Origin of the sequence: Paenibacillus durus, from assembly GCF_000756615.1 — a bacterium.
In the GTDB taxonomy this organism is placed as follows: Bacteria; Bacillota; Bacilli; order Paenibacillales; family Paenibacillaceae; genus Paenibacillus_AQ; species Paenibacillus_AQ durus.
Genome location: NZ_CP009288.1, coordinates 1095756 through 1153426, shown reverse-complemented (window position 1 = coordinate 1153426; position 57671 = coordinate 1095756). Strand labels below are relative to the sequence as shown.

The 57671-nt window shown below is 51.3% G+C and carries 47 protein-coding genes, 1 rRNA gene and 1 pseudogene (1 of these 49 only partly in view); 9 read left to right on the top strand and 40 right to left on the bottom strand.

The window, feature by feature from the left end; all coding sequences use genetic code 11:
• Window positions 1-499 (bottom strand): 16S ribosomal RNA (locus PDUR_RS05275); it reaches 1054 nt to the left of the window's first position.
• A 434-nt stretch (window positions 500-933) separates the two neighbouring features.
• A complete protein-coding gene (locus PDUR_RS05265) occupies window positions 934-1788 on the bottom strand; it encodes a gamma-glutamylcyclotransferase family protein (protein ID WP_042205391.1) in 855 nt (284 codons plus the stop codon).
• A 164-nt stretch (window positions 1789-1952) separates the two neighbouring features.
• Here PDUR_RS05265 and PDUR_RS27775 point away from each other — a divergent pair, with 164 nt between their 5' ends.
• Window positions 1953-2081 (top strand): DUF4023 domain-containing protein, encoded by a 129-nt coding sequence (locus tag PDUR_RS27775; RefSeq protein ID WP_081754791.1) that lies wholly within the window; start codon window positions 1953-1955, stop codon window positions 2079-2081.
• Window positions 2082-2252: 171 nt separating this feature from the next.
• On the opposite strand, the gene PDUR_RS05260 is transcribed toward PDUR_RS27775, so the two are convergent.
• From PDUR_RS05260 to PDUR_RS05200, 13 genes and pseudogenes are all read right to left on the bottom strand, one after another.
• On the bottom strand, window positions 2253-2720 hold the full coding sequence (locus PDUR_RS05260) for a 2-thiouracil desulfurase family protein (RefSeq protein WP_042205390.1): 468 nt from the start codon (window positions 2718-2720) through the stop codon (window positions 2253-2255).
• Window positions 2721-2745: 25 nt separating this feature from the next.
• Window positions 2746-3183 carry a HEAT repeat domain-containing protein gene (locus PDUR_RS05255; RefSeq protein WP_042205389.1) on the bottom strand — a complete coding sequence of 146 codons (438 nt, stop codon included), beginning with the start codon at window positions 3181-3183 and terminating at the stop codon, window positions 2746-2748.
• 72 nt (window positions 3184-3255) lie between these two features.
• Window positions 3256-4269, bottom strand: coding sequence for an N-acetylmuramoyl-L-alanine amidase family protein (locus PDUR_RS05250; RefSeq protein ID WP_233277483.1), 1014 nt, complete (start codon window positions 4267-4269; stop codon window positions 3256-3258).
• 17 nt (window positions 4270-4286) lie between these two features.
• Window positions 4287-6011: a vWA domain-containing protein gene (locus PDUR_RS05245; protein WP_169744890.1), complete on the bottom strand. Its 1725-nt coding sequence runs from the start codon at window positions 6009-6011 to the stop codon at window positions 4287-4289.
• A gap of 239 nt (window positions 6012-6250) precedes the next feature.
• Window positions 6251-7780: a zinc ribbon domain-containing protein gene (locus PDUR_RS05240; RefSeq protein WP_042205387.1), complete on the bottom strand. Its 1530-nt coding sequence runs from the start codon at window positions 7778-7780 to the stop codon at window positions 6251-6253.
• A gap of 2 nt (window positions 7781-7782) precedes the next feature.
• Entirely contained in the window at window positions 7783-8289 is a 507-nt protein-coding gene (locus tag PDUR_RS05235; RefSeq protein ID WP_042205386.1) for a zinc ribbon domain-containing protein, read from the bottom strand.
• Window positions 8290-8551: 262 nt separating this feature from the next.
• Window positions 8552-8758 (bottom strand): annotated as a pseudogene (locus PDUR_RS05230) (nucleoside triphosphate pyrophosphohydrolase); the annotation flags it as partial.
• A gap of 55 nt (window positions 8759-8813) precedes the next feature.
• The gene (locus PDUR_RS05225) at window positions 8814-9767 is read right to left on the bottom strand and encodes a helix-turn-helix transcriptional regulator (protein ID WP_042205384.1); all 954 of its coding nucleotides are present in this window, start codon (window positions 9765-9767) and stop codon (window positions 8814-8816) included.
• Between the two features lie 268 nt (window positions 9768-10035).
• Window positions 10036-11157, bottom strand: a complete 1122-nt coding sequence (locus PDUR_RS05220) for an ABC transporter permease (protein WP_042205383.1) — start codon at window positions 11155-11157, stop codon at window positions 10036-10038.
• 1 nt (window position 11158) lies between these two features.
• Entirely contained in the window at window positions 11159-12088 is a 930-nt protein-coding gene (locus PDUR_RS05215; protein ID WP_042205382.1) for an ABC transporter ATP-binding protein, read from the bottom strand.
• A 276-nt stretch (window positions 12089-12364) separates the two neighbouring features.
• A complete protein-coding gene (locus PDUR_RS05210) occupies window positions 12365-13549 on the bottom strand; it encodes a nucleotidyltransferase domain-containing protein (protein ID WP_042205381.1) in 1185 nt (394 codons plus the stop codon).
• A 91-nt stretch (window positions 13550-13640) separates the two neighbouring features.
• Entirely contained in the window at window positions 13641-14429 is a 789-nt protein-coding gene (locus PDUR_RS05205) for an SWIM zinc finger family protein (RefSeq protein WP_218918442.1), read from the bottom strand.
• Window positions 14430-14450: 21 nt separating this feature from the next.
• Window positions 14451-17138: a DEAD/DEAH box helicase gene (locus PDUR_RS05200; RefSeq protein ID WP_218918441.1), complete on the bottom strand. Its 2688-nt coding sequence runs from the start codon at window positions 17136-17138 to the stop codon at window positions 14451-14453.
• A gap of 87 nt (window positions 17139-17225) precedes the next feature.
• On the opposite strand from PDUR_RS05200, the gene PDUR_RS28570 reads away from it, so the two are divergent.
• Window positions 17226-17582: a hypothetical protein gene (locus PDUR_RS28570; protein ID WP_156130315.1), complete on the top strand. Its 357-nt coding sequence runs from the start codon at window positions 17226-17228 to the stop codon at window positions 17580-17582.
• Here the strand turns inward: PDUR_RS28570 and htpG are convergent.
• Window positions 17572-19452 (bottom strand): molecular chaperone HtpG, encoded by a 1881-nt coding sequence (gene htpG / locus PDUR_RS05195; RefSeq protein WP_042205379.1) that lies wholly within the window; start codon window positions 19450-19452, stop codon window positions 17572-17574. The two genes, PDUR_RS28570 and htpG, sit on opposite strands and share 11 nt — an antisense overlap.
• 404 nt (window positions 19453-19856) lie before the next feature.
• Between htpG and PDUR_RS05190 the strand changes: the two genes are divergently transcribed.
• The 3 genes from PDUR_RS05190 to PDUR_RS05180 are packed head-to-tail and all read left to right on the top strand — an operon-like array spanning window position 19857 to window position 20986.
• Complete coding sequence (locus tag PDUR_RS05190) at window positions 19857-20156, top strand: lasso peptide biosynthesis PqqD family chaperone (RefSeq protein ID WP_052410066.1); 300 nt, start codon at window positions 19857-19859, stop codon at window positions 20154-20156.
• Complete coding sequence (locus tag PDUR_RS05185; protein WP_042205377.1) at window positions 20153-20608, top strand: lasso peptide biosynthesis B2 protein; 456 nt, start codon at window positions 20153-20155, stop codon at window positions 20606-20608. Before PDUR_RS05190 ends, PDUR_RS05185 begins: the two co-directional genes overlap by 4 nt.
• A gap of 48 nt (window positions 20609-20656) precedes the next feature.
• Window positions 20657-20986, top strand: coding sequence for a helix-turn-helix domain-containing protein (locus tag PDUR_RS05180; RefSeq protein WP_042205376.1), 330 nt, complete (start codon window positions 20657-20659; stop codon window positions 20984-20986).
• Between the two features lie 58 nt (window positions 20987-21044).
• Here PDUR_RS05180 and galE read toward each other — a convergent pair whose 3' ends face one another.
• From galE to PDUR_RS05135, 9 genes are read right to left on the bottom strand one after another with little or no spacing between them, the layout of a single operon-like run.
• A complete protein-coding gene (gene galE, locus PDUR_RS05175) occupies window positions 21045-22082 on the bottom strand; it encodes a UDP-glucose 4-epimerase GalE (protein ID WP_042205375.1) in 1038 nt (345 codons plus the stop codon).
• A 1-nt stretch (window position 22083) separates the two neighbouring features.
• Window positions 22084-23634, bottom strand: a complete 1551-nt coding sequence (locus PDUR_RS05170; RefSeq protein ID WP_042205374.1) for a lipopolysaccharide biosynthesis protein — start codon at window positions 23632-23634, stop codon at window positions 22084-22086.
• A gap of 14 nt (window positions 23635-23648) precedes the next feature.
• A complete protein-coding gene (locus PDUR_RS05165) occupies window positions 23649-24824 on the bottom strand; it encodes a glycoside hydrolase family 88 protein (RefSeq protein WP_042209087.1) in 1176 nt (391 codons plus the stop codon).
• A 17-nt stretch (window positions 24825-24841) separates the two neighbouring features.
• Window positions 24842-26035 carry a glycosyltransferase gene (locus PDUR_RS05160; RefSeq protein WP_042205373.1) on the bottom strand — a complete coding sequence of 398 codons (1194 nt, stop codon included), beginning with the start codon at window positions 26033-26035 and terminating at the stop codon, window positions 24842-24844.
• Between the two features lie 13 nt (window positions 26036-26048).
• Window positions 26049-27242 carry a glycosyltransferase gene (locus PDUR_RS05155; RefSeq protein WP_042205372.1) on the bottom strand — a complete coding sequence of 398 codons (1194 nt, stop codon included), beginning with the start codon at window positions 27240-27242 and terminating at the stop codon, window positions 26049-26051.
• An 8-nt stretch (window positions 27243-27250) separates the two neighbouring features.
• Window positions 27251-28408, bottom strand: coding sequence for a polysaccharide pyruvyl transferase family protein (locus tag PDUR_RS05150; RefSeq protein ID WP_042205371.1), 1158 nt, complete (start codon window positions 28406-28408; stop codon window positions 27251-27253).
• An 18-nt stretch (window positions 28409-28426) separates the two neighbouring features.
• Window positions 28427-29458 (bottom strand): glycosyltransferase family 2 protein, encoded by a 1032-nt coding sequence (locus tag PDUR_RS05145; protein ID WP_156130313.1) that lies wholly within the window; start codon window positions 29456-29458, stop codon window positions 28427-28429.
• Window positions 29448-30677, bottom strand: coding sequence for a glycosyltransferase (locus tag PDUR_RS05140; protein ID WP_042205369.1), 1230 nt, complete (start codon window positions 30675-30677; stop codon window positions 29448-29450). The genes PDUR_RS05145 and PDUR_RS05140 overlap by 11 nt, the downstream gene beginning before the upstream one ends.
• Window positions 30674-31858, bottom strand: a complete 1185-nt coding sequence (locus PDUR_RS05135; RefSeq protein ID WP_042205368.1) for a nucleotidyltransferase domain-containing protein — start codon at window positions 31856-31858, stop codon at window positions 30674-30676. The genes PDUR_RS05140 and PDUR_RS05135 overlap by 4 nt, the downstream gene beginning before the upstream one ends.
• 286 nt (window positions 31859-32144) lie before the next feature.
• Here PDUR_RS05135 and PDUR_RS05130 point away from each other — a divergent pair, with 286 nt between their 5' ends.
• Window positions 32145-32801, top strand: a complete 657-nt coding sequence (locus PDUR_RS05130) for an acetyltransferase (protein ID WP_042205367.1) — start codon at window positions 32145-32147, stop codon at window positions 32799-32801.
• A gap of 579 nt (window positions 32802-33380) precedes the next feature.
• Here the strand turns inward: PDUR_RS05130 and PDUR_RS05125 are convergent.
• The 15 genes from PDUR_RS05125 to PDUR_RS05055 form a co-directional block, all read right to left on the bottom strand.
• Complete coding sequence (locus tag PDUR_RS05125) at window positions 33381-34550, bottom strand: aminotransferase class I/II-fold pyridoxal phosphate-dependent enzyme (RefSeq protein WP_042205366.1); 1170 nt, start codon at window positions 34548-34550, stop codon at window positions 33381-33383.
• Window positions 34550-35164, bottom strand: coding sequence for a sugar transferase (locus PDUR_RS05120; protein ID WP_042205365.1), 615 nt, complete (start codon window positions 35162-35164; stop codon window positions 34550-34552). The genes PDUR_RS05125 and PDUR_RS05120 overlap by 1 nt, the downstream gene beginning before the upstream one ends.
• A gap of 13 nt (window positions 35165-35177) precedes the next feature.
• Complete coding sequence (locus tag PDUR_RS05115) at window positions 35178-35912, bottom strand: glycosyltransferase family 32 protein (protein WP_042205364.1); 735 nt, start codon at window positions 35910-35912, stop codon at window positions 35178-35180.
• A 12-nt stretch (window positions 35913-35924) separates the two neighbouring features.
• The gene (locus PDUR_RS05110; protein WP_042205363.1) at window positions 35925-36998 is read right to left on the bottom strand and encodes an EpsG family protein; all 1074 of its coding nucleotides are present in this window, start codon (window positions 36996-36998) and stop codon (window positions 35925-35927) included.
• Window positions 36995-37942 (bottom strand): glycosyltransferase family A protein, encoded by a 948-nt coding sequence (locus PDUR_RS05105; protein WP_042205362.1) that lies wholly within the window; start codon window positions 37940-37942, stop codon window positions 36995-36997. Before PDUR_RS05105 ends, PDUR_RS05110 begins: the two co-directional genes overlap by 4 nt.
• A gap of 5 nt (window positions 37943-37947) precedes the next feature.
• Window positions 37948-39072, bottom strand: coding sequence for a glycosyltransferase family 1 protein (locus PDUR_RS05100; RefSeq protein WP_042205361.1), 1125 nt, complete (start codon window positions 39070-39072; stop codon window positions 37948-37950).
• Window positions 38963-40150: a glycosyltransferase family 2 protein gene (locus tag PDUR_RS27110; protein WP_081949400.1), complete on the bottom strand. Its 1188-nt coding sequence runs from the start codon at window positions 40148-40150 to the stop codon at window positions 38963-38965. Before PDUR_RS27110 ends, PDUR_RS05100 begins: the two co-directional genes overlap by 110 nt.
• Window positions 40113-41282: a glycosyltransferase family 4 protein gene (locus PDUR_RS05090; protein ID WP_042205360.1), complete on the bottom strand. Its 1170-nt coding sequence runs from the start codon at window positions 41280-41282 to the stop codon at window positions 40113-40115. The genes PDUR_RS27110 and PDUR_RS05090 overlap by 38 nt, the downstream gene beginning before the upstream one ends.
• 24 nt (window positions 41283-41306) lie before the next feature.
• Complete coding sequence (locus tag PDUR_RS05085; RefSeq protein WP_156130311.1) at window positions 41307-43151, bottom strand: polysaccharide biosynthesis protein; 1845 nt, start codon at window positions 43149-43151, stop codon at window positions 41307-41309.
• A 51-nt stretch (window positions 43152-43202) separates the two neighbouring features.
• Window positions 43203-43841 carry a CpsD/CapB family tyrosine-protein kinase gene (locus tag PDUR_RS05080; RefSeq protein ID WP_042205359.1) on the bottom strand — a complete coding sequence of 213 codons (639 nt, stop codon included), beginning with the start codon at window positions 43839-43841 and terminating at the stop codon, window positions 43203-43205.
• 10 nt (window positions 43842-43851) lie between these two features.
• Window positions 43852-44598 (bottom strand): YveK family protein, encoded by a 747-nt coding sequence (locus PDUR_RS05075; RefSeq protein WP_042205358.1) that lies wholly within the window; start codon window positions 44596-44598, stop codon window positions 43852-43854.
• A gap of 226 nt (window positions 44599-44824) precedes the next feature.
• The gene (trpA, locus tag PDUR_RS05070) at window positions 44825-45649 is read right to left on the bottom strand and encodes a tryptophan synthase subunit alpha (RefSeq protein WP_233277482.1); all 825 of its coding nucleotides are present in this window, start codon (window positions 45647-45649) and stop codon (window positions 44825-44827) included.
• Window positions 45585-46877, bottom strand: a complete 1293-nt coding sequence (trpB, locus tag PDUR_RS05065; protein WP_042205357.1) for a tryptophan synthase subunit beta — start codon at window positions 46875-46877, stop codon at window positions 45585-45587. Before trpB ends, trpA begins: the two co-directional genes overlap by 65 nt.
• 20 nt (window positions 46878-46897) lie before the next feature.
• The gene (locus tag PDUR_RS05060) at window positions 46898-47863 is read right to left on the bottom strand and encodes a sugar-binding transcriptional regulator (RefSeq protein WP_042205356.1); all 966 of its coding nucleotides are present in this window, start codon (window positions 47861-47863) and stop codon (window positions 46898-46900) included.
• Between the two features lie 185 nt (window positions 47864-48048).
• Window positions 48049-50169, bottom strand: a complete 2121-nt coding sequence (locus PDUR_RS05055) for a right-handed parallel beta-helix repeat-containing protein (protein WP_042205355.1) — start codon at window positions 50167-50169, stop codon at window positions 48049-48051.
• Window positions 50170-50425: 256 nt separating this feature from the next.
• Between PDUR_RS05055 and PDUR_RS05050 the strand changes: the two genes are divergently transcribed.
• From PDUR_RS05050 to PDUR_RS05040, 3 genes are all read left to right on the top strand, one after another.
• Window positions 50426-54460, top strand: a complete 4035-nt coding sequence (locus PDUR_RS05050) for an S-layer homology domain-containing protein (RefSeq protein ID WP_042205354.1) — start codon at window positions 50426-50428, stop codon at window positions 54458-54460.
• A 222-nt stretch (window positions 54461-54682) separates the two neighbouring features.
• On the top strand, window positions 54683-56206 hold the full coding sequence (locus PDUR_RS05045) for a nitrogenase component 1 (RefSeq protein ID WP_042205353.1): 1524 nt from the start codon (window positions 54683-54685) through the stop codon (window positions 56204-56206).
• 31 nt (window positions 56207-56237) lie between these two features.
• Window positions 56238-57602 carry a nitrogenase component 1 gene (locus tag PDUR_RS05040; RefSeq protein ID WP_042205352.1) on the top strand — a complete coding sequence of 455 codons (1365 nt, stop codon included), beginning with the start codon at window positions 56238-56240 and terminating at the stop codon, window positions 57600-57602.
• Window positions 57603-57671: the final 69 nt, after the last annotated feature.

Genomic DNA, 57671 nt, shown 5'->3' with positions numbered 1-57671 from the left:
GGTACCGTCACTCTTGTAGCAGTTACTCTACAAGACGTTCTTCCCTGGCAACAGAGCTTTACGATCCGAAAACCTTCATCACTCACGCGGCGTTGCTCCGTCAGGCTTTCGCCCATTGCGGAAGATTCCCTACTGCTGCCTCCCGTAGGAGTCTGGGCCGTGTCTCAGTCCCAGTGTGGCCGTTCACCCTCTCAGGTCGGCTACGCATCGTCGCCTTGGTGAGCCGTTACCCCACCAACTAGCTAATGCGCCGCAGGCCCATCCCTTGGTGACAGATTGCTCCGCCTTTCAGCCTCTTAGCAGGAGCTAAGAGGAATTATCCGGTATTAGCTACCGTTTCCGGTAGTTATCCCAGTCCAAGGGGCAGGTTGCCTACGTGTTACTCACCCGTCCGCCGCTAAGTTGATCGAGAGCAAGCTCTCTCACAACTCCGCTCGACTTGCATGTATTAGGCACGCCGCCAGCGTTCGTCCTGAGCCAGGATCAAACTCTCCAATAAAGTATTGAAAGAGCGATTAGCTCAATTTGAAACATCTGACGAGAATTTGCATTCTCAAGGATGGCATTTCAAAAGCGTGAAACACGCTGTGAAATCCATCTTATTTTTGGAACTCGCTTAAAGCGAATTCCCACTCACTCGTTGTTCAGTTTTCAAAGATCAAACTTCTTTGCCGCCGCTCAACTTTGCCTCAGCAGCAACTTTTATAATATATCACATCCGACCGTTTAATGCAAGATCTTTTTTTAAATTTCTTTTGAACCAGAACTCGTATTTCTTGGCCGGAATTAGAATATACCATGAATACACGAGGAGCGCAAGCATTAATTTGCAAAAATATTAATTTATTTTTATTCTCTAATATGAAGCGCACGGTCGCATCCGCATCTGCCGCAGTTCGTTCCGACAAAGCTACTCTCTTCAGTAGGCGCTCCTTATTCATCAAGCCGAAATCCATACTCCTTCCAGACTCGGTCTTCCAATTCCGCATAATACTCTGCTGACACGACCGGCCGTGCTCCACGCAAAATCTCCCGAAGGTAATGTCCTGGCGGAGACAGCTCGGAGCTTTTGTCTACTACCACAAACGTTATCGCATCCTGCATGCTGCCGTCAGCGCACTGAACAGGGATAACGGCAGGACGATATTTTTCGTTGTGCACACCTTCCCGAAGATATAAATAACCGTCAAGACATTGGATAGGTATATAGTAAAGCTTTCCCTCCGTCCTGCCTCCGGTCTCGACAAGATCGGCGCGACCCCCATCCTCGGCCCGATACGTAAATTGAAGACAGAACCCCTCGGCTGCTCCGCGTCCTCTCACATCAGCAAACCATTCGGAAGCTCCAGCGAGTGTAATCCTCTCCATATCCATACAGCTTCCATAGGCAAAATAAAGCACATTCGGGTTCTGCCTCAGCAGATGCAGCTTCCAATCTCCATGAACAATCACATCATGTTTTCGCTCCGGGTATACATACACCCACGCTTCCCGCTTTCCGCTGTCGGTTGTTACTTCCGTTCTGATGCGCTCATATTCATTCGCCGGATTCCCGGGACCGTGAAAGTCCTCCAATTCGTCCAGCTGGATCATCATCTCCGGCGTCACTTCGTACAGCTCGCCAGCCACGAAACCGGAATCTTCTGCTGTCATTGCCGGATAGCCGCGCCGCGTATCCATCAAAATCCCCCGGGTCCACGCCATGAGCGCAACCGGCCGGGCTTTATCCATTAGATGATGATTATCTTCTCCCTGTCGTAATGTTCCGTAGACAAAAACAAGTTCCATGCCGTTTGCTCCTTTTGCGCAGCGTGCGTTTTTTATTTTCACTCTATCATACCCGTGAATGAACAGAACAGCATATCGTATTACCGAACGAGGAAGCGGAGTACATGGTTTGCAAGCAAACGGGTTACATTAATACCAAGCTTATTGCCTGAAGGAGGAGAACCATGGAAAGCACCAATGAATTTGTGGAAAAATTGCATGATACCCAAAAGAAAGACGAAAAAAATAAGCACCACGGCAAAGGGAACGCCGGATTCAAACTGCAGAATAAGCAGCACAGTACGAATAAATGACATTCCATTCTAACTGACGTCCGCGAACGGCGACCGGAATAATTAGTACGCAAAAATGCCCCAATCACATGATGACCGGGGCATTTTTACTTTATTTTCGACTAGACGCTTAAAAATGATGTTCACCCGGCAGTGGGTCAAACTATCCGAATCCACCTTGGCAGAGCCGATTTACTGAGCATCGAACTCCCCGGACGCGAACTCTTTTTCCGAAATGACTTTGAAGCCTTCCCGTCTAAGCAGCGCCGCAGTAACACCTTCTCCGGGAATTTTATTGCCTACAAACCGGCCGTCATAGATCATTCCACTGCCGCAGGAAGGGCTGTTTTCTTTTAGGACGATGAGAGAAGCATTGTGCTTCCGCGCCGTTTCAAGAGCATTATAAGCGCCCGCTACAAAAAGCCCGGTAACATCTTTGCCGGACCAGTCGATAACCTTGGCGTTTCCGGCTAAGACATCTTCACCTGTTCCGCCCACAATCTCGGCCGGCTCGCGCGGCGTGGGACATCCGCCCAACACCTCGGGGCAGACAAGCACCGCCTTGTTCTCACGGGCCAATTTCTGTATTTTATCCAGTACATTATGTGAGCCGTCGTACCGGCACTCGACACCGGCCAGGCAAGAGCTGACGATGATCATGAGTTTTTACTCCTTGGCTAGTCCGTTATTTTACCGAAGACCACTTGCTCTCCAGCCACTTGTCGAAATCGGCTCCTTTGTCGCCTTCATAAGCGTCGTACACGTCGATTCTCATCTTCTTCAGCTTCTCTTTGAACTCTTCATACGTATGTTCACGGGGGAGGCTTTTCTTGATCCGCAGCAGAATTTTGGAAACGCCTTTGAACAGCTCCGGCTTGTCCTTAGAAGGCGCCGCCACAGCCACACCGAACGCTTCAAGCTTCCGGTAAGCCGCCTCCTGCACAGTATATACCGGATCGCTTTCTGCGAGCCGCGTCAGGATATCAATGACTTGCCCGTGAGGATATTTCCCCAGTTCCTCCACCGCCTCAAGACGGGCTCGCCAATCGGCGGAGCGTCCCGCAGCTTTTTTCAATTCCGAATAATTCTCGGGGAGTTCAACGTTCTTGTCTTCGTTATTCAAACGGCACAATCCCTTCTCTAATCAATCTTGTGATAGGGATATTTTAGCGTAGTCTTGTACGGGACTCAACTTTCATCCTGGATTGAAATATAAGTCCAATCCTGCTTTAATCCCTTTCACAATCTTGTCCTGGTACTCCGGCGTACTTAGCAGTCGGTCCTCCTTACGGTTTGTCATGAAGCCCATTTCGATCAGCACCGAGGGGACCTTCGACCAGTTAAAGCCCGTCAGATCGTCGCGGGGTATTAGCCCCTTGGACTTCGCAGCGGTCTCTCTCAGGATCGCCTCTGAGAGAACCTTGGCAGCGGCCAGACTCTCCTGGGCAATATCTCTGGTGTATCGGCTTTTTGCAGAAGGGTAGAGAAAGGACATCCCCTGTACACTCTTGTTGTCGCTTCCATCAGCATGGATTCTCAGTACAAGATCGGCTTCTGCATTATTGCACCGGATGGCACGCTCGCGATTCGTAATGTTCACCTCATTGCTTCGTCGGATCATTACGACTTTATAATCATCGGCCAGCGCTTTCTCCAGTTTCAGCGCCACTTCCAGCGTCAGCTTGTATTCCGGTTTGCCGGTCGCAATCCCCCGAGTACCGCTGGATACTTTCGGTTTCATGGTCTTGCTTCCCGGAGCGATCGGCTCCTTATCATTGTTCCCTTTGCCCTGGTGGCCCGCATCGATGCAAATGATCGGCTTGCCGGCGGCGGGGGACGCCGGATTTCCGGCAGATGCGATGATTTCAGGCGGCTCTGTTCGAGATGCAGTGCTCGTGGGTGCCTTATTAGCACTCGTTGCTGTATCTGTAGGCATCTTAATTCCCACTGCTGTGCTTTCAGGGCCCTTGATTTCCGGTGCCGTCGTATTCGCTGCCGTTTCAGCTTCCGCCGTGTTATCGGAGACCTTAATCCCCGAATCTGCGATCTCAGACACGGCTCTGTCCCCGAGCAGCGCGGACCCGGTTAATGGGGGCGAAGCTTCCCCTCCCGTCAGCGTGGCAGCGCCGGACGGCTGGCTGGCTGCAGACGCACAGCCCGTACATACAAGAGTCAAGCATACGGCCAATATCACGCTCAATCTTCGCATATTAAACTCCTATCCGTTCAGTTCGGCCAAGGGTTGCCGCTGTATAATTTCTTCACTCCATTGTCGGAGCATAACGATCCTGGGTCAGAGCGATCTTGGTAAATCGAACATTCCTCCCGCCCGAAATTGCTCACCTGCCACTTATCGGACAGACTGTCCCACACAAGCGTATACGTGTTCAGATCAGCCTCGTGTACCTGTTTGTTATTAATCAGCACCGGGAACAGCTTGAAAAATTCAATTTTGTAAGAACCGTTCTGCAATTGGTTGACGGATTCCACCCGGTAGTTCTCCAGTGGATCAATGATTTTGGGCTTGCCCTGGTTACTGGCATTAACATAGTCAATTTCAATGCGCTTTCTAAGGTCAGTATAAAATTTAGAGTCTTCATCCACATTGCTCCGCACAACGCCGAAGTCCAATGTATTGACCGCCTGTGCATAATTGACCTGATACTCGAACAGACCGTTCTGTACATCGACGGAATTCTTGTCCAGCTTCCGCTCATACGTCAGTTCTCCCGTCTGCGCCTGGTTCCGAGGAGAATTCAAATTCATGACAAAAGAAAACGGTTGACCAGGAGCAATCTTTTGTCGTGGAGTATAGGTGAGCTTGTACTGCTTAACGTATCTTTGAAAAACCGTATCGTAAATACGGTGCAGTTCGGTTTGCAGATCATCGTCGATACTGAGATAAAAGGACTGACCGCCCGTTTCCTGGGCCAGATAACTCAAGCTTTGGTCCTCCTCGCTGCCGAACCCGACGGTATAAATCGGTATGCCAAGCTGTCTGGACAGTTCGACAACCGACTGCAGAGACGAACCGTAATTAGAGTCCTTGCCGTCTGTAAACGCGATGATATATTTCGGTCCCTGCTGCTCATTGGTATCGTACAAAGCCTTGGTCAAGGAGTCGAACAATGCGGTTCTCCCGCCATCCGAAGCTAGTCCGGAAAGATATTGACTGACCATAGTCCGATCAGATGTGAAGGTTATGTCGGCAACGGCAGGCACATAGTCGGAAAAAGTTAAGACCTCAAACTGCCCCTTAGCGCTGGACGGGATGCCGTCAATAAATTGAACTGCGGCCTGCCGCACGAGATCCATCTTCGTCTCATGCACGTTCATATTCGGCGAGTCCTGCATACTGCCGCTCTTGTCGAGGACAAGGTTAACGCTAACCGTGTCACTCTCTTCCACCAGGGAAAGCTTCTCTACCTGCAGACCGTTAATGGTGAACATATCCTTGGCAAGCTGCATCGGCTGTATTTCCTGCTTGAATTCCGGATCGGCAAAGAGCGAAAAATATACATCTACTCCGCCATTCTCATAATGCGAGGAGTCAACCTGATTCACCTTAATGTACGCCGGATCGGCCGGAACAGGCGATGGAGATGGCTTAGGTGAAGCGGCAGTAGCTGCCGCCATGCCTGAAGCCGTAGCTGGCTTGCCGTCGTCCGATGCTGCCGGGGAGGGCAGTGCGCTATGGTCGCTGCCACTTCCAGCGCCGTTGTCTCTGCCCACCCACATAAAGGCGCCTCCTGCAATCAACAGAACCGCAACGGCTGTGATAACCGGCAGCCGCCAGGAGCGCCGACTTCGCGTCCGCACAAGAGTCTCCATCGACGGTGCCGCACCAGGAAGCCCGCTGCCGGATGACGCCGGATTGAATTCGGATGACTCGACTTCGGATGCGGTCATTCCTGTTGTTATACCTTCAGACTGCGAATCTTCAGTTGGCACCGCTTGAGGGTACCCCCCCTCAGTCGGAGTAGCCTTAGGCTGCACCCCTCCAGTTGACAAAGCTTTCGGCTGCGAACCCGCAGACCGGTCGTCTTCTTCGGCCGGTTCCGATCCGCGAATGAGCGCGCTGCCGCATTTTTTACAAAAACGGTCTTTGGGTCCTGCTTCTGTTCCACATTGACTACAAAACATATTCCCCCGCCTTTACCTTTTATCTTGAATAACGAATTGGTTTGATTTCAATAGTTCGTTCTGGCTTGTTTTCTTCGTACGAAGTAAGAACAGGTCAGGAGCAGCAGAAACGAAATAATGAAGCTTGCAAAGAAGATCGGAACCGCTCGAAATCCCACAAAAAATGTTCCGCCCTCCCAGTAGTTCGACAGCGACTCCCCCTGTACCGAAAATCCGAAGGCGGATACTTTGGCGATGACAGCCATGGCCGCTCCATAGGTCAGGCTGAAAACTGAAACGGAACGCAGGTCGTTGGGGTAAGCGGCTCTGTTCCGCATAAAACCAATGCCCACCCATATCAGAATGATCAAAGCAACGATCAGTCCGCAGTAAACATAGCCGTCCAGGAAATGCATTGACAAATAATCGCTGGAAGCGAGCATGCCGTTTCCGTCTTCCGAATCACGGCCCCACAATAGCGAATAGTTCATCTGCTCACCGTCTCCTCCGAAATGCAGCGTGCCCAAGTGGGCAAAATTCCAGAAATACGTTCCGAGCTGCGGCGCAATCAGAAGGATTAAGCGAAAAGGAAGTTGCCTGCCGAATTTTACACCTACAATTACAACTGCCAGAAATGACAGGACAAATACACCGAGCGCGACTGTACGGACGGCTTGTTCAAACGCACTTTTCCTGAAGAACCCGCTTCGAACGTTGTGATTAAGGGCATATAATCTGTATCCCCCCCAACTGAACAGAAAGCCGAATATCCAGCCCAAAATGATCGATTCCCATGACGAAAAGGAATAATCAATGCGCCCCGACAAAGCCGACGAAAATAAACCAAGGTTGACCTCCCGGGAGAAGCCGGCAAAGGCGGAGACGGCCAGCAGAAACAAGCCGTAGTATAAGCCGATGGCAAGCGAAACGGAAAGTCCGGCGCGTTCATCGGTTAACCTGTACCTGCGGGCGGATACATAGCCGCCGATGACAAGAGCCGCCAACGGGACAATAAGCAGGGTAATAAGACCCATGAAGATCTTCACGCTGCCTCCCGTCACATCAGAGTCTCCTCCCGTTATAAGCAGACGGGAATGCACCAAATTCACCGCCATAACAGCTTCGGGAACACCGATTAATTTAAAATCGCTGTCCGCACCATATTGATTCATGAGCTCCTGAATAGGCAGCTCCTGCCCCACTAGATCGGGCGGCGCTTGCTTGTTAAGGGTATAGCTGATCAGCAGACAAAGAAGCAGCACACCGGCAATCGCCACGATACCTCCTAGAGCCCCCCTTAATAAGAATGTCTTGTAATCGAAGGTCAGCGTTGCTTCCGCCGGTTTTCGGCTGGCGGCAATTTCCGGCCTCCTGCCTGCGGTAGCCGCCGGTCTTGCCATGATTTCGCTCCCCGCCTCTTCGCCGCAGAATATGCAGTACCCGGCATGCTTTGCCATGCTGGCTCCACAGGCAGGACAAAATTGGGCTTCCGCCGGTTGAACTGCGGCTTCCCCCAAGCCGGTTCCCAGTTCGACTCCGTCTTTGACGCAGTAGATAGCATAATCGAAATTGTTCGTTCCGCATCTGGAACAGTACAAGGCTAACACACTTCCCCCGGATTAAGATTGACCGCTGCGCCGCAGCAAGGGCAGTAAGCTGCCTCCTGCGGAATTTCGGCCTTGCATGCCGCACATGAGGTCTTGAGCTGAGCGAGGGTCGATTCCAGCTCCGCGTTCTTCCGTCCACAAGCGGTGCAGAAAGGCTGATCCTTCGGCAAAAAGATTCCGCAGCTACATTTGACGGCACCGGGGAGCGGAGCATTCAATTCCTCCATCAACTTCAGAGCCTCATAAATAATCTTGTCCTGTGCAGTAATCGGCTGGACGGTCTGAAGAAGTTCTTCGTTCTGAATCCGCCCTTCCCGGATCATTCTGTACACCTGTTTGCCCAGCTCCAGATAAATTTTGGTTTTTTGATGTGAAGCCTCTTTGATCTGCCGTTTCAGTTCGGCGGTCTCCTGCATATTCTGAAGCTTCTTTTTCCCTTGTTGGATACCTCCCCTAACTGTATTCAATCCTTCTTCGAATTTTGCTTGTACTTCTGGCATGACTAGTCCCTCCTTGTTTACACTCGTTCTGCCGCCTTCACAAAATCCCGCGTCCGCTCTGCCATGATCCATTCTTTCGCCTTCACTCTAATCCATCAGGATCAAATTATGTATTTACAATGCTGCTATGTTCACAATGTACACAAGCAAACGAACTAATTCCATTAAATTCCTCACCCTAACTCCGGCGAGCATCTTCACCTCGGCATTCTGAATCCCGGCTATCAGCTCGTCTGCCAAATTATCCGTAATCAGCCGAATATTAAGCCTCGTCGACATCGATCAGATATATCCGTTCCTGGAATCCGCCGCGTTTTCCGGCTTTGTGTACGCGGACTTGTTCAAGCTGCTCCCAGCCTGCCCCGTGAGCCTCAGCCAGCGACCGGATCACTTCCAACATATCAGCCAGCTCTTCCAGAGCGTCTGTATTCTTGCCTGCATCAAAATACTCTTCCGACTCTTCCCGCAGCGACCTATGGCTTGGAAGATTTCTGGGGTGATAACTCGGAATTAGCTAAAGATAACTATCCATACATTTCTACCCACTGATTCAGCTTCTGCTTCAACGACTCCCGTACATGCAGCGGCTCCAATATCTCGGCATCCGGACCGTATTGCAGTACCCATTTCATAAATTCATCCTCATTGTTTAACGTCACTTCAAAAATAAGGCTGCCGTCCCCAAGATCCTTCATCCAGGGCTGCACGAACAGTTCCTCTTCCTTTATGTACCGGGCGACGCTGGGACTGAAACGGATTTTAAAACGGACATTTTTGTTCCCTCGATTAATGGACCAGGTGTTTTTTAGATACTGCCTGATGTTGAAATGACTTTTATCAAACAGCTCGTCCGTAATCTCCACCTGTTGGAACCGGCTGATCCGAAATGTGCGAATACCTTGAGATTTATGGCAGTAACCGATCAGATAGAACCGCTGCTCTCGTGGAACCAGATAATACGGGTCAATCCGTCGCTCACTTGTTTCGTCACGGTACTGAGTGTGGTAGATGGCCTGTATCGTTTTTTGTTCAAGAATCGCTTCAATAATCGGCTGCAAAAAGTTGGGATTCTCCTGGCGGTAAGCCGGGGTACCCATCTGAATAATCTCCGCAATCTCGCCGATGACCCTGCTGTTTTGCTTTCTTTTCTCACGGTAATGCGTGCTCATCACCTTGTCATAGGCAGTCTCAAAGCCTGGGGGAAGCTTCTCATTATCCAGTACGGAGGGCAGCAGCGAGAAGACCAGCTCCTCCTGCTCGGAAAAGTTCAGCGGATACATAAAAAATTTACCCATAAACCGGTATCCCGTTCCCCGCCCTTCATTCGTGACCGGAGCGATCAGGGTGATGATATCCATATCCCGATAAATGGTTCGGGTCGTAACCTCGCATTTCTCTGCCAGTTCGGGAGCGGAAATGCCAGGCTTGGCCTGAATGGCGTTAATGATTTTGAAAATACGGATCACTTTGTCGATCATGCTTCATTCTCCTTGTCAGATCTGGCAACACTACTTTCAGTAAACTTCATGACATACTATTGTCAAAATGAAACAATGAATCTCCCCGATACAACGTTCGGCCTTCCTCTTACTTTCAGGCCCTTTATTCCTATGTAAATATTCCTATATTCCTTATTTTTACATGATAGCAACCTTATGAGCAATTACTTATTTTCTAAACAAAAAATAAAAAAAGACCGCCCTCGTCAAAGAAAGCGGTCCATTCTATGAATCCTATTTTCGGAATTTACCGAACCTCCACCTTACCCTTCCGGTAAATTAACGCCCCGATGGAGAATGCCGCTACGCCCCATAGGGCGAGAATGCCGATGCCAAGCCAGAACGTAGAGCTGAACAGACCGGACCCATACACCATGCCGTCCCGCATGCCTTCGACGAAATAGGTCAGCGGAAGCACCTGGGTCACCGGCTTCAGCCAATCGGGCAGGCTGCTGGTGGCGAAGAAGACGCCGCTGATAAACATCATCAGGAAGCTCGTGATATTCGCCACACCCATGTAGGACTCGATAGATTTGCTGAAGGAAGATATCAGATAGCCCAGGGCATTAAAGGCTAGAACCCCGACGAAGAAGGCGATGATCAATACAGGGATGTTAAGATCCAGGTTCGCGCCGAACCCGATAATGCCGATTACAGAGAGCAGCACGATCTGCACGAAGCTGAGGACAAAGCGGACCATCATGCCGGCGAGGCCGTACAGCCCCATCCGCAGCGGGGTCATTCGCAGCCGCTTTAGCAGGCCGGACCTGCGGATTTCAACCATGTCGACCATCCCGAACAGACCCGCTTGCGCTACAGACAGGGCGATCATGCCGGTCATCAGAAAGTCGACGCTGCTAAGATCCTTGCTGCTGCTGGATACCGACGAAGTCTGCAGCCGGTAGGCCGGTTCGATTCCCGCTGCCGCAAAGCTGGCTCTTTGGACGTACTGGTCGAGGATGCCCCGAATCGCCTGGGTGGTGGCGTTGCTTTCATTCTCGGTATTGACGACTAGGCGGATATCCCCGCTGTTCCCGTTCTCCGGAAGGACAATAGCCGCGTCTACATCCTTGTCTTTGACCCAGGTGTCGGCCTGGGCGCTGTCTACGGACTGCTCTGACTTCCAATCGAAGACCGGAATTTTCCGAAGCCCTGCTTCAAGCGAACCGTTGGAGGCACTCGGCAGAGGATTTACCAGCGCCACTTTCGCCTTGAAGTCGCCGCCTCCGCCGCCTCCGCCGAAAATAACCATGAACAGCACCATCAAAATGATAGGAAAAAACAAATTCCAGAACCAGACCGCCTTCTCGCGGAACATAGTCTTGAGCTGAGCAACGAACAATTTCATAATCTGTGCGCCTGTGCTCATATCAGTCCCTCCATTCTTTGCCCGTAAAGGCAATAAAGACATCTTCGAGACTCATTTCACGGATGGATACATGCTCGACCCGGTAACCATGCTCCTTGGTGAATCCGAGGAGACCATACAGCGCCTGTTCCGGCTCCGGGGACCAGAGTGTCACGTTCGCGCCTTCTCGTTCCATCCGTACGATATCCGGTCGGCTGCGCAGCGCTTCTTCGGTCTGCGCCGCCGCAGCTTCCCCATCATAAAAAGACAACCGCACTTCCCGTTCCTTCGTCAGTTTGCCGATCAGAGCGGCAGGCGTATCAAGGCTGACGACTGTACCCTGATCGACGATGCAGACGCGGTCGCTCAGCTTCTCCGCCTCTTCCATGTAATGGGTCGTCAAAATGATGGTGGTGCCGAGCTGCTTCAGGCGCAGGATAATATCCCAAATATTGCGGCGCGCCTGGGGATCAAGGCCGGTCGTCGGTTCATCGAGAAAAATGACCTGCGGATCATTGATCATCGCAAGTCCGATGGCGAGGCGCTGCCGCTGTCCTCCGGACAGCGATTTAACCCGCTTGCTCCGGTGCTCGGTCAGATTGATCATCTCCAGCACCTCGGCGGTCGATTTGCGTTTGGGATAGAACGACGCGAATAAATCCAAATTCTCCTCGGTCGTGAGCAGGTCGAATAAAGCGCTGGATTGCGGCTGAACGCCGATCAGCGTCTTGATTGCGCTCTCGTCCTTGCTCCAGGACAATCCCGCAACGGCAATGCTGCCGGCATCCGGCGGCTGCAGTCCTTCGATCATCTCCAGGGTTGTCGTCTTGCCCGCTCCGTTCGGCCCGATAATCGTAAAGACTTCTCCCGCTTCCACGGTGAAGCTGATGTCTTGAACAGCCTTGACGTCGCCGAACGATTTCCTCAAATTTTTCACTTCAAGCACCGGCATCGGTATCCCTCCAAATATCCGTTTTTTCACAACTTGACTTTATAATAAAACGGGAACTGAAACAGCTAAACCGTCCACAAGCCGATTTTGCACTCGGTCCAGGGATGTATATGATGGAAACAAGAACCCAATGCTGCAAAAGGCACACAGGGGCTCTTTTCGTGGCAGAACCCCCTTAATTATAGCACATACGTTCGGCTCAAGGGCACAAAAAAACCGCTCCGGTGCAGGCCGGATACGGATTTTCTTGAGCTATAGGCTATTATAAGCCTTAATTCATTTCGCCTCGCTGAACGCTTTTCTCCACGCCCATAAAAAGGGCCGCAAAGGGAAATAAAGAAAATGCAGCCGCTTCGGCAGCGGCAGCGTCTTCGCGTCCGCCGCATAAGGATAAAGAAAACCGAGCGCATACACAAGCTGCTGCCCCCGCGATAAAATCGCCGGCTGATAATATCGGTAATGACGTTCTACTTCGGGCGGCAGCGGCGGATTATGCAGATTGACCATGCGCTCCACATAGAACATGGCAAGCCGTGCCAGACGGCGGGCCTTCGGCCTGACCACCAAGCCGGACAGGCCGGGATCAACCGGCGCATTCAGCAGACCGGCAGCCAATATAAGAGCCTGTCCCCCAGCGTCGCCATGATCATAACGTTCAAGAAGTCTGGTCAGTGTGCCCGGGTCCGGCTGCTGCAGCAGCAATTGTTTTATATCCAGCAGCCATCTCAGTCTGGACCAGCCATGCCTGGCCCCATGAGCCGACAGAAACAGGAACAGATCCTCCATGCCTAAATAATGGATGCTCCGCCCAAAGTGACTGCTTATCCTCCTGCGTTCCCAGAGCTCATCGAACTCCGGCTCCTTGGATGGAGCAGGGTTCAACCGCCAGTGGACTTCAACCTTAATATTGTTGACAGGATGATGGAATGTCGTATGATGCTGCCTCCATTTCCAATCCCCCAGAATGCTCTCGAATTCCTCTTCTTTCACATATCCAAGACGAATAAGCAGCGCTTCCGCCTGGGCCAGTTCTCCGATCGGCACGATGAAATCGAGATCACGCGACGTCCGGAGCGATATGTCGCCGTATAAATCCTGGGCAAGCACCGGCCCCTTCAGAAACAGAGAGCGTATATTCAAGCGGGCAAGCTCTTCGCTGAGATTGCCCATTTCGCCGCTGAGCTGAAGCATCTGGACCGTATTCCTGCGATATTCATTTTGCAGCCACTCCCTGACCCCGGAAGGCACCCTTTCTTCACGCATACGGCTAATCTTGGAATATAAGGACGGATAAACGCGATGATGCATGGCAAGCCGGACAACAAGCTCCCAATCGATATCAGTGAACATCTCCGGTTCTCGCTTTGCCGTCTCGTCCATAGTGTCCGCGGCAAGCAGCGTAAGAAGAAGCGCTAACTCTCTAGATAAAACTCCTTTGTTAAGCGCATACCGATCCGTCATAGACACTCTCCTTCGCACCGCGTTGTCTCCGAGAGAGTAACACCGCTAATTGAAAAATGTCAATTCCCCTGCCCCTCTCTGCATAGCTTGGCTACTGTTTCCGCCTGGTCTTCTTCTCACTGCCCCCCTTACTTTCCCCCGTTTCTCCCATATCCACCTCAATGCCGAACACATTGGAAATATCGGAATCGGCCATCATGCGGCGGCCTCTTCCCCTGGATGACTTTTCAAGCATGGCTTGCGACTTTTGCGTTAGTGACACGGAGATAAGATCGTCTACATTGACGCTCCGCAGTACAAAAAACAAAGCGGAATCTTCATCGAGCCGAGCCCCGACGCCGTAAAGCACCGCTGCCACATGCTTGCACATTCTGGCCGAATCCGGGCAACTGCACGAAAAAACAATCTCCTTCGGAGCAGGAAACAGCCCTTTACCCTTAGCTGTAAAAAGCTCGGAAAGCCCCTTTGGAAATTTACCTGTAACCAGTTCCTGCAGCGAATCAATTTTCCCGGCGCATTCCTGCACAACTGCCTCCCATGTTGCTTTGGAAAGAGGGGTTATCGTAATCTCGGCCTTATACGGCTTTGAAGCACTCCCCTGAACAAGCGCGGAGATCTTGCCCGGCGTTATCTGCAGATCAAGCACCGCGCCGTGCCGAACATAACTGCGCCCTCGCTCAATCCGGTTCGAATAATCGGAATAACTCTCCAGATTATTGTTCCATGACTTTCCCCACCAGGTTCTCGCGATCGTTCTCCTTGTAATCATAACTGGCGCAATGCCCGGATTTTTCTTTTTCAGCCTCTCAACAGCTTTCTCTGCTTTTTTCTTCTTCTCCCCAACAGGAACATATTTCGGATATTCATCATAAAACGCCACGTCCATTCCCCCTCTCAAAATTTATATAGACAGCCTCATTAAATCCATTATCTGCTCGTTATCCATTTCGGTTATCCAGCTCTCCTGCATATCCGGAACAATTTCGCTGGAAAGCTTCATTTTGTCTTCAATCATTTGATCAATTTTCTCTTCAATCGTACCCTGCGTGATGAACTTGTGCACAATGACATTTTTCTGCTGCCCGATTCGAAATGCCCGGTCTGTCGCCTGATTCTCCACAGCTGGATTCCACCATCTATCGAAATGAATGACATGATTGGCTGAGGTCAGATTCAGTCCAACACCGCCCGCCTTAATGGAAAGCACCATGAACGGTACATATTCCTTCCCCTGAAACCGGTCTACAAGTTCCTTGCGCTTGCTAACTGCCGTTTCTCCATGCAGTACAAGCCCTTTATGCTGAAAAATCTGTTCGAGAAAGGCACGCAGCGATTCTGTTATTTCCTTAAACTGTGTAAAAATAATAACCTGCTCGCGTTTCTCATATATGGTCTCGCAAATTTCCCGCAGCCGTACATACTTCCCGCTTTCTTCCTCCGCGTAAACCTGCTGGCCCAGATACTGATCCGGATGATTGCATATTTGCTTGAACTTCATCATCGCTGCGAGCAGAATTCCCTTGCGCTCAATTCCTTCCTCTGCCGACTCGATCTTGCTCTTCAGTTCCTGTATCAGTTTATTGTACAGCACAATCTGTTTTTTAGTTAGCGCAGCATAGGTCTTCATCTCGATTTTGTCCGGCAAGTCGGTAATAATCGTTTTGTCTGTCTTCAGCCTTCTGAGAATGAACGGGCTTACTACCTGCTTTAATCTTGTATACCCATCAGCATAGTCGCGCATGCTCTTCGTAAATTGAGTGAACTCCTTGGCTGTTCCAAGCAGGCCCTTGTTCAAAAAATCAAATAAAGACCATAAATCAGACAACCGGTTCTCAATCGGTGTACCCGTCATCGCAATCTTATAGGAAGCCTTGATTTGCTTCACCCGCCTCGTCTGCTTCGCACCTGGATTTTTGATCGCCTGCGCCTCATCCAGGATTAGCGTATCCCATTCCCGTTCCGTGAGCCATTCATATTTGGAAAGCATGCCGTAAGTCGTAATAAACAGTTCATACGCCTCCAGGCTTCCGTCATGCCCGGCTATCTCCTTGTTCTCGGAAGGATGGCAGACATAATATTTCAGCGAGGGAGCAAATTTACCAATCTCGCTCATCCAGTTTTCGATTAACGATGCGGGCACAACCAGCAAGGCTTTCTCCTGTTTCCGGGTCCGCAAAACATTCAGCAGCGCAATAACCTGTACGGTCTTGCCAAGCCCCATATCGTCTGCCAGGCATGCACCCAGACCTAGCGTTTTCATCAAGTAGAGCCAGTCAAGGCCCCGCTCCTGATAGGCGCGCAAGCTGGCATGGAAGTCATCTCCTGCGGACGCAAGCGCTTCGATCTCTTCGGGATGCGTCAGACGGTACATTACCGAATCAAGCCATTGTCCATTTGTTACTTCAAGCTCGACCGACTCCTCCGAGATGCCGAGCATTTTATTGGCGCTTAATTGAAGCCGCATCGCATCAATCAGGCTGAGATCCGATTCGTCCATCCATTGCTGTGCCTGCTCATAGGCTTTGAGCGCTTCCTGCAGTCGTTTATGGTTAACCTCCACCCACTTTCCTTTGATGAAGGCGAGCCCCTCCTCTTCTGCCAAAAGCTGCTTCAGCTCATCGGCAGAAATCGCTTCTCCGCCAAGCCAGAGCTCGGCATCGAAACCTAATAAAGCATCCGTATTCATATAGGATGGCTGTTTGTCGCCTACGCTGACCGTCAATTTAAGCGCTTCCGACTTATTTTTCCACCACTTGGGGATGCGGCACAAAATGCCGGCTTCCTCATACAGCAATACTTCCCTGAGAAACGTGTACGCCTCGGTCGCAGTCAGGCCGATGGGATAAAAAATATCCCCCGACTCTACCAGCTCGGCTATGAATGCACTTTTCCCGGATGCTTTATTAACCGTAGAAAGCAAGTCAAGCAGCTTCCTGCTATTTTCGCCGTACTCGATGAGTGCGTTTTTTAACGGAAGATGCCTGGACTTGCCTTTTGTCGAAGGCTCAGCCGCATAAGTCGCCAGAAAAGAGAAAGGGTATTCTTCCTCCTTCTTGTTCTCTACCAGATGGAAATATACTCTCCCTGCAAGATGAATCGGCGAGTTGCCGGCCATGAATAGCTGGGCAATACGGCCCTCGTGATTTTGTACACTTTGGGCAAAAGCCCGATGCAGCATTTTCCAAGCCTGTTCCATCCAGCTTTGATCCAAATATTGCGAGCCCGTCAGATAAGGCGCCTTGTATAGCAGCTCTTCTACTTCTCCATCTTCAAGCTCAGCCCTGGTCTTCTCCCGCAGTACTTCAATATCCGGATTGCGCGTAAGCTTTCTCACAAAGGAAGCCGCGATCCGTATGAGGTAGCTGAGCGATTCCGATAGCGATTCCGAGTCTTTCATTAGTCCCAGCCAGAACCAAAACTGTTCGATATGCCGGTGATATTGCTTATATATCTCATCCTGCACAGCAAGAGCATTGCTGTCCAGCTTCTGATTAACAGTCTGCCAATCAATCTCAAACAACCCATCGGGACGAATAATCGCAATGAGCTGTTTATTTTGGCATTCACCAATATAATTCAGATCCGTCAACTTGCATCCACTCCATCTTATTATGAATCTATTATAACATGAGGCAACAAGTCACACCGTCCATCGTTGTGCAGCGGGGGATAAAAGGTGGCAGCGAATCGACTGTTCACGTGGAACCTGCGTTTTCCTGCAAACCTGCAGGTTTTCCCGGTGGATATCGTTTGGGAAGAAGAAATGGCTGCAATAGTGCAGCCATTAGATGCTTGCACGCTGAGACGGGGAGAATGGCTGCGAAATGCATGCACCTTTGCAGGCATTGGGTTTGGAAGAGGCTCTTACGAGAAAAAAGATGTACACATGCAGTCATTCTTCGCAACTTTCCGCCGCTGCCGCCCACCTTACCTTAAGGGTGATAGGCTATGTAAAAAAACAACCCGCTCCGGCGTTTCAAGCCGAATACGGGTTATTTTGAATTGCAGACTTATTATCCGCCTTACACCATAATCTTACAAATATCGTTCGTGAACTCTACCGGATCGCCGACCGGCAGCCCCTCGATGAGCAGCGCCTGGTTGTACAGCAGGTTCGTATAAAGGGTAAGCTTCTCCTTGTCCTTCTCTTGGGCATTTTTGAGGGAGTTGAAGACGTCATGGTTGACGTTGATTTCCAGCACTTTGTCGGCCTGAACATCGGCGCCGTTCGGCATCGCCCGGAGCGTTTTTTCCATCTCGATGGTCAAATCGCCTTCTGACGACAGACATACCGGGTGGGATTTCAGCCGCTTGGAAGCTTTGACACTCTTGACCTTGCCGCCTAGCACGTCCTTCATTGCTTCGAACAGGTCCTTGTTCTCGGTATCCGCGTTCTCTGCGGCTTTATCCTGCTCCTCCGTATCGATGCCAAGATCGCCGCTGGAGACGGATTTGAATTCCTTGTCCTTGTAGCTTATCAGCATCTTGATGGCGAACTCGTCGATATCGTCGGTGAAGTACAGAATTTCGTAGCCTTTATCGGCCACCAATTCCGTCTGGGGCAGCTTCTCAATCCGTTCGATGGACTCACCGGAGGCGTAGTAGATGTATTTTTGATCCTCAGGCATTCTTGATACATATTCGTCCAGGCTGACCAGCTTCTTCTCCTTGGAGGAGTGGAACAGCAGGAGGTCCTGAAGCGTATCCTTGTTCATGCCGTAATCGTTGTATACGCCGAATTTGATCTGTCTGCCAAAGGCGCTGTAGAACTTCTCGTACTTCTCTCTCTCGTCCTTGAGCAGGCTTTGCAGCGCGCTCTTAATCTTGTTCTTGATGTTCTTCGCGATCAGGCTGAGCTGGCGGTCATGCTGAAGCAGCTCGCGGGAGATGTTGAGCGACAGGTCCTCGGAATCGACCATCCCTTTGACGAAGCTGAAGTAATCGGGCAGCAGGTCGCCGCATTTGTTCATGATAAGGACGCCGTTCGAATACAGCTCCAGACCTTTTTCATACTCCTTGGTGTAGTAGTCAAAAGGCGTATTCTCCGGAATGAACAGGATCGCATTGTACACAACCGCGCCGTCGGCGCTGATATGGATATGCTTCAGCGGCTTATCGAAGCCGTAACGCTTCTCCTGATAGAAGTTCTCGTAATCCTCGTCTTTCAGCTCGCTTTTATTCTTGCGCCAGATCGGGACCATGCTGTTGACGGTCTGCTCTTCGGTCGTTTCCTCGTATTCGTTCTCGCTGCCTTCCTTCAATTTGCTGCTGGTAATGTCCATCTTGATCGGGTAACGGATAAAATCGGAGTACTTCTTAATAATCGACTTCAGGCGGTACTCTTCCAGGTACTCATCGTAATTGTCTTCTTCGGTGTTCTCTTTGATCTTCAAAATGATCTCGGTGCCGACCGAATCCTTCCCGGCGGGCTCAATCGTATAGCCGTCCGCGCCTTCCGACTCCCACTTGAAAGCCGTATCGCTGCCGAGCGGGCGGCTGATTACCGTAACGGTGTCAGCGACCATGAAAGAGGAGTAGAATCCGACCCCGAACTGCCCGATAATGTTATGGCCGTCCTTCGCTTCGTTCTCCTTCTTGAAGGCGAGCGAGCCGCTCTTGGCAATGACCCCGAGATTGTTCTCCAGGTCTTCCTGGGTCATACCGATTCCCGTGTCGGAGATCGTCAGCGTACGGTTCGCTTTGTCTGCGGTTATTTTAATGAAGTAATCCTCTTTGTTGAACGTGAGCGACTCATCGGTCAGCGCCTTGTAATAAATTTTGTCGGTGGCATCACTGGCATTGGAAATGAGCTCACGGAGAAAAATCTCACGCTGCGTATAGATCGAGTTGATCATCATTTCCAGCAATCTTTTCGATTCGGCCTGAAACTGTTTCTTGATCATGGAATATTCCCCTTCCTTATAAACGATTACCGGGATCGTCTTGCGAAAAAGCCTGTCCACACTCTCTTTCGCACAGATTAGCACTCGAATCATTCGAGTGCTAATCCCTATTTTTATATACCATATCTATACAATAAGGTCAATATGCTGCAGATGAATACAAAATTACTCCCGGGGATAGTTGACAATAATTTGGTAGAATGATACCTTATATTTATAATCTTCGTTCTCTATAAAGAACATATATTCTCTATTGAAATTCTTTGCTCTACGGTTATATTTTTACATTTCTTTAGTCTCGTTCTTTAGAAAGAACATAAGTAATCCCTCTATCTGAATGATTTATCATCCTGGTTATCGCGAGACGAAACATCTGAGATTTCCGGCTAAGGAGATGGTTATTGGTGAAAAAAGCAGAGATTTTATCCATAGACACCGTTCTTGTTCAATGTGAAGGCAATATTGTCAGCGATATGGACGGCGAGAAGGTCATGCTCAGCATACAGCAGGGAAAGTACTTCAATTTGGGACAGGTTGGTGGAGATATTTGGAGCATCATCAGTACTCCAAGGTCCGTGAAGGAGATCATCGAATCCCTTCAGCAAATCTATGAAATCGATGCTGACATTTGCGAGCAGGACGTCATTCCTTTTTTACAGAGCCTGCTTAAAGAAGATTTAATTCGAGTGGCTGATGCCGGATGAAGATGGCAAGCAAGCTTCGGCTGTTGCTCACCCTGGACAAGACCACTTTTTTGTTCTATTTGGAAGCCTTTTTATTGCTAGGCTGGGCCCGCACGCTCCTCTTCTACAAGTTCTCCAAAATAGCGCCTTCGCTTGGTGAAAGAGGACAGGAGACGGATCAGAACTTCGATGCAAGCCATACTCCCTCCATGAGACATATTGCCATCTCCATTAATACAATCAGCAAATACACGCCGTGGGACAGCAAATGTCTGGTAAGAGCCATAGCCGGTATGAAAATGCTGGAGAGAAGGGGCATTAGCAGCACCCTTTATTTGGGAACGACCAAGGACCATAGCGGCAATCTGATCGCTCATGCCTGGCTTCGCAGTGGCCCATATTATATTTCCGGCGCGGAAGAGATGCATCAATTTACTGTTGTCGATAAGTTTGCCAAAACGTCGAATAGATAAATCGAAATCGATATGTTATGTATCAGTTTCAAGTAATGGAGGTCCGCCATGATCGGCAAAAAGATACAACAGCTTCGCAAGAATAAAAATTACTCACTTACTGAATTATCCGAAAGAGCGGGAGTAGCCAAGTCTTATTTGAGTTCAATAGAGCGCGGGATTCAGCGGAATCCCTCCATTCAGTTCCTGGAGAAAGTAGGCTTGGTGCTGGGCATAACCGTAGAAGAATTCCTGCAGTCGGATAAACAGAAGGAGACCGCCGAACCGGCCGATATGGAATGGAGCGAGCTCATCAAGGAAGCGATGAATTCCGGTATCAGCAAGAGAGAGTTTCGCGATTTCCTGGAATACAGCAAGTGGAAGCTGGAACGGCGCTAGTCTGCTGCAATAAAAAGCCATCTCTTCAGCAATTTTGCCTCCGAGACGGCTCTATCGATCACTTCAATGGTTCCAGTTCTTCACTCTTTGCATAGCCTCTGGGATTAGCGGACTGCCAACGCCACGTATCCTCGCACATCTCTTCGATTCCCCGGGCAGCCTGCCAGCCCAGTTCTTCATTCGCCTTGAACGTATCTGCGTAGCAAACGGCGATATCGCCCGCTCTTCGTTCCGCTATCTGGTAAGGAATCGCTTGACCCGACACCTTCTCGAATGCCTTCACGATCTCCAGCACACTCAGCCCCCGGCCCGTCCCGAGATTGTACACGTCCACGCCTGTACGGCTAATTATCCGCTCCAGCGCCTTCAGATGGCCCTGCGCCAGATCCACCACATGAATATAATCTCTTACGCCTGTTCCGTCGACCGTCGGATAGTCATCTCCGAACACGCTGAGCTTGGCCAGCTTGCCGACAGCTACCTGGGAGATATAGGGCAGCAGATTGTTCGGAATGCCGTTCGGGTCTTCGCCGATCCGCCCGCTCTTATGCGCCCCAATCGGGTTAAAGTAGCGCAGGATGGAAATGCCCCAGCGGGAATCAGATACGGCGATATCACGTAAAATATGTTCGATCATTTCCTTGGTTCGTCCGTACGGATTGGTGGCGCCAATTGGAAAATCTTCCGTAATCGGCACGGACTCCGGAGCGCCGTATACGGTCGCCGAAGAGCTAAACACGATGCGGAACACCCCATGCTTCTGCATAGTCTCGCATAAGCTCAAGGTGCTCATAATGTTGGTGTGGTAATATTTCAGCGGAATTTCCACCGACTCGCCCACAGCCTTAAGCCCCGCAAAATGAATGGCGGCTTCAACAGCATGTCTTGCGAACACATCGTCCAGCGCCTCCCTGTCGAGCAGATCCAGTTCATAGAAGGCGAAGGGCTTGCCCGTAATTTCGCCGATCCGCTTGATCGCCTCGGGATGGCTGTTGGCAAAATTATCGACAATAACAACTTCATATCCCGCTTCCAGCAGTTCCACCGCGGTATGGCTGCCAATGTAACCGGCGCCCCCGGTGATGAGAATAGCCATCCTAATCAACCTCCGTCTTTTTTAATGGGCCGAACCTTACAGTTACCTTTCCAAGCAGTGTCTTGGCGATTCCTTGCAGGTAGGCGAATTCGTCTCTGCGGTGAAAGAGCAGTACATAGATGAGATTGACAATGATGAACGCGATCACGCCCTTAATAATGAGAAGCGGAAAGCTGTTCGCATGGACTAAACCGCTCGCTGAATATGCCGCCAAAAAAGCGCCTACCCCTATTATAGTGAAGTATGCATAAAGTCGGTAGTGCTCCGATATGGGTCGATGGAATACCTTTTTATACACTAAATAGGGTGTTGTCCAAAAAGGCATGGCTAAGGCGCCGATCATTGAGCCGATGAAGACTCCCGCAATCCCGATCTGCCGCACTAACAGAATGGAAATACCTAAGCCGATCGCCGCCTGAGCCAGCGGAACAAACCGGTCTGCTTGAAAAATACCGGCAGTCGTCTTCACGGTCGTGATCGGATTGCGCATTCCGCGCTCGAAGAACAGAAGCAGCAGAATGGCAAGAACTCCGCTGCTCATCAGAAACTTCTCTCCGATCCACAGCGTGATGAACGGCGCGAGCACGACGTATAGCAGTATCGCTAGCATGGAGTACAGCCAAAAGCTGAGCAGCAGCATGACTTTATATACACTGTACACTTTCTCCGTACTTTCGCTCGACACAAGATTGCCGACGCTGTGATACAGATTAATGAACACCTGATTGATGAACGTTCTGGCGATATCGATCAGCATTTTATAGTTAGAATACAAGCCGACGGCCTTGAGGCTGACAAAGGTGGAGATGAGTATGCTTTCCGTTTCGAGCACTAGATAGCTGCCGATATTCTGGACAATAATTGCCTTTACATTTTTGACTATTCCGTTTCGGGTTCCGGCATCGAGCCTGCCTATCACTTTTTGCTTCAAATAAGGATATTTCCGGTTCGCGACGACCGTTAACAGGATGGAGGTCGTTATCGTAAGCACGCTGTCCACAATAAGAAAAAGGATATAGTTCGACGTATAATACAGGATGCCGATCTTTAGAGAGGTGGAGATAATGGAAGTCGCCGAGAAGGCCACAGTTACGATGTAGTTCTTCTGATTGACGCTCAGGAATGAATTTTTATAGGAGAAAAGATAGGGCGTTACCGTATTGAGCAGAAAGATCAGGTAGATCAAATGCAAATGCTCCACGCTATGATCCTTGACGATTACGTTCAGAAAAGGCATCACAGACAGTCCGAGCAATGTCACTACAAGCGCGATGACAAGATAGGCTCTGCGGTACAGCCGCATTAACCGGCCGATCTTCTCATAATCATTCTCCGCCACCGGCTTGTACAGGCTGTACATAATACTCGTCCCGATGCCAGCCTCGGCGAGCGTCAGCATCGAGAGAATGTTCGTGAACAAGCCGTTTACGCCCAAATACTCGATGCCGAGCCGGTTAATGAAGACGGTTCTGGAGACAAAGCTCAGCAGGGTGATCACCAATTGATTGCCGATGCCAGCCGTTATATTAATGATGGAGTTCTTTACTCTCATGAAATATCCCCTGCCTATTGATCCTTCGAGTTGGCCAATCGGATGCAAAAACCCTGCGTGAACGGCAGAATATTGAACAGGACGGAGTAAACGCCGATGTCCTTCGTATCCCCCTGAGAAAAATCAACGGCGCCGTTCCTTCTCGTTGCCTTCATTAAATAGAGAATCGCTGAATCCGCGGCGGCCGCACATTCCCGTGATATTTCTTCGATCTGTGCCGCGTTCAGCATAAACCAGGCCAGCATCGCGGTCGCCGAGGAATCGGCTCTCGATTCCGGTCTCGTTACCGTCCAGTTCCACTGTCCCTGCTCCCCCTGTACCGCAAGAGCGGTGCGGGCAAACCTTACGACGGCTTCCTCCAGCGGCTTCTTATATTTATGGCTTTCCGGAAGCTCCCGCCAAGCGTCAATAAGGCCGATCGCGTACCATCCAAGCCCTCTTCCCCAGCCGTACAGGCCAAGCGGATACTTCGTCCCGGTGCTGTACGCATGGCACGGAATTGACGTTCCCTGCAGCATTCCAAACCGCTCATACTCCAGAATTTGTCTCACGGCCAGCTCGATACATTCCGGCTTTCCGTATCGCAATCCGTACACCACCAGGAAGGGGCAAATAAAGCCGATCGTATCCACGTAACGATAATCTTTCATCGATTTGCGGTACTGCACCGTTCCATCTTCGCCGATATGATCCCGGATCAGCTCCCACATTTGATCCATTGCAGCTTGATATACCTCTGGCAGCCCTGCGGAATGCTTCATTACCCCATAAGCCAGGATAGCGCCATCCACCTGCTGCGGCGGGTGATTCCATTGACCGGCGCTGCTAAATTTGGAGAAGATCAGGGCGTTTACCGCCGCTTCCGCCTTCGGATCGGTGTTGTTGCTTAAATAGCTGTGAAAGCCGAGCAGCAGGGAAGCCTCCTGCCAATGCTGAATGGCCGGTCTCGTATAGTTGCCTCTCAGCATATCCAGCACGATTAACCGGGTATTGTCGGTAAGCTTAATTTTGGGCGTTCTTGTCAGCCATTTCACACCGGTTTCCGTAACGGCTGTCCCCCAGACGCGCTGGTCGCTAAATCTGCCGATGTGTATCCTTCCGAACCAGTCTCTAAAGACAGGCGCTGCATCAATAAGCGCTATGATCAGTACGATTGCGATGACTATGAGGCCAAACGTTAGACCAAATATAGCTCCCACCCCTTAAACTAGCTTATCCACTGGTACAATTTATGGACTTCGTCCTCTGTTCCCAGCTCTTCATGCTCCAGATTGCCGATGAACCGCTCCCTCAATCCTTCATTATCGATCAGCTTCTTGACGCCGGAGTATATGGAATGGGCGTCCCTGCCCACGATGAGTCCATTATGTCCATCCGTCAATTGATCATAGATGACTTCAAAATCAGTCGAGACAATCGGCTTGTGCAGGATCTTGGCTTCCGTTATCGTCAGGCAGCGGCCCTCGAACAAGGAGGTCTGCACATAGATGTCGCACTGCTTGATGTAAGGATACGGATTCTCCCGAAGCCCCGTAAGGATTAGAATATCCTGCAGCCCCTTCTCCCGGATCAGACGCTCCAGGCTCCCTCTTTCCTCCCCCTCGCCAACGATGTACCAACGGATATCATACCGTTCCCGGACAAGCAGCTCGCAGGCCTCTACGGCCATGCTGAAGCCTTTTTGATAGTTCAGCCTGCCGACAGAGACAATTGTTGTTTGTTCCCGCTTCTGAATCGGGCTCTCATCGGAAGACATCTCGGTAATGGCGGAGGGAGACACGATATTATGCATCAGCGCGATTTTCTCCTTATAGGCGGGAAACCGGTCTTTCAGAATTTGCACGCATTCTTCGGATACGGTTGCAATGCAGTCCAATTGGCTGAAATACTTGTCATCCAGCTCCGGGTTCATGCCGAGCTTATCGTAGTCATTATGAATGAACCCGATCTTCTTACGAGCCTTCACCACTTTATCCACCACATAGCGAATAGGCGAATTCTCCATATATCCGATGGCGGCATCGTATTCCACGGATAGCTGCGGAAGCGACTTTGAGCTGTATTTCCACAGCAGCTGCTCCCGTCTGGCCGGATGGCTCTCCTTTTTGAACAGAAATCCCGCTCTGACCCGCGCTATAGCCAGACCCGGCTTGCCTTCGGCGAGGCAGTTCTTCAGCGCCTTTTTGATGGACATATCAAAATATTTGTACCTGGGAGGAGCATCCAGAAGGCGGACTTGATCCGGGATCTTATTCATAAAGAGGCCCTCGTGCTTGAACAGCAGCAGATCCACATCGCAGCGGGAATAATCGATGGATTGGAGCAATGAAATGAGCGACTTCTCCGCGCCTCCGCAGACGAGACTATTCATGACGAACAGCAGCTTCTTTTTCCCGCTCATAGCACTCACCCTTCTATGCGAGTAAATTGTAGAACTTATAAATTTCATCCTCGGTCCCAAGCTCAAGCTGCCCCAGATTATCCGACAACCGGGCTCGCAGGCCCCGGTCCGCGATGAGCTGCTCGATTCCCGCCGCGATGGCGGACGGATTCATGTCCACGATCAGCCCGTCGAAGCCGTGGCGGATTTGATCTCTGGCGGTGCTGAAGTTGGTGACCACGATCGGTTTCTTTAATATTTTCGCCTCATCGATTGCGATGGATTTGCCCTCGAACCGGGAGGTTTGGGCGTACAGATCGGCCCTCTGGATATAAGGATACGGATTGGAGCGGAGCCCCAGCAGCCTGAAATGATCCTGAAGCCCGTAATGGCGGATCATAGCGGTCAGCTTTTGCCGTTCCTCACCATCGCCAATGATGCTCCAACGGACGTTGTAGCCTTTATCAACCAGCTCTTTGCAGGCTTCTATGGCCAGCTCGAAGGCTTTTTGCGGGTGCAGCCGGCCGATGGATAGAATGTTAATCCCATCCTCATTGCCGCTGAAATCATCGGGCGGATTCTGCATGGCAAGCTGTTTGATCAGCACCGGGGACACAATATTATGAATCACATTGACCTTGTGGTCCTGCTCAGGGAATCTTTTGACCAATATGTTGGCGCATTCTTCCGATACCGTAACCAAATGCTGCAGCTGCTCGAAATAGCGTGCGTCAAAGGCGGGGTCCATCCCGAGCTTATCGTAGTCAATATGAATCCAGCCGATTTTGCTCTTGGCCACGGCCTTCTCGACACAGAAATAGATCGAAGTCTTCTCAAGGAAACCGATCGCCGTATCATACTGCTGGGGGAGAATCTGGAAAAAGCGCGCCAGGTGCTTCCAGCTGTACTGCTCTTTCACGGAGTCATTGCCAGCGCCCCGGCTTTTCAGGCTGAACATGAGGCGGTGATACACCAGTGTAAAATGCCCCGCCAACAGCAGCTTCAGCACAGCCTTGGGAAGGGGCAGGACAAAGCGGCTGTATTGCTTAGGGACGGGCAGCACATTCACTTCCGGCGGTATAAACTCCATAAACAGTCCTTCGTGATTCAACAAGAAAAGGTCAACCTCATACGCGTTATAGTCGATTTGGCTCAGCAAATTGATCAAACTCCGTTCGCCGCCGCCGGAAGTCAGACTCGGTATAACAAATAGGAGTTTTTTTCTCATGTTCACCTCTAGGCGAGCTCTTTCAAGTAGTCGACCGCTTTATAGGACATTTGCTGAATTCGGGGCACGGATTGCCTTAGCGCCGCCTTGATCTCTTCTTCTTCTACCAGCATTTCACTAAATTTAGCAATCAAATTGCCGCCGCTGGAAATCTCCTTAATACCGAGCACCAGCTTCTCCTCGCCGAACAGATCTTTCGCAATCCCCTTGGACTTGACGCTGTACCCAAGCACCATGGTCGGAACAAAATTGGAATATGCCGCAATGGTTGCATGGGTTCGGGCCCCGATGAAGAATCTCATCCGTGCAATATAACCTTTATATTGAACCGCCGTGAGATGATCGGGAAGCAGGATGACTCTGCCGGTGTCTTTAAATTCCTCATGGAATAACCGTAATAGCTCATAGTCGTTGTTGCCGTCCACCATCACATGCGGGGTCAGCGCAATCGTCATGTCCGTCGTCTTCAGAATATGCGACAGCAGCTCGCGCACCGCCGAGCCCGCCTGCTTGTTGCGGCTGCTGACGAGCGGGCTAAAGTTAACGCCTATCGTATTCCCGGGCTGCCAGCCGTCAGGAAGCGGAAGCTCCTCCTTCTCCATCGTAAAGGCCGGATCGGCGCACAGCTCTACATTTCGGAGGCCCTGTTCCCGCAGCATATTGTACGTCAGGCTTTCGCGGGCCAGAATCAGATCGAACAGCTTTAGATCCTCAAGCTTCCTGTCCGTCATATCTTCCTCTCCAATTGAGCAGCCCCACAGCACCAGCTTCTTGCCCTGCCGCTTGACTCTGCGGTCGATCTCATACCAGCCCGGCTGCTCGCCGTAGCAGTAATTATCTCCCCCGATGGACAAGCACACATCGACGTCCTTGATCCGGCTGATCGTGTTCTGTTCAATGATCCCGGTGGCATAGGACTCATCCTTAAGGAGCTTGAACCGGACCGCAGACATAATCCAGTTCAGCGAAGGCTTGGCGATCTCCGACTTGGACCCGTCGTAAATTCCGTCCAGGCTCGGAATGGCCCGGTCGGTATCCGGCTGCTCGGATGCCAGGAATACCCTTGCTCCGCTGATGTTCTCCTTGATCATTTGCGTGGAGGAGCGGACAATCGCCTCGCATCCCCGATTTAAGCTGCCGCCATGCGCAAACATCATAATTTTCATGACTCATCACTCCCCATATTAGGCGTTTCTCAGCCTGCTGTAAGCGGCTATGCCTACGAGGCCCAGTGTCAATCTGGTGCGGATCATCATTATGGTCGCCTTCTCGAACCTGCCCAGCTGTCCAAATTCCGCTTCGCAGTACAAGGGCAGCGCCTCCCTTACGTGAGGGTTGTTGATTAATTGGCTTATGTAGCGATACCTTTGACTGAATTTAACCGTCTTGGAAGGCTTCAAATAAATGTAAATGCAGGCCATGGCCGTCTTGATAAAGCGGATGGCTTTCAAACGCTTAATGAGAGGCTCGGACAGGATCTCTCTGTATATTCCCGGCGGTTCCGTATGATAAATCCGGAGGGCCTGGCCGAAGTAATCTTTTTCCAGAATATTTCTGGTGGCACTCCCCTGCACCTCTCTATAGTGATAACCCGTGTAATCGATATATCTCATAGAAGCTGCCCGGGCAAAAAAGTGAATATTGAACAGCGCATCCTCGCCCAAGGCCACCTTTTCCGGAAACTTGATAGAATGCCCGAAAATGACGCTCCGCTTGTATATTTTGTTGACAGACGTATTGAGATCATCGCATTTCAAAAAATGGGGCAGGATTTCCGTTTGGATAAATTCTCTGTCCAGCAGCCTTCCTTGGTCAAAAGGATAGCGGGTCACGACCGGCCGCCCGTCAATCTCGCTCTCCAGATTGGAGACCACGGCATCGCAGCCCTCAAGCGCCGCCAGACCGTACAGCGTGCTGTACATATCGCTTTCGATGTAATCATCAGCGTCAACGAAGCCGACATATTCCCCCGTGGCGATCGCCAGACCCCGGTTTCGCGCCATGCTTACCCCCTGGTTCTCCTGGTTAATTAGCCGGATACGCAAATCATCCCTCATCGCGGCTTCGATGATCGCCCGGCTGCCATCCACAGAGCCGTCGTTAACAAAGATGAACTCACACTCCGTAAGTGTCTGGGCTTGAAGGGACCGGATGCACTCGGCAAGATAAGGCTCCGCGTTAAATACTGGAATAATAACGCTGACATTATACCGCACTGAGAACACCCTCCTTCGCATCCGTCTCGTCCATACAGCGGTACAGCTTCTCCAGTTCAAGGCTATTGCCGTAATCGGTTTTCCGGCAGTGATCGGCCAGCTTCTCTCGCACGCCAGACTGGAGGTAAAGCTCCTCTATGCCGTCCGCGATTCCCTCTACTGACAAGGCTGTGATCCTGCCGTCAACTCCGTCCGTCACCTGACTGCGGGATGTCGTGTAATCGGTAATCAGCACCGGCTTTCCGAGAATCTTGGCTTCCGTAACCGTGACCGCCTTCCCCTCGTAACGCGAGGGCTGGACGTACAGATCCCCGCAGTGGATATACGGATAAGGATTGATCTGCTTGCCCAGGAGAATAAATTGGTCCTCAAGGCCGGACTCTGCGATCAGTCCCTGGATCAATTCCTCGTCACCGCCGTAACCAACCACATACCAGGCGATGTCGTCATATCCCCGGTCCTTTAGCAGCTTGAGCGCTCTGACCGCGTTGTCGATTCCTTTGGCATGCGACAGTCTCGCCACCGTAACAAGCTTGAAGCGCGGGTCCCGCGCCATATCACCGGCGGATTCTTTTACAGCCATGGATCGGATAAATTCCGGCGAGGTCATATTCTCGATGACGATCACCTTATTTTCAAGACTCCCATATTTCGCTAAAAAAGACTCCTTGCAGGCTTCAGATACCGCCACAATGCGGTCGAACTTGTCCCACATCTTCAAATCCATGTTCACATCTGTTTCAACCGTGGAGTAATCCGTATGAATCCAGGCGATCTTCGTTCTTGCCGACACTTTGTCAGCGACAAAATCATGCGGCCACAAATAGCTGATGGCGGCATCATATTCCGGGTCCAGACGGGGAAGAAAAGGAAGGATGTATTTCCACATCAACTGCATTTGGAGGTACCCTAATTCCTTAAGCCCTTTCCTCTTGCCCACCGCTGAAGCATGCAGTCTGGATAAGAGCCGGCCCAGCCCGATCATGAAATGTCCGCTGCGGAAGACTTCATATATAGACTTGCGGAACGTCGCATAGGGCGGCTGCTCGGGAAGAAGCTTCGCCGCTGACGGCAGCAGTTCCATAAATTCTCCGGTGTGACGATACAGCATGAGGTCGACGGCATAGGAGCGGTAGTCAAAATGGTTAAGCATGCCTGCCAGACTGCGCTCCACTCCGCCAACTTCCATATCATATGAGGCGATCAGCAGCTTCTTCATTTCTGCACACCTACCGTTTTTCTCCACGCCCATAAAAAGGGACGCAGGGGGAAATATAGAAAATGCAAATTTTTCGGCAGCGGAAGCGTTTCCGCATCCTCCGGATAGGGAAACAGAAAGCTCAGGATGAACTTGAACTTCTGAATCGGCGCAAGCAGCGCAAATTGATGCCGCTTATGATAGGAAGCCACATCCTCCGGAACGGGGATGGAATGCAGATTGATCATCCGTTCCAAGTAGAACATCGCCTGCTGCGCCATTGCCCGCGACTTCGGGGCACATTCCATGCTGCGAAGCCCACCTGCAATTTCGGCGTCCAGCAGTCCGCCGGCCAGCGCCAACGCCTGCCCGCCTACATGGTAGTAATGATATTTGCGGAGCAGAGCGGTCAATTGCCCGGCATCCGGCTGTTGAAGCAATAGCTGTTTAATATCCAGCAGCCACCGCAGCCTTGACCATCCGTGCCTCGCCCCGTGGGAGACGAGAAACAGGAACAGGTCCTCCTGCCCCAAATAGGAGATTGGCTGCCGGGTCAGATCGCTAATCCGCCTGCGGCTCCACAGCTCTTCAAAGTCAGGTTCTCCGGAAGGAGCGGGATTAAGCCTCCAGTGGAGCTCCACTTTGATCCCCTTGTTCGGATGGGTAAAGGTCGTATGATGATGTCTCCACTTCCAATCGTTAAGGACGGTATGGATATAATCGTCCTTAACATAACCCAGACCGGCCAGCAAGGACTCCGCCGCGTCCAGTTCGGTAAGCGGGATCAGGAGATCGAGATCACAGGAGGTTCGCAGAGATATATCCCCGTAGAGATCCTTGGCAATGACCGGCCCTTTCAGAAAGAGCGCGCGGATATTCTTTCGTTCCAGCTCTCCTCCAATAAACTCCATTTCACCGCTCAAATGAAGCATCTGAAACGTATTTCGGCTGTAGTAGTTATAAAGACAGCTGATTACTCTGGACGGCACCACGTCCTTCCCCAAATTTTTCAGCTTGGGATAAAGATTAGGGTACACTCGGTGATGCATAGCCAGCTCGATAAACGATTCCCAGTCCATCCCGCGGAACAGCTCCGGACGGCGGACAGGCAAATCCTCCCCATTCTCCGCGGCAAGAAGCGCCAGAAGAAGATGCATTTCGGTTGACAGGACTTCCGTCTTCAGAGCAAATGGATTTCTCATGGGATATCTCCTTACCTCCCGGGAACATAGCTAAGAAGAAACGGCTTCGCCGTCCTCTGGAAGAGGAAGGCATCCGTTTCTCGTAAAAATATCAGGTTAAGGATACGCGCGAAGCTTATACTTTCTGATATTTGAACAAGAAAACCAAATTCGTTCTATTTAACGAACACAAATAAAGCGTAACACTCTTGGCAGAAAGTTGTCAATTGTCAGATCACAAAAACAAGAAATTGAGCCCGAACCGATAGGGATATGCTATATTGAAACAAAGAGAGGGGGATTTTGCTTGAAAAACATCGTCGTATTCGGCGCGGGGGGACATGCCAAAGCGGTAATCGACGCCATTGAGCGGGAAGGACGATACCGGATCTTCGGTCTGCTCGACAGCTACAAAGCCGCCGGCTCCGAAATTTACGGTTATCGGGTTCTTGGAAACGAACACTATATCGCCGATCATCGGGAGAACATCCACGGGGGCATCGTAGCCATCGGGGATAATTGGACCCGGGCCAGCATTGTCGCCCGCATCGCCTACCTCTATCCGGGCTTCCCCTTCGTCACCGCTGTCCATCCGGGCGCCTGGATCGCCAGGGGAGCGGAACTCGGTCAAGGCACCGTTGTGATGGCGGGGGCCATCGTTAACAGCGATACCGTAATCGGCGAACACTGCGTGCTGTATCCGAAGGCTTCGGTCGATCATGACAGCCGGATCGGGAATTACGTTACATTGGCTCCTGGCGCCACGACGGGCGGGAACGTGACGGTCGGAGAATACAGCGTTCTCTCCCTGGGAGCGAACGTTATTCACTCTGTCAGTGTGGGAGCGCATACCGTCATTGGGGCGGGGGCCACCGTTCTTTCCGATATTGGCGGTTACGCCGTAGCTTACGGGACGCCCGCCGTCATCGTCAGATCGCGCACAGCTGGTGAACGGTATTTGTAATAGAGGGGATGCGCGGTGCAGCCGCACCGCAAGGATCCCGTTGGCGGTCGCACCGCAAGGATCCCGTTGGCGGCCGCACCGCAAGATCGCGTTGGTTACGGATTAGTTTAGGTTTCCTGCTGGAAAACGGCGAAAGTGCAGGTTTTTTCGAGCAGAAACGAGAGTTAGCGGGAAAAACCTGCTATGGCGCAGGAATTTCAGGCTTTTCTGGCTGGATTGGAGAGTTGAACCGGAAATAACTGTATTTTTGCAGGCTTCCCATCCAGCGATAGCTCCAAGTCCGACAAAAGATGTACAATTTCAGGTTTTTGCAGGGTTCGTTGGGTTCGTTGGGTTCATTTGGTTCGTTGGGTTCGTTTGGTTCGTAGCGCCTCGCTGCAGCTCGTATCGAACCACATGTTTGCCCGTTCCTCCGGTCACGGCGGTAATCCATGCCTGTTCCCGATTCAGCAAGTTACGGATTCTGCCCGCTAATGATTCAGTCCGTTTCCAAACTCTCAAGTTCCCATTTTCGCAAGTTCCCGATTCCGCAAAGTTACGGATTCGCGAACAGCAGGGACCGTCCGGAAATCCGGGCGCCTAACGGGCAGGGTTCGCTACCTTCCCCAGCGAGCGCTGAATGCAGTCAATCACCCGCTGCTGCTGCTCCAGAGTCATGCTGGAGCCGGAAGGAAGACAAATGCCGGACCTGAACAGCTGCTCGGATACGCAGAGCGTCTCGCTATGCGGATAGAAGCGCGCGCGCTCGAAGATCGGCTGAAGATGAAGCGGCTTCCACAAGGGTCTTGCTTCAATATTATCGTCGGCCAGCGCCTTCAGCAGATCGCTTATCTTGACCCCGTTCTCCTCTTCGTCAATCGTAAGCGTGGTCAGCCAACGGTTCGAGCGCGTACCCGGCAATTCCGGCATGAACTCCACGCCCTTCAAGCCTCCGAAAGCCTCACGGTAGTTCTCAAATACCGCTCTTCTGGCCTCAACCCGTTCATCCAGAACCTGAAGCTGGGCTCTGCCCACGCCTGCCAGCAGATTGCTGAGCCTGTAATTATAGCCCATGACGCTGTGCTGGTAATGCGGAGCTTGATCTCTCGCCTGGGTCGCCAGGAAGCGCGCCTTGGCTAGCGCCTCTTCATCATCGGATACAAGCATGCCGCCGCCGGAGGTCGTAATGATCTTGTTGCCGTTGAACGAGTAAATACCGAACTTGCCAAGGGTACCGCTCGCCTTGCCTTCATAGGTGGAGCCCAGCGATTCTGCGGCATCCTCAATAATCGGCACATCATAGCGGCCGCATAAGGACATGATTTCCTTCATCTTGGCGCTCTGCCCGTACAAATGAACGACGATCACCGCCTTGGGCAAACAGCCCTCCCGGTCTGCCTCTTCAAGCGCCCTCTCCAGCGCTTCGGGCGACATGTTCCAGGTCTGAGGCTCGGAATCGATGAATACCGGCTCGGCTCCGGCATAACATACAGGATTGGCACTCGCTACGAAAGTGAAACTTGAGCAAAATACCCGATCCCCGGGCCCGACGCCAAGCAGACAGAGTGCAATATGGATGGCGGCCGTACCTGAGCTCAGGGCAACCGCTCCGCCCGCGCCCGTATATTCGGCAATCTCCCTTTCGAAAGCGTCGACATTGGGGCCGAGCGGCGCAATCCAGTTCGTCACGAATGCTTCATTAATATATAGCTGCTCCCGTCCGCTCATATGGGGCGGAGACAGAAAAATCCGTTCATTTGCCACCCTCATCAACCTCGACTTCCCTCTTCTTTATTTACGCCCCCCTGAAATACGGGCATAGTGACGTGATTTCCGCTGCTGATGCCTTCCGATCTGACGACTTTAAGCAGGGTCATGACCAAGATCTTCAGATCCAGAGCGAAGCTGTAATGATCGACATACCACGTATCAAGCTTAAATTTCTCTTCCCAGGAAATCGCGTTTCGTCCGTTCACCTGCGCCCATCCGGTAATTCCCGGCTTGACCAGATGGCGGCGGGCCTGCTCCTCCGTGTACAGCTGCAAATAACTCATGAGCAGGGGCCTTGGACCGACCAGGCTAATATCGCCGTTAACCACATTCCACAATTGGGGAAGTTCATCCAGGCTGTATTTTCGAAGGAATTGCCCGAATGGGGTAAGGCGGATATGATCGGACAGAAGCTGACCCGTATCGTCCCTCTCGTCCGTCATCGTCCTGAATTTATAGACATGAAATGGTTTACCATGGAGTCCGGGCCTTGTCTGCTTGAACAGGATCGGTGAACCGAGCTTTAACCGCACCAGCAATGCCGTTCCCGCGATAACGGGCGACAGCACAATCAACAAGGCCAGCGATACCGCCAGATCAAACGCTCTTTTCATACGAATCTCACCCCTATGAGAATATCTTCCTCATTCTTGCAATATTCTCCGGCCCGACTACCCGGCTGACCGTCCGCTTTACGCCGCTCCTTATCCGGACATGAAGCGGAAGCCAGGACTGCGCAAAATGATGAATCGTATAGCTCTCCTCGCTCAGGTAGCTTCCGCCATTGATATAATCGTACGGACTAAAGTAAGTCCGGGGATAGAAGGTTACTCCGTTCTCTGTCACCTGATACTTTCCGTTAAGTTCCAGACCGTGCCGTATACAGATTTCGCTGATCACCGCCGTGTTGGTCGTCGTATCCAGCGAGCCGTCCGGCAGGAGAAAGCTCCGGCCCTCGTAATAATCCAGCAGCTCCTTGATCCAGGGGTGTCCGGCGACCGCCCCCATCGTGCCCGATTGCAGAAAATGCCCATCCTCAAACCCTGAGAAAGCCTCCAGCTCCAGAAAGCGGTCCAGCGGCCTGATCACTTCAACATCCGTATCCATATAGATTCCGCCGCAGGTGTATAAAGCGTGCAGCCGGGCATAATCGCTGACAAACGCATATTTCCGGTGTTCATAGGCTTCCTTCACATACCGGTTAACCGTAACGTCGAAGTTATCCTCGTTCCATTCCACGAATTCAAACCCAGGCAAATGCTTATGCCAACTTTTGATGCATTTTTGAAGCTTTCCCGGCTTCTCACCGCGGCCGAACCAGCAGTAATGGACAACCTTGGGGATCTTCGTCGAAGAATTCATCCGTCAGCCTCCTTAGTTGAACCAAGTGATAAAGTCGCTTCTATAATCAATGCCGAGAGTGATCACATTTTCATAGAAGAAATAGATGAGGTACACGATCAAGAGGGCCAGATACACCAGCTTCTGATCCTTTCTGCGGAACGCCTTCACCATCCATGCCGTAAGCAAAATCTGATAAAGGGTAAAATATATCGCCAGTCTGGCGAAAATCCAGTTCTGGGTAGCGACCAGCATCAGCACAAATCCGATCAGCGACATGTTGACAATAATATCAATGTCAGGGAACTGCGCGCTCAGCTTCTTCCTGCCAAGGTAAGCAATAACGAGCGGCAATCCGAAAAAGGCCACCCGCACAATATTGGCGCCGCCCTCCGACAAGGTCTGGTACACGCCATACTGCGTATCTTTGATCGCCGAGAACAAAACTTCTGAGAATTGACTGTAGCCGAAGACGATCAGGACCGCGACGCCGAGCAGCATCAGGGTCGAGGCTGTCCAAGCCTTTCTCCTGACGATGAAAAAGATCGGAATCAGAATCAGCGCGCTTTGATGGAACAAAGAAGCGAACAGAACAACCGGGATATACCTCCTCCAGTTGCCTTCAAACAAATATTTCGTCGCGGCGAACACGATCGAAGTCGCCAAATACTGCCGGATTCCGTTCATGGAGACGATAAAGGCGCCCGAAGTAATGTAGATATACACGCCCAACTCGAACAGCCGTGCATATTTATACAGCATCACAATAATGAGCATGTTGGTGATAAACGCCGTAATCACAATCATGTACTGCGGATCGTTCGTGTACAGCTTCAAGATTTTTTGAAAAATATTAAAGCCGATGTCGTCGTTGGTCCACACATACTGCCAGGTGAAATCATCGGTGAGATATGAATGGATATACATCTCCGTATCGCCGATATTATTCCGAAGCCCGGAAACGAGACAGAACAAGACGGCCGTAATGAGGAACAGGACAGGATTCGGTCTGACGGTTGCAGGAAGAGATGCGTCCGGCGTGGAAAAGTACCTGGCCGAAAGCGAAAATAGATAGGCAAAAGCCAGGAGTATCCATAATACGGTCATTGGGAGTCACTCTCCTGAACCTGCCTGATGTTCCTCGGCGTTTCCTTCGCTGAAATCGGCGCTGCGCGCTGTGTCCGCCGAATGTACAGGTACAGCAAGCCTCCCAGCGGAAGCGCCAGCACGGTCATTCCCTTCCGGGGGGACTCCGCAATAAACTTCCGGTTGCCCATGATCAAGCTGCTGGACACGTAATGGACCGCTTCGCGAAGCCTTTCCTTGAACGAAGACGCATAAACCATCGCCACTTTCCGAAAAAAAGCGAAGCCCTGCGGATTTTTGCGGTACTGATTCATCATGTTCAGGCTGGAGCCGTCGGCTCTGTATTCCACATGGCAGAGCACCTCGTTCATGACCAATAACGGAAGCTGCTGATCGATCAGCAGATATTTATAGGAGAGCGGAACGTATTTTTCTCCCGGAAAAATCGGGTACGGCGGAACGCTGCTTGTCATGGCGGTACGGTACACCAGCTTCTTGTCGCCCTTGACCTTCCACTTGGCATACAGGCCGCTGAGCGTCGACGCTTTCAGCCCCTCCGGCATGCCCGTTCCGATCATTTCCCCGTCCGGCGAAGCGTCCAGGCCCACGATACCGGCATACTGCTCGCTTCCGTGCTCCTTCCAGAAGGAGAGGATTTTATCCACCGCATCATCGGCCAAATAATCATCCGAATCGATGCAGACGTTAAGCTCCGTATCGATCCGTTCGTAGGCCGCATTATGCCCGCCGTGCATCCCCTGATTGTCCTGATAGTGATAACGGATGGCTATCCTGCCTTCGCTTATCCAGCCCTCTACCAGTTCCCTGGTCCGGTCCGTGGAGCCGTCGTCGATGATCAGCCAGACAAAATCCTGGCAGGACTGCCTAAGCAGGCTCTCATAGCATAGATGGAGGGTATGCGCTCTATTGTAAGTCGGGGTAAAGACCGTAAGCGAAGGAACCATTGTGATCACCTCGGGTTAAGAATTGGCCGCCACGCTGAATGGTAGAAGGAGGCCAGCCATTCGGCGGTCTGCGCGGAGTCGTATCCGCTTTCGCGCAGCTGCTTCGATGTATCCGCATGCTCATAGGAGGAATCCAGCACCGCCAGCGCCCAATGGTCAGGGGATTCCTGAAGACCGATAAACCGCACCCTGCCCGTTAAATCCGCCTCCTTGGTAATTGCGCTAGAGGCGATGCATCTTAGTCCTGCGGCCTGCGCTTCGACGAGAACGACAGGCAGCCCTTCGTACAGGGAAGGGAACAGGAACAAATCCATGCCCTGCATCAGCCTGGAAATATCCGAACGGACGCCCAGGAAGGCGACATTGCCGCTTAATCCCAGCTTTTCGACTTTACGCCGGATCGCCGGCTCCAGATGTCCCGCCCCAACCAGAACGAGAAGCACATTGGGATTTCTTCGGTAGATGCTGTGAAAGATGTCAATCAGAAACGAGTGGTTCTTCTGCTCGTTAAACCGGCCGACATGGCCAATGACCAAACGCTCGCCCGCCTGAAGCTCATCTCGCACCTGTTCGCGCGCAGAAAGGTCTAATGCGAACTCCCGAAGGTTGATGGCGTTATTCATGACAATCAAATTGTCTGTCTTCTCAATCCCTTTGCCGAACAGCCAGCGTCCCGCGTTCTTCGAGCAGGCAAAATACCGGGTTGGATTATCCTTCATGACCGCTTTCGCGTATACGCGGAAAGGGAACTTCAAATCCAGCTTCAGATCGCTTAAATGGCTGTGCGCGATCCGGCACGGAATTCCGGCCTGCTTCGCTGCACGCAGAACAAAGCTGCTGTTCTCGTTGATATGGGAATGAACGACGCGGTATTCCGAGTGTGCGCCAAAGAACTCCGCCAATTTTTTAAAGTAAAGCCGGTAATTTCCCGGTCTGATCGGCGGCATGCGGTAGATGACTCCGCCAAGCGATTCGATTTCGTCATCATAGTGGCCTCGCTCCAGCCGGTGAACGATAAAATCAAACTGAATTTTGCCGCGATCCATCTGACGGTAGTAGTTCATGAGCATAGTTTCCAGTCCGCCCCGATTCATCATGGTGACGACCTGAAGAATTCGAACGGGTTCCATTGTCCACACCTCTCGTATTCTTGATTCGCAAGTAGTTAATTGCCTTCAGCATCAGATAGAGCCCCGCAGCCAATCTCCATTTTCCGAGCAGGAAAAAGACTCTCCAGGCTTTGGTGCAGTACCTCAGCTCAAATCCGGCAAACGCCGAGACCACTTCCCGCTTTGAGACAAGCGAATGAATATTCTTAATTTTGATAAATGGCGATGCCTTGTAATCTTCACTAACAATGTTGAGACCGAGCCCCAGTATATTGATGCACACCCGGTTGCGAAGCGCCCGAGTATATTCCGCCGGCAGTTCATGCTCTGCAATAAAAGAGTTCATATAACCGTACAGCTTGCTGAACTTACTCTCCAACAAGGGGTTGTAACAGGAGGTAATGGACGAAGTATTGGATTTCCAGTAATGATAGAACGGACGATTTAGAAAGACGAAGGAGCGTGCATAGTGACATACATGGATGTTGAAGAGTGAGTCCTCATTGGTTCCGATGATATCCAGATCGATAAAAGAGGCGGCCGCTCTGTGAATCAGATCCGCCCGGTACAGCTTGCCCCACACGGGTCCCCAGGCGTCCAAATAATCAGGCTGCGCCAGTTCCTCTCTCAGCGGACCAAACAGCCTTCTCGTAATATGCTCCTGAACCTCTTCACCCCGGTATACCTGCACATCCGGCAGCCGGAATATTTTCTCTTTCGCGTGCGTACCGAACTCGCGCAAATACGTGCACATGACGATATCCGCATCCTCGTCCTCCGCCGCTTGGCGCATCGCCATAAACATCTCCCGGTCCACCCAATCATCCGGATCGACAAAGGCGATGTACCTTCCGGCCGCGTGCCCCATGCCTTCATTACGGGCGGAAGATACGCCGCCGTTGCTCCGGTTGATGAGAACTATACGGTCGTCTCTTCCGGCATATTGTTCGAGAATGGGGAGACTGCCGTCCGTCGAACCGTCGTTAACCGCGATAATCTCCAGATCGCCGAAGCTTTGGCTGATCAGACTGTCCAGACATCTGGGCAAATAGGCTTCCATGTTATATATGGGCATGATAATGCTGATTTCCGGCTTCATATCCCCCCTCCTCCCTCATATGCCTTAAGTAGATTGACGCAAGCTCCTCTACGACCGATGACAATTTATAAGCTTCGGTTAGCTCCAGGCTTCTCTTGCCCAGCCTGCTCCGTAACTCCATGGATCGGCACAGGCGAATCATATGCTCGGCGAGCAGCTCCTCCTGATCAGGCTCAACGATGTATCCGTTCTCCCCATGCTTCACGAGTTCCGCATGCCCCCTGTTTCTTGTCGCGATAACAGGAAGGCCGCAGGCCATCGCTTCCATAATATTGACCGGCAGCCCCTCCCGCAGACTTGCCGAAACTGCTGCATCGCACATGGGCAGCAGCCGGTCAATGTCTTTCCGGTAACCGAGAAAATCCACTTTGTCCGCAATCCCGAGCTCCGCCGCCAGCCTGCGGCATTGTTCCTGCAGCGGGCCTTCTCCCGCGAGCAGAAGCTTGATCCCCGGTTCTTGAGCTTGAACCCGGGCCAAGGCGCGAATGAGCAGCTGATGATTTTTATTTCCGTTGAATTCCGCAGCATAGAACATCAGGAAATCATCCGGCCCGTAGGAAGAATCCTGCCTGAGCCTTGCCTTCTCCGCCTGTGTCACCGGCTTGAATCTGTCCGTATTGACGCCTACGCCATGCACATGCTCAATCTGCCGCGCTTTGAACCTCCGCCGGGCAGCCAAGCGATAATCTTCGTTGTTAATCGTAATCAGACAATCCGTCAGCCGGGAAAGACCCTTCTCGATCGGGTAATACAGCAGCCAGCTCGTAAGCGAAGACCCTTGGCAGAAATGAAAGCCATGGGCGGTATAGATCACCCGAGTCCCATTGTTACGGGAACTCACTGCGGCAAGCCGGGCCAGAACGCCGCCCATCGGCGTATGGGCATGAATAATCCCGTAGTCATTCTGCCGCATAATTTCCTTCAGCTGACGATAAGCTTCCAAGTTACCCCGGCGAAGCGGCGACCGCTCTATGGAGATATTAAATTTCTTGTCCACATAAGGCAGGTCAAGCCCTCCCTTAGCCGCGATATGAACCTCCCAGCCGTGCTGCTTGAACCATTCGAGCACTGGTAAATGAAAGGCGCTGAAATGGTAATCTACCGTTGCGCAAAACAACACTTTTCGGGACATAAGCCGTCTTCCTTTCCATAGCGTCTAGACGACCGTCGCTTTCTTAAGCAGAGCCATTTCAAAGCGGTTGTTGGCAATATCAAGCAGCATGCTTCTCAGTTCTTCGATGGATAGGGAATCGTAGACCTTGAGCAGATGATTAATGGACTCAAAGTTCACCTCATACGATTTGCCTACATAGATCTTGGGATAGACCTGCATTTCATGAACTTCCGTGTCCCGCAGCAGCTCTTCATACAGCTTCTCTCCCGGTCTCATACCCGTGAACTCAATGCCGATTTCCTCGGTGGTATAGCCCGACATGCGGATCAGATTTTTGGCCAAATCCACAATCTTGACCGGCTCGCCCATATCCAGCACGAAGATTTCCCCTCCGCGCGCCAGAGCGCCTGCCTGAATGACCAGCCGGGACGCCTCGGGAATCGTCATGAAATACCGGACCATATCCGGATGCGTGACGGTTACCGGTCCGCCCTGCTCAATTTGCTTCCGGAACAGCGGAATTACGCTGCCTCGGCTGCCGAGTACATTACCGAAACGAACGGCGACAAATTTGGTAGAGCTGAACCGGTCCTGATGCTGAATGATCATCTCGGCAATCCGCTTGGTTGATCCCATCACACTGGTCGGATTGACCGCCTTGTCCGTTGAGATCATGACAAACGTGCCGACTCCCACCAGACTGGCGGCCTGCGCGACATTCATCGTGCCGATAATATTATTCTTGACCGCTTCCTCCGGATTGCGCTGCATAAGCGGCACATGCTTGTGAGCTGCGGCATGATAGACAACGTCCGGACGATGCAGCTCCATTAAGCTGATAATCTTGCTTTCATCCTGCAAATCCGCGATTTCGGTATAGAACTGGATGCCGGAATCCCTGAATTTCGCTTTCAGCTCGATTTCAATCGTATAGATGCTGTTCTCTCCGTGACCGAGCAGCACCAGTTTTTTCGGCCGGAATCTGGAGATTTGCCTGCACACCTCCGAACCGATGGAGCCGCCTGCTCCCGTGACGAGGACAACCTTTCCCGTGACATAATCGGAAATTCGGTCAAGGTCAAGCTGAACTGCTTCCCGGCCCAGGAGATCCTCAACCTGAATGTCCCTGAATTGGCTGACGGCGACCTTGCCGCTCGCTATATCCTCAAGCATGGGAATGGTTTGTGTCTTAGCGGAGGTCTTGGTGCATTCGTCATAAATGGTTTTTAGCCGGTTCTTGGAAAGCGAAGGAATCGCGATGACAATATGTTCAATTTGAAACCGTTCGGCCAGCTCTACGATATCTGTTGTTCCGCCCGCAACGGGAATTCCCATGATATCGAGACCGAGCTTATTCAAATTGTCATCAATAAAAGCGACCGGCTTCAGCGCCTTATTCGGACCGGACAGCAGCTGTCTTGCAACCATCGTTCCGGCCGCGCCCGCACCGATGATCAGCGTCCGCTTGGCGTTATCCGGCTCGCTCTGCGTCTCCTGCTTGTCATGAGCGGCCCTGATCATCCGCCAGCAAAAGCGCGACCCGCCGATCAGCAGCATATGCAGCAGCCATGTCACCAGCAGCAAACGGTATTGAATGTTGCCCGAGAGAACGAGTTGAACGGTAGCTGCGGCAACCATGGAGAATGTGACCACTTTGGTGATGAGGATAATTTCTTCAACGCTGGCATATTCCCAGGCTTTCTTGTACAAATGGTACACAAAGGCAAAGAGATGATGACTCAGGAGCAATGCGACCGAACTGATAATCACCGGGTGTGTAAATACATTAAAAGAGGCGTTCACCAGGAAGCTCCCCGCGAAAATAGCCGTCAACACAATAAACGAATCCAACAACATCAAAATAGTTAGCCGATGCTTACGAAACAACGTTCGTCCACTCCCTCCCAAAACGAATCAATCCTGCGGCTGTCACTGTTCCTAACCCCGATTCAGCAGGCTGCCTAATATCCTGACCTTCCCGAAATCCAATAGGCGCTTGGCCTTAAGAGCTTGCTTCTGCTGCGTCTTCCCGCTGCTGACAACCAATACGACCCCATCGCACCGGCCCGCCAGCGCGATAGCATCGGGTGTTTCCAATACCGCAGAGCAATCAAACAGAATAACGGAGTATTCATTTCTTGCCCGGTCCAAAAATTCCGACATCGCCTGCGAATCGAGCAGATCCGCCGCGCCCGGCAGATGCGACCCGCCCGGTATGATGGATAGTCTCTCCACATCCGTGGGATATACGGTTTCCGCAAAATCCATGTTGGAAGCTAATCCATCGGAGAGTCCGGGCCATTGTTTGATGCTGAATACCTGACCCAGAACGGGGTTCCTGACATTGGCGTCCACCAGGAGTACCTTATCTCCCCGCTGAGCGAAGCTGACCGCCAAATTTACGGCGGAGGTCGTCTTCCCTTCTCCCGGCGAAGGAGAGGTGATGACGAGGGAGATCTGCTCCTTTTTTCCCGCTGCAATCCGAATGTTATTTCGTATCCTTCTGTACTGCTCGGCAGCGGCCGCTGTGGGACTGTTATGAACAATAAAGCAGCCGTATATCACCCGTGAATCCAACTTTTTCTCCCTATGAGCCAATGGCTTCACCCCGCACATACTCATTTTTCCGCCTTGAATTGCCGAGAGAATCTTTGCGCTGCAGCTTGGGGACGACTCCCAGTGAATCTACGCCCAATATCCGTTCAAGCTCTCTTTCTGAGCGGAGGGTATCATCCAGTGATTCGAGCAAAAGAGCTAGACCCAGACCAATGACAAGACCGGCTATTATGCCTGCGATCAGCGCACGATTGCTCGGCGGATTGATGGGCGCGGGATTTGGCGATTCCACCGCTGCAGTAAGAACGCTGATTCCGTTAAAGCCCATACGCTTACTCACTTCCTCGGTGAACACGCGCACGACGGCATTGACGATTTGCGGCGCGACGGCAGGGTCCGGGTCAACAACCGAAATGATTGTAATAATGGAATTGTCAACGCTTCCTACACTGATCTGATTGCGCAAGCCTCCAGCCGACCTTGGGATACCCGACTCCTTGATCACACGTTCCAGAACCACAGGTTCGCGGATGAACACCTTGATTGTGCTCAGCTGTTCCGGAGTAGCTGCGGGAATCATAATTCTTGCCGAAGAAGAGTACAGGGGCACTTCCGGCTGCGAGCTGTACAGACCGCCCAGCACGGCGAGAAGGACGGTCGTTAGTACAATAATCCATAATCTCCGTCTGATAACCGCTGCCCATTCCTTCAGATTAATTTCCTTGACCGGAACTTTGGATGAAGGCTCCTTTTCGTATACCTCGTTCTCATCTTCCATATGTTCACCCACTTCAAAGAATGACTTTAATAAAGAACATTATTCATTAATTTTAGTTCTTTATATAGAACATGTCAACTATTTGCCTCTTTATTCTATGGATATTGTTCGTTTTTACGATCGGTCAACTGTTCGTTTACACGCACAAAAAAAAGCATCTCCAAAAGCAATTTGTATTGCTTCTAGAGATGCCTCTTTTGCTGTTCGGCCTATAGCGAAACGGGGGTCAGGCCGGGATGATCGTCTTTAAGAAGCGCCTAACACCGGAGAGCCCCTCTTGCTCCAGTACGGTAAGGAGCTGTGTCCCGATGATCGCTATATCGCTTTTGCCCTCCAAAAAACGCACATCTTGACCGCTCTGGATGCCGAATCCTACAGCGATCGGGGTTTTAGCTATGCTGCGGACACGAGTGATAAATGCCTCTGTCTCCTTGCCAAATGAGGTCTTCGTCCCGGTCACTCCCTTTCGCGCCGCACAGTACAGAAAGCCGCCGGTTTCTGCCGACAGATAAGCAAGCCGCTCGCTGGATGTATACGGCGTAACGATCAGGATAGGCTCCACCGTATGCTTACGGCAAGCCTCCATAAATTCCTGGCTCTCCTCAGGATAAGCATCCGGCACAATCAGACCCTGAATGCCTATTGCGGCGCACGCTTTAACGAACTCTTCAATTCCATACTGAATGACAACATTATAATAGGTCATGAACAAAAAGGAGAGGCCGGGAAAATCCGTGACCACACGCTCCGCGAATTCCAGGCATTGTTTCGTAGTTGTTCCACTCGCCAGCGATGCTTGATTGGCATGTAAGAACACAGGTCCATCCGCAATAGGCTCCGAGAAGGGCAATTGAAGCTCGACAAGGCGGGCGCCGCTCTCTTGAAACAAACGAATCATTTCATAATTCGTATCAAAGTCCGGATAGCCGAGAATTTGGTGAGTCATTATCTGTATCGGCTGCCCGGATGGTCCGCCTGTAATCTGTTCAGCGAGCCGAATTTTCGAACTGCCGGGCTTTTCTCCGGATAAATGCTTTCCATTCATCATCATGCAATCCCTCCGCTACATTAAAAATGTCTTTATCCCCGCGTCCGGACATATTAATTATGAAGATATCAGACCCCGAAGATTCCGTGATATCGTTAAACGCTCCCGCAAAAGCATGCGTAGACTCCAGCGCGGGAATCAGCCCTTCCGTCTTCATGATAATCTCCAGCGCTTCCACTACCTCCGTATCGGTTGCGGCCGTGAACCGCACCCTGCCCCGCTCGGACAAGTCGGCCAATATCGGAGATACGCCCACATAATCCAGACCCGCGGCAAGGCTGTACGTATCATTCATTTGCCCGTCGTTATTTTGCAGAAAAAGGGTCTTAAAGCCTTGAGCGACACCGGCCTTGCCCTCGCCGTAGGCAATCCGGGCCGCATGCCTGCCGGAACCCTTGCCCTGCCCGCCTGCTTCCACCCCCACGAGTCCAACATTCTCATGCGGATAGAACGCTTGAAACACACCGAGGGCATTTGACCCGCCGCCCACACAGGCATAGACCCAGCTTGGCAGCCGGCCTTCCACCCGCAAAATCTGTTCCTTGGCTTCTATGCCGATCACAGCCTGAAAGTAAGATACAATGGCGGGGAAAGGATGCGCACCCGATGCGGTTCCCAGAACGTAATGCGTCGTTTCAAAGCTGGAGACCCAATCTCTCAGCGCTTCGTTGATCGCATCCTTCAACGTCCTTGAACCGTAATCGACCGCGATGACTTCAGCCCCCAGCCGTTTCATCCAAAAAACATTGGAATACTGACGTTCCATATCTTCCCGGCCCATATATATGGTAGCCGAGAGCCCCAGCTTCGCCGCTGCGGTAGCGGTAGCCACCCCATGCTGTCCCGCCCCCGTTTCGGCTATGACGCGCGTTTTTCCCATTTTCTTCGCCAGCAGGACTTGACCGAGCGCGTTGTTCAGCTTGTGGGCGCCGGTATGATTCAAATCCTCGCGTTTAATATAAATCTTGGCGCGGCCGAAATATTCGGTTAGCCGATCCGCATAGGTAAGCGGAGTAGGGCGCCCCGAGTAATCTGCCAGCAGTGAGCAATATTCTTGCCAGAACGCTTCATCCTGTTTAATAGCTTCAAAATACTCCTTGATTTCCGCAAAGGCAGGGACAAGGATCTCGGGTATAAACGAGCCTCCGTAATTCCCATAGTAACCATCGTCTTTTACCAATGCTTCAGCCGCAGCGGATATCGTTTGAAATGTCGTTTTATACTCGGACATCACTATTCTCCTTTCCCGTTTCATTCGTTGGGTGATGATATGGCAACAATATCCCGCGCCGTTTCCGAATCCGTCACCAGGATATCAATCCATTTCCCCTTGAGTGCCGCTGTAATAGCCGTGACTTTAGCTGCGCCCCCGGCAATTCCGATGACCGTGGGTATCGAGCGAAGCTCCCGGGCATCGAGGCCAATTAGCCGATTGCTGACCGGAAAGTCAATCACCTGGCCTCTTTCATCCAGAAAGGAAGCGCACAGATTGGCAGCGGCGCCCAGCTTTTTCAGAACCGTCATATCCTCCTCGCTGAAGCTCCCCGATTTGACCATAGTACTTTCTTCGCTTACTTCACCAATGCTTACAACCGCTACGCGGCTGCTCCGGGCAAGCTCAAGCACCTTTGCAATCTCCGGCTCTTGGCGCAACAGCATGCCGGTCTCTTCGTTGGCCACCAATGCAGGCGCATGAAACATCGAGTATTTGGATTTCAGCTTGTTCGCAAAGGCCATGGCATTGGTGCTTGCATGCCAGGCGGCGCCATCCGATCCCCACCCTCCAACCAGGGGGACAAATTGCATTCCGTCCCGTGCAAAGTAATCCATCTCCTCGGCTGCGCAGCCTATCGTATGCCCTGCCATAATCCCGACTATATCGCCATCCCTCAATACGGATTCGATCAGAGCGGCGCCGGCTCGGCCCAGCAGGGCAGGCAGCCCGGCAGGTTCCGTATCAGAAGAATCGACAACCAGCGCGTCTTGAATGCCGAAGGCATCGATGAGTGACTTTTCAAGCTCCTGCTCGGCTGAAAATGGATTATTGATCGAAATACGTACAATCCCTTCATTCTTGGCGGCTGTCAGCATTCGGCTTACATGAGGACGGGATATCCCCAGTCGTTTGGCGATTTCCATTTGGTTCAGCCCTTCCTCGTAATACAGCTGGCAAATCTTCACTAATAATCGGAAGCGATCCTGATTCTTCTCCGTCATAATGCGGGCATGCACATCCCTTCATACTCAATTCACCCAATGTACAAATGTTCAAATGATGAACAAACGTACTCCGCTTCATGAGTATACCGCTTTTTTCCTTATTTTTCAAACCAGAAAGAAACCGCCCCATATGTCAATTTCATGACAAATAGAGCAGTTCCTTCGCCCGATCAATATAGACATTATTGCAATATATTATTATTGAATCTATCATTTGCCTTTAGCGAGAGCTTCGCTTTAACCAGAATGTTATCCTCAATCGTATAAGGAGGTGCCCCCACTCCCGCATACTCAGTCGAGATTCCTTTTGCCGGAAGATTGGTTGTAATTTTGTTCTTCCGGATCACCGCGCTTAGCACATCGTATGGATCGTTCCGCTTCCAGTAATCGTTGATTTTGATGAGCTCCGTGCTGCTTGAGGCAAGGTTATTGGCATTCACCACATTATTCTCCACAACGGCGCTTCGAGCCGCCTGGATACTGACCGCCTGCGCGCTGCCGGGCAGTTCAAAAGTGGAGTTCTTCACCGTCAGGTTTAATTGCTTATTCTCTGCGTACAGCAGGCCCGCACCTTGGATATTGCCTTTGAAGGTACAGCCGTCAAACACATAATTTCCGGCCAGAACCGCTGAAAGCGTGCCGAACTTCCCTTCTTCGGATGCTTCAAACTGGCAATCTTTATACGTTCCCGGCGGCAGAGAAAGCCCGTAAGCGGAGTTATAGCGGATGATCTTCAGATGATCGAACACGCTTCCGGAAACCGTATTTCCGGTAAAGCTCCGCAGAGCCGGCTCCCCGGTTATCGTGACATTGGACAGACGCAGAGGATTTTTGCTGATGCTTAGGCCCGCTTCCACTTTTTTCGTAATGTTGATATTGATATTGGAGACTTTGATTCCGAAAGCATCCTTTGCGCTCAGAGCGAGTGTGCCGTTCGTGATCTCCATTCCATCAATGACGATATTCGGCCCTTCGAAATAGGTGATGGAATCATTCAGTTCATTGTTCCGCAAGGTGACGTCATGATAAGCATAAATGCGCGCCCCGTCGAAATGGTTATCGGATACCCAGGCGTTTGTAAATGGCGGGGAGACTGCTAGCCCGATGGCTTCCTTGGAAGCAAAATGATTACCGTCCACCCATGCGTTCCGGCCGTCATAAAGAATGACATCGTACACGGCGTTGTTATAGAATTGGTTGTTTTTAATCGTGATGTTTGTATTCAGGTAGCCATTCTCCCCATATCCTCCTTCCACATCAATGCCGGATTGCGGCGCTGTCCCCTTTATGTCATGAAGCAGATTTCCAGTAATGATAACGTTGTCCGCCCCGCCGATTGTAATTCCCTGACGGCGGTTGAATGCCGACTCCGAGTTCCGGACGGTAATATTCCGGCAGACGACACGATTCCACACTTCCAGGTAACCGCCCTTGGACGAGGCCTTATTAAACACCAGATGACAGTAAGCAGCCCCGTTTGGAATAGCCATTTGATCCCGGACCTTGGCCGATATCTTCTTGATCAACTTCCCGCTCTTTTGGTAGAAATAGACCTCGAATAAAGGCCCCAGCTTTTGGACATTGGAAATTTCAAAGAGCTTCTCCGATTGCAGGATAGGCGCGGTAAGCGGAATCGGCGCTTTGGTGCGGACTTTGTTCTTATTGCTCACTGCATTTCCTTTTGCATCCAGCGCTCCGGAAACAAACCCTCCCTCATACAGGTCCTTAATCAATTTACCAACGCCGCCAATCGCCATCCCGTCTCCAGTAAAATTAATAGTCTTGACGCCGTCGATCACAACATTTGACGCACCTTCAAGCAAAATGCCGTAACCGTTCTCATGCGTGCCCGCGCTATGGGGATTGTCTTTTTTAGAAAAATCATGCTGCTGCTTATCGCCGCTGTAAGTTCCGCCCTTTAGCGTTACATTGTTAACCCCGTAGCCCAGGAACATCGTTTCGTATCGTTCTTTTCCGTTCGCTTCCTTTTGCAGCACCGCGTCATCCGGCATAATAAACGTCATGTCGCTGACCATGTTGATCCGGCTGTCCTTATCGATCAGGTACGTTCCGGATGGCAGCGTCACCGCTGTAACCCCGTCGTTATGCAGGCTTCTTATCGCTTCATTAATGCCTTTGGTCGTTTCCACGGGATGAGTTCCGTCATTGTAGATATTCCATTTAGCTAAATTAATCGTCGCTTCCGGCGGGTTCAGGGAATCCTGGCCATATATCTCCAGCGGCAGCAATCCGATCAGCACAACGGTTAAAGGCAGAATGAACTTCCGCAATTGCTTGTACATTTCTGTCCCTTCCTCCTGTTCAAGATTCAATCCGTATATCCTTCGTTCTTTAAAACGAACTATCTATTTTAGACTATCATGTTTTTTTTCGGATGGAAAGGCTTAAGTCCTATCTTTAAAAAACGGTTCTTTAGCCCCCCATTTTTCCCTTAATTCTGCCGTTTTTTGTCTTAAAAGCGCAATTGCAAATACCGATAAACTAATTCAGGCAACGATTTCCAATGATAAAATTTCTAATATTAAGAGAGGAATCCTTATGAAGAAGACAGTAGTTCTCCTCATTATGTTTCTTATTGCGGCCACTCTGGCGCCGGCGTCTCCCCAAGCGAAGGCTGCAAGTCCGGTGCTGTTCTCCGATATTTCGCCCACACATTGGGCCCTGAAAGAAATATCGCGGTTAAAAGAGCAGCAGCTTATCGCGGGCTATAATGACGGAACCTTTCGTCCAGACAAGCCGATTACCCGGGCAGAAGCCGTAAAGCTTATTGTGCAGGCAAGCCATATCGCGGTTGACGCGAATGGGAATGCGGATGCGGATGCGCATTCGCAGCAGGCTCCTCCCGATGTGCCCCGGGCGTATTGGGCTTATCCTTACATCCAGGCTGCGAAGAAGCATGGACTCATTACGGGATATTTGGACGGATCATTCCGCCCCGGTGATACGCTGACCCGGGCCGACAGCGCCGTTCTGATCGCGCGCGCCTTTGAGCTTAACAGCCTGGGCATAGACGCCGCCAGCCGCGTTTCGGATATCGGCAGCCACTGGGCCGCTCCTTCCATTTCCAAGCTAATCGCCAGCGGCATTGCGATCGGAGACGAGAACGGCAGATTTCAGCCGTCCAGGAAGGTGACCCGCGCCGAATTTACCGCCATGCTCGCGAGAGCGCTCTACAAGGAGCTGCGGATCGGCGCCTCCGGCACGCCGGAGGAATCGGCGCAGCCATCGGCCAGCCCGTCCGCAGCGAATTCAGCGGACGTCTCAGCAGGCGGATCGGCGGATGGGGGTTCCGGCTCTCCCGCCGGCGCTGGAGCCGGAGCGCCGATCGGCGGCGGAGGCGGCGGAGGGGCTGCGCCTGCTCCTTCGCCATCGCCGCTGCCTTCCGCCTCGCCTGAGCCGGTCACGGGTGCGCCTGCTCCTGAACCGGAGCCTGTGCCGGCGCCGGAACCAAGCCTGGCTCCTGCTCCCGATCCAACTCCCGCTCCGGACAAAGCGCCAGTCCTGCAGGAAATTTCCGGCTTGAAATCGTTCAGCGATGATACCCGGCTATCGTTTACCTGGATCAACCCGTCCTATCCGGACTTTAAGTCGGTAAACATTTATAAGGAAGGAATCCTGAAGGCAACCACAACCGATGCGTTCTATCAGGAAGCCGGTCTTCTTCCAGGCTCGGTCTACAAGTATGTATTAAAAAGCGTGAATATGTCCGGCCTTGAATCCAGCGGCACAGAGCTGCAAGTGACCATGGCTCCTGCCAGCCTCCCGTCTCCTCCGTCCGAACTGTCCGCTGCCGCTTCGGATGGCGCTGCGCTGCTGCATTGGACGGAGAATGACGAGAGCGGCATCATCGGCTACAATGTCTACCTGGACGGCCGCCAATACAATACGGATACGGTAACTGACGCCACTTACACGCTGGACGGGCTGAATAACGGCCAGAATTATAGTCTGTATGTGACCGCCGTAAACGATAACGAGCTTGAATCGGAGCCATCGGTTACGGTTGATGTCACCCCGCAGGCCGTGGACAGCCCGGCTCCAGAAGAAATCAGTCAGGCGAGCGCCGTGGATGATGGCAAATCGGTAACACTGACCTGGAATAATCCAGCTTCTCCCGGCTTTGACCATGTCGATATTTACCTAAATGGCGTGCGGATCGGCTCTTCCTCAAGCGGAAGCTACAAAGCCGATGGACTCTTGGAGGAAACGGACTATTCCTTCACTCTCCGAACGGTGGACAGAAGCGGCAATGCATCACAAGGCATTACTCTTTCCATCCGAACCAAGGATATTACCCCGCCGGCAGCCCCTGTACAGGTATCCGCAGCGGGCGGTCCAAGCAAAGTTTCCGTCTCATGGGCGGCCGGTACGGAGATCGATCTGGCCGGTTACAATGTATATTTTAATGGACAACAAATCAATACGGAGCCTCTCATTCAGAATTTTTACGTGGCCGCCGGCCTCGATTTTGGCACAAACTACAACATCCAAGTGGAGGCCGTGGACACTAGCGGAAACCGCTCACCCTTAAGCGGTACCGCGTCGGCATCGCCCACACATTATTTGATTGATCTGGCCCGGTGGGGAATCTATAACGATGGAACCCATCCGGTGGAAACCGTTAGAGGTATTAATCAGGCGCTGGCTTGGGCGCATCAGAATGGCATTACGGCAACAATGCTTCCATCCGGAACCTATCTGATCGACAAGGACAGCCGGATCTCCATGGTTGGCAATATGCTGTTCGACCTGCCGATGGATGCCATCCTTCAGAAAGAAACCAACGGCAAAGAAAGATACGATGTCATGTATGTCGGATACGGCGCGAGCAATGTAACACTTCGCGGCGGAACTTACCTTGGCGACAAGCTGACTCATGACTATTCCCAGAGGGAGCCTCATAATTCAGGCACTCACGAAGGCGGCTACGGCATCTTTGTCGAAGGCGCGGCGAACACAACGATTGATGGAGTTAAAGCGATGAATTTCACCGGAGATGGCCTGGTGCTTGGAGGCTACGGAACGATGTTCAAGGATCTGTATGCCGCCAGTTTCGTATCCGGTGGGATCGACGGCAGCGGTCAACCGCGCACCGATAGCACAAAAATCCGGACCAAAGAAGGCATTTATTTCAACCATTCTATCTTCAACACGGAGCGGACCTTCGAAATTTCCAATTTAATCAATCTGCCTGGCGGCTTTACCGTTTATTTCTATCGTGCGGACGGAACTTTCATGATGAGCCAGCCGGCAACCGCCAGACAGACCCTGACCATACCCGGCGGCGCCGCCTACTTCCATCTTGTGTTCAACAAAGCCTCGTCGGCGGGCGCTTACCTGGAAGCCTGGAACCGGGTCGTCTGCCAGAATACGGTGGTTAAGAATTCCGAGTTCGCATTCAACCGCCGTCAAGGGATTACGGTAGGCGGCGCTAACAATGCGCAGATTATCAACAACAGCCTGCATGATATGAAGGGAACAGCGCCTCAATCGGGCATCGACGTCGAAGGGGGATTCGGCCAGAACGGAAGCCTGAACACTAATATTTATATCAGGAACAATGATTTCTATAATAATGCAGCCTATGATGTCATTCTGTACGACGGACATGATGTCACCGTTGAAGGCAACCATCTTGCTTCCAAGGGAGTTATCGGACTTGCCGTCTCCGATTCGTTCAGAAATGCCATGGCCGTAAACAACCATTTTGACGGAAGCCGGATCGTTGCTTATCACGACGCCACATTTTTAAATAACCGAATGAATGATTCCTACACCTACTTTGCAGGGCCTAACATTAAAATCGATGGAATGGAAATCACCAACGGCACACTGTCTGTCAGCGCCAGAACTACGAATGGAGTCAAAGTCTCCAATGTCAATATCAACATTACGAAGAACGTGGATGCGGGCTTTGCTCTCTATGGAAAAGGCATCGAAGTTTCCAATGTTACGATTACGGGAAAAGGAGCGCTCGCCAGCTTTAAGGGAAGCACCACGGAGAGCAGTGTGTTCAATAATATCAAGGTGCTGGGCTTTAACTCTGCCTATAACATGACCTTGCCGCAAGGCACTTACACGAATTCCGCATTTGAAGCGGCGGACGGCAGCAGATTCGGTCAGACGATCGTCGCAAATGGCAAATACAGCTTCGACAATTGTACCTTCACGTCCAACACCACAGGCAACGCGGCGCTTATCGCAAGCCATGCCAATCTGGACCTGAAGATCACGAACTCAAGGTTCAATGTTAAAGGGGATGCTTCAGCGATTAATGTTGAAACGGCCAATAAAATCGTGCTGGCAAACAACACAGTCACCGCCATGAACCTTACTCGTACCGCCACAGAACTTATCAAAATTAATGATTACTGGAAAAGAAATGATCCGGCCGATGTCTTAAATGCGACGATTACCGGCAATACGGTTACATCCAATATCGCCGCCGTCGGCATTTCCACGATCTATGCGGGGGTCGGAGCGCCGCCCTATACCGTAACGAATAATATCCTTAACAAAGCTGTGCTTGCTCTCAAAAGCAATGATGTGCAGAGCGGAAATATTCAGCGGTAAAGCGCGCAGCGTTATCATGTTTTAAAAAAAGAGCGGCCTGGGATTTCTCCCCGGGCCGCTTTTGCTTGTCGATAAAGATAGAATATATTGACAGAATATGTGCCTAAATATATACTTTGGTCATCGCATATAATTCCTAGCTATTTAGTATGAAATATTGCTGTGACTGCTGCCATTACAAATCACCGGAGATCAAATAGGATAAGAGAGGATGGATAGAGAATGGGCAAGATCAATTTGCGGATGGCTGAAGTTCAGAATCGCGAGCGGCGGCTCGGCACCATCATCGCCTGGAATGGAACAGCATCGGATCTGCACACGCAATCAAGTTATCAGCAAAGAGGAAGCGGATGTAAAACAAATAAGGATGGATGCCGGCTGTGTGAAGCCAAAGGACCATTCACTCAAGGCTCGGTGTGCAGTGAGCAAATGGTTGAATGTCAGGCAGGCAATGTGAGAGACGCCGTTCTGATCCAGCATTCACCTATCGGCTGCGGCGCCGGGCAAGTTCCCTACAATTCAATCTACCGCAATGGATTGGCCATGAGAGGCCATAAAGTCGAAAATATTCGAATTATCAATACAAACCTGCAGGAGACGGATATGGTGTTTGGCGCGCTTGGCAAACTCAAGCAATCCATTGACGATGCTTGGGAAAGGTATTCACCCAAAGCCATTTTCATCGGAACCTCTTGCCCTACCGGGATCATTGGCGAAGATATTGAAAGTGTTGCACGGAAGAAACAAGAGGAGCTGGGGATTCCCGTCATTCCCCTGTTCTGCGAAGGCTTCCGGTCGAAGCATTGGAGTACGGGCTTTGACGCGACCCAGCATGGCATTTTGCGACAGATTGTGAAAAAAAGCACGAAAAAGCAAGAGGATCTCGTCAATGTCATCAGTCTTTGGGGTTCGGATATTTTTACCCCTATGTTTAAAGAGTTTAATCTAAGAGTCAATTATGTTGTGGATATGGCTTCCGTCTCCGATCTTGAGCAATTGTCTGAAGCGGCGGCAACCGTGGGCTTCTGCTATACGCTCTCTTCGTATATGGCGGCGGCGCTGGAGCAGGAATTTGGCGTGCCCGAAGTCAAAGCTCCGATGCCCTACGGCTTCGCCGGAACCGATGCATGGCTTCGCGAGCTCGGCAAAGTCACCCATCGGGAAGAGCTTGTAGAGCAGTACATCGCGAAGGAACACGCCAGAGTGAAACCGAAGATCGCCGAGCTCAAAAAGAAGCTTCAGGGCTTAAAAGGATACGTAGCTACAGGCTCCGCTTACGCCCACGGATTGATTCAAGTATTGAGAGAGCTGGATATTCAGGTAGACGGCTCGCTGGTGTTCCACCATGATCCCGTTTATGACAGCGGCGATGCCAGGGAGGATTCATTGGGGCACCTGATTGAACATTACGGCGAGGTCCCGTCGTTTAATGTGAGCAACAGGCAGCAGTATCAATTTTACGGTTTGCTGCAGGAGGTTAAGCCCGATTTTATCCTGATCAGACATAACGGTCTCGCGCCGCTGGCTTCCAAGCTCGGTATCCCCGCAGCCCCGCTGGGCGATGAACATATCGCAATCGGCTACGAAGGCATCGTTAATCTGGGTGAAGCTATTTTGAACATTCTCGCCCATAAGAAATTTCACGATGATCTGAAAAAGCACGCAAAACTCCCCTACAAGCAGTGGTGGCTTGAACAAAAAGACCCCTACATTCTCGCCAAGCACCCGGAATTGATTGATGCGTAAACAATGATTTTCATAGAAAAGGAGAACTACCATGGCTGTTACCAAAAATGAGCACGGGCAGACCAATTCAATCAATCAAGTGCGCTACGGCTGTGCCGTTGGAGCCTTGTACAGCGTCGTATCCATTCCGGGCGCCGTTCCCATCGGCCACTGCGGACCGGGCTGCATGGACAAGCAATACACAAGCCTGGCCTTTTACAACGGCTTTCAGGGCAGCGGGTATTCGGGAGGCTCAGTCTCTCCAAGCGTCAATGCCGGTGAGAAAGAAGTGGTGTTCGGCGGCGAGAAGCGCTTGGACGAATTAATTAAATCCACTCTTAAGATCATAGAGGGCGACTTGTTTGTTGTGCTGAACGGGTGCATCGGAGAATTGGTCGGGGATGATGTCGGAGCGGTCGTCAGTAAATATCAGAAGCAGGGAGTCCCCATTGTGTATGCTGAAACCGGCGGCTTTAAGGGCAATAACTTTGTCGGCCATGAGATTATAACAACAGCCATCATTGATCAATACGTTGATAAATATACGCTTAACAAGGACCACAGGGAAAAAGGGCTGATTAATGTCTGGTCGGAACTGCCGTATCAGAATACATTTTGGCGCGGGGACCTGTCCGAGCTGAAGCGAATTCTTGAGGGCGCCGGTTTCAAAGTCAATATTTTGTTCGGCGGTAAATCGGGCGGAGTCGAGGAATGGAAGACGATCCCCCATGCCCAGTTTAATCTGGTCGTGTCACCATGGCTCGGGCTGAAAACGGCCAAGCATCTGGAACAAAAGTACAATCAGCCGTATTTGCACATCCCTGTGTTACCGATCGGTGCGCAGCAAACAGCGGCATTTATTAGACAGGTCGTTGAGTACGCGGGCATTGACCCTGCAACAGCCGAGTCTTTTATCGAGCAGGAAGAACAAGAATACTATTATTACCTGGAGCATTTCAATGATTTCTACTCCGAATATTGGTGGGGGCTGCCGGCAACCTATGCCGTAGTCGGGGACAGTACGTACAATCTGGCCTTAAACAAGTTTCTGGTGAATCAGCTCGGCTTAATTCCCAAGAGACAAATCATCACCGATAATACACCGGAAAAATATAGAGAAGCCATCGCTCAAGAATATCAACAGCTCGCTCATGATGTCGCCACCACTGTCGATTTTGTTGAAGATGGCTATATCGTCGGCAAATTATTGAGAGAGACTGATTTCGGGCATAAGCCTCCGATTATTTTTGGAACAACATGGGAAAGAGACACGGCCAAGGAACTGAAGGGCAAAATTGTCGAGGTCGGATTTCCGGCGTCCTATGAAGTGGTTCTGAACAAAAGCTACATCGGATACAGAGGCGCACTGCAGCTTATTGAGAAAATATTCACTGCCGCTATAAGCGCCAGCGCATAGCTCTCGTCATGGCGCTGCCCACGTCTCACAAAGGCGGGGGTTGTCGATAATCTGAGGCGGCCCGGGATT

What these genes read in the sequence shown, in the direction of transcription:
- PDUR_RS05265 (WP_042205391.1), bottom strand. Translation starts at nt 1,788, where the DNA reads ATGGAACTTGTTTTTGTCTACGGAACATTACGACAGGGAGAAGATAAT.
- PDUR_RS27775 (WP_081754791.1), top strand. Translation starts at nt 1,953, where the DNA reads ATGGAAAGCACCAATGAATTTGTGGAAAAATTGCATGATACCCAAAAG.
- PDUR_RS05260 (WP_042205390.1), bottom strand. Translation starts at nt 2,720, where the DNA reads ATGATCATCGTCAGCTCTTGCCTGGCCGGTGTCGAGTGCCGGTACGAC.
- PDUR_RS05250 (WP_233277483.1), bottom strand. Translation starts at nt 4,269, where the DNA reads ATGCGAAGATTGAGCGTGATATTGGCCGTATGCTTGACTCTTGTATGT.
- PDUR_RS05235 (WP_042205386.1), bottom strand. Translation starts at nt 8,289, where the DNA reads ATGCCAGAAGTACAAGCAAAATTCGAAGAAGGATTGAATACAGTTAGG.
- PDUR_RS05225 (WP_042205384.1), bottom strand. Translation starts at nt 9,767, where the DNA reads ATGATCGACAAAGTGATCCGTATTTTCAAAATCATTAACGCCATTCAG.
- PDUR_RS05220 (WP_042205383.1), bottom strand. Translation starts at nt 11,157, where the DNA reads ATGAGCACAGGCGCACAGATTATGAAATTGTTCGTTGCTCAGCTCAAG.
- PDUR_RS05215 (WP_042205382.1), bottom strand. Translation starts at nt 12,088, where the DNA reads ATGCCGGTGCTTGAAGTGAAAAATTTGAGGAAATCGTTCGGCGACGTC.
- PDUR_RS05210 (WP_042205381.1), bottom strand. Translation starts at nt 13,549, where the DNA reads ATGACGGATCGGTATGCGCTTAACAAAGGAGTTTTATCTAGAGAGTTA.
- htpG (WP_042205379.1), bottom strand. Translation starts at nt 19,452, where the DNA reads ATGATCAAGAAACAGTTTCAGGCCGAATCGAAAAGATTGCTGGAAATG.
- PDUR_RS05185 (WP_042205377.1), top strand. Translation starts at nt 20,153, where the DNA reads ATGAAGATGGCAAGCAAGCTTCGGCTGTTGCTCACCCTGGACAAGACC.
- PDUR_RS05180 (WP_042205376.1), top strand. Translation starts at nt 20,657, where the DNA reads ATGATCGGCAAAAAGATACAACAGCTTCGCAAGAATAAAAATTACTCA.
- galE (WP_042205375.1), bottom strand. Translation starts at nt 22,082, where the DNA reads ATGGCTATTCTCATCACCGGGGGCGCCGGTTACATTGGCAGCCATACC.
- PDUR_RS05170 (WP_042205374.1), bottom strand. Translation starts at nt 23,634, where the DNA reads ATGAGAGTAAAGAACTCCATCATTAATATAACGGCTGGCATCGGCAAT.
- PDUR_RS05160 (WP_042205373.1), bottom strand. Translation starts at nt 26,035, where the DNA reads ATGAGCGGGAAAAAGAAGCTGCTGTTCGTCATGAATAGTCTCGTCTGC.
- PDUR_RS05155 (WP_042205372.1), bottom strand. Translation starts at nt 27,242, where the DNA reads ATGAGAAAAAAACTCCTATTTGTTATACCGAGTCTGACTTCCGGCGGC.
- PDUR_RS05150 (WP_042205371.1), bottom strand. Translation starts at nt 28,408, where the DNA reads ATGAAAATTATGATGTTTGCGCATGGCGGCAGCTTAAATCGGGGATGC.
- PDUR_RS05140 (WP_042205369.1), bottom strand. Translation starts at nt 30,677, where the DNA reads ATGAAGAAGCTGCTGATCGCCTCATATGATATGGAAGTTGGCGGAGTG.
- PDUR_RS05135 (WP_042205368.1), bottom strand. Translation starts at nt 31,858, where the DNA reads ATGAGAAATCCATTTGCTCTGAAGACGGAAGTCCTGTCAACCGAAATG.
- PDUR_RS05125 (WP_042205366.1), bottom strand. Translation starts at nt 34,550, where the DNA reads ATGAGGGTGGCAAATGAACGGATTTTTCTGTCTCCGCCCCATATGAGC.
- PDUR_RS05120 (WP_042205365.1), bottom strand. Translation starts at nt 35,164, where the DNA reads ATGAAAAGAGCGTTTGATCTGGCGGTATCGCTGGCCTTGTTGATTGTG.
- PDUR_RS05115 (WP_042205364.1), bottom strand. Translation starts at nt 35,912, where the DNA reads ATGAATTCTTCGACGAAGATCCCCAAGGTTGTCCATTACTGCTGGTTC.
- PDUR_RS05110 (WP_042205363.1), bottom strand. Translation starts at nt 36,998, where the DNA reads ATGACCGTATTATGGATACTCCTGGCTTTTGCCTATCTATTTTCGCTT.
- PDUR_RS05105 (WP_042205362.1), bottom strand. Translation starts at nt 37,942, where the DNA reads ATGGTTCCTTCGCTTACGGTCTTTACCCCGACTTACAATAGAGCGCAT.
- PDUR_RS05100 (WP_042205361.1), bottom strand. Translation starts at nt 39,072, where the DNA reads ATGGAACCCGTTCGAATTCTTCAGGTCGTCACCATGATGAATCGGGGC.
- PDUR_RS27110 (WP_081949400.1), bottom strand. Translation starts at nt 40,150, where the DNA reads ATGAAGCCGGAAATCAGCATTATCATGCCCATATATAACATGGAAGCC.
- PDUR_RS05090 (WP_042205360.1), bottom strand. Translation starts at nt 41,282, where the DNA reads ATGTCCCGAAAAGTGTTGTTTTGCGCAACGGTAGATTACCATTTCAGC.
- PDUR_RS05075 (WP_042205358.1), bottom strand. Translation starts at nt 44,598, where the DNA reads ATGGAAGATGAGAACGAGGTATACGAAAAGGAGCCTTCATCCAAAGTT.
- trpA (WP_233277482.1), bottom strand. Translation starts at nt 45,649, where the DNA reads ATGATGATGAATGGAAAGCATTTATCCGGAGAAAAGCCCGGCAGTTCG.
- trpB (WP_042205357.1), bottom strand. Translation starts at nt 46,877, where the DNA reads ATGTCCGAGTATAAAACGACATTTCAAACGATATCCGCTGCGGCTGAA.
- PDUR_RS05060 (WP_042205356.1), bottom strand. Translation starts at nt 47,863, where the DNA reads ATGACGGAGAAGAATCAGGATCGCTTCCGATTATTAGTGAAGATTTGC.
- PDUR_RS05055 (WP_042205355.1), bottom strand. Translation starts at nt 50,169, where the DNA reads ATGTACAAGCAATTGCGGAAGTTCATTCTGCCTTTAACCGTTGTGCTG.
- PDUR_RS05050 (WP_042205354.1), top strand. Translation starts at nt 50,426, where the DNA reads ATGAAGAAGACAGTAGTTCTCCTCATTATGTTTCTTATTGCGGCCACT.
- PDUR_RS05045 (WP_042205353.1), top strand. Translation starts at nt 54,683, where the DNA reads ATGGGCAAGATCAATTTGCGGATGGCTGAAGTTCAGAATCGCGAGCGG.
- PDUR_RS05040 (WP_042205352.1), top strand. Translation starts at nt 56,238, where the DNA reads ATGGCTGTTACCAAAAATGAGCACGGGCAGACCAATTCAATCAATCAA.